The following is a 55553-nucleotide window of genomic DNA, read 5'->3' as shown; positions in this document are numbered from 1 at the left end:
CCGGCGTGGTGAACATCGTGACGTCGGCGGACCACGGTCTCGGTGCGCGACTCACCGAACACCCGCTGGTGGATCTGATCAGCTTCACCGGCTCCACCCAGACCGGCCGGGCCGTTGCGCACGGCGCCGCGGCGACACTGAAGAAGACCTTTCTGGAGCTGGGCGGTAAATCGGCGTTCATCGTGCTCGACGACGCGGATATCGCGGCAGCCTGTGCGGTGGCGGCGTTTTCGGTGTGCGTGCACGCCGGACAAGGCTGCGCCATCACCACCCGGTTGCTGGTGCCGCGCGCGGCCTACGCCGACGCGGTGGCCGCCGCCGCCGCGACGCTCGCCGGAATCAAACCCGGCGATCCGGCCGATCCGCGCACCGTCTGCGGTCCGCTCATTTCCGAGCGGCAACGGGCGCGCGTGGAGCACTACCTGGAGATCGCGCGCGCCGAGGGCGGCCGCGTGGTGGTCGGCGGCGGCAGGCCGAAAGACCGCCCACGCGGCTTCTATTTCGAGCCGACACTCGTTGCGGACGTGCCGAATTCGGCCACCGTCGCGCAGGAGGAGATCTTCGGCCCGGTCTTGGTGGTGCTGCCCTACGACGGCGACGAGGACGCCGTCCGGATCGCGAACGACTCCCCCTACGGCTTGTCCGGCTCGGTGTGGGGCACCGACCCCGAGCGGATCCGCCGCGTCACCGAGGGGGTGCGGACCGGGACCCTGAGCGTGAACGGCGGCGTCTGGTATTCCGCCGACGCACCGTTCGGTGGCTACAAGCAGTCCGGCATCGGCCGCGAGATGGGCGTGGCCGGGTTCGAGGAGTACCTGGAGACCAAGCTCATCGCGACCGCCGGATAAAGGAGCACAATCATGACCCGATTCACGGGAAGGTCCGTCATCGTCACCGGCGCGGCCCAGGGCATCGGCGCGGCCTACGCCGCGGCGCTGGCCGCCGAGGGGGCGAAAGTCGTCGTCGCCGACAAGAATGCCGAGGCGGGCCGGGCCACGGCGGAAAAGATCGCGGCCGACGGCGGCACCGCGGTCTTCGGTCAGGTCGATGTGGCCGATCCCGAATCCGCCGCGGCGCTGGCGGAATTCACCGTCGCCGAGTTCGGCGGCATCGACCACCTGGTCAACAACGCGGCGATCTACGGCGAAATGAAGGTCAACCTCCTGCTGACCGTGCCGTGGGACTACTACAAGACCTTCATGAGCGTGAACATGGACGGCGCGCTGACCATGACCAGGGCCGTCTGGCCGCATATGCGCAAGAAAGGCGGCTCGATCGTCAACCAATCGTCCACCGCCGCATGGATGTACTCGAGCTTCTACGGGCTGGCCAAGGTCGGCGTCAACGGTCTCACCCAGCAGCTCGCGTTCGAGCTCGGCGGTTCGAAGATCCGGATCAACGCCATCGCGCCCGGACCGATCGACACCGCGGCGACGAAGGCCGTCACGCCGGAGCCGATCGTGTCGGAGATGGTCAAGCGGTTGCCGATCCAGCGCATGGGCACACCCGCCGATCTGGTCGGCGCGTGCCTGTTCCTGCTCTCCGACGAGGCGGGCTGGATCACCGGGCAGATCTTCAATGTCGATGGCGGGCAGGTGTTCCGGTCATGAACCACCATCGGATCGGCTTCATCGGGCTGGGCGCCATGGGCGGGCCGATGGCGCGGCGGCTGCTCGCCTGGCCGGGTGGGCTGACGGTCTGCGACGTGCGTCCGGCGGCGGTACAGCAGTACGTCGAGGCCGGTGCCGCCGTGGCCGGGACCGCGGCCGAACTCGCCGAGCAGGCGGCCGTGATCTCGGTGGCGGTCGTGGACGACGATCAAGTACGCGAGGTACTCACCGGCCCCGAAGGAGTGCTGCGCACCGCCGCGCCGGGCACCGTGGTGGCCGTGCACTCCACGATCAGTGATCAGACGGCAGAGCAGCTCGCCGCCGAATGCGCTACGCACGGCGTCGAATTCGTCGACGCACCGATCAGCGGCGGTGCGCCCGGCGCGGCGAAGGGCAGGCTCGCGGTGCTCATCGGCGGCACCGAGTCGGCCTTCGCCGCGGTGCGAGAGCCGTTCGGCTGCTTCGCCGATCTGATCGTGCACGCCGGGCCGGTGGGTGCCGGAACACGAATGAAGCTGGCACGCAACATACTCCATTTCGTCGCCTTCACCGCCGCGACCGAGGCGCAGCGGCTCGCCGAGGCGGCGGGCCTCGACCTCACGACACTGGGCAAGGTGGTGCGCCACTCCGACGCCGTCACCGGCGGACCCGGCGCCATCATGCTCCGCGACCGCACCGCCCCGATCGCCGAGGGCGACTTCTGGTTACCCATCCTGCGGCACGTGCGCGATCTCGGCGAGAAGGACCTCGGGCTCGCGCTCGACCTCGGTGCCCGCCTCGACGTGGCGCTGCCGCTGACCGAACTCGCCCGCGCCCACCTGGGGACCGGCCTCGGCGTCGGCGCTTCGACCTCCGAAAGGGAATCCGCATGACCGACAACGGTTCCGCCGAGACCACCCGCCGGCGCGGCCTGGCCAAGATGGCCGAGGTCTACGGCACCGAATTCCAGGACTACCCCGGCAGTCACTTCGCCGTCACCGCCGACCATCTCTTCGCCGACATCTGGTCGCGCACCGCGCTGTCGATCCGCGACCGCAGGCTGTTGCTGCTCGGCGCGCTCACCGCGCAGGGCGCCATCGACACGGCGGGCATCCAGATCGGCGCGGCGCTGCGTAACGACGAACTCACCGAGGAGCAACTGCACGAGATCGCGGTGTTCCTCTGCCACTACGTCGGGTGGCCGAACGGCACCAAACTCGACCTCCTGGTGGGCAAGATTGTGGCGCAGCAGCAGAAGGCCGCCCGCGCCGAGCACGACGACCGCACCGAGTGAAGGAACGAAACATGACCGATGCCAATGCCCTTCGCCCCTTGCGCGCGAGCGCCGTCACCGAGTGGGACCTGCGGGCCGACGTCGTCGTCGCCGGATACGGCATCGCCGGGGTCTGCGCGGCGATCGAGGCGGCGCGCGCGGGCGCCGAGGTGCTGATCCTGGAGCGGACCGGCGGCTGGGGCGGCGCGGCGGCGATGGCGGGCGGGTTCATCTACCTCGGCGGCGGCACGCCCCTGCAGCAGGCGCTCGGCTTCGAGGACACGCCGGAGAACATGGAGACCTTCCTGCTCGCGGCGCTGGGCCCCGGCGTGGACCAGGCCAAAATCGCCGACTACTGCCAGGGCAGCGTCGAGCACTACAACTGGCTGGTGGCCAACGGGGTGCCGTTCCGCGAAGCCTTCTGGGGCGAGCCGGGCTGGGAGCCGCCGCACGACGAGGGGCTGATGTATTCCGGCGGCGAGAACGCCGCGCCGTTCAATGCCCTCGCCAAACCCGCACCGCGCGGCCATGTTCCGCAGATGGCGGACAAGAAGATCGGCCGGAAGAGCGGCGGCTACATGCTGATGAAACCGCTTGCGGAAACCGCCGAATCCCTCGGTGTCCGAGTCGAATACGACCTGCGCATCGGCCGGTTGGTGGTGGACGACGACGATCGGGTGGTCGGGGTGATCGCCCGGCGTTACGGCAAGGAGGTGGCGATCCGCGCCGAGCGCGGACTCGTTCTCGCCACCGGTAGTTTCGCCTATCACCAGCAGATGATCGAGGGCTACGCGCCGCGGCTGATCGGCCGGCCGGCCGCCGCGATCGAGGAGCACGACGGCATCGGCATCCGGGTCGCCCAGGCGCTCGGCGCGGAGCTGGCGCACATGGACGCGACCGAGGTGGCGTTCTTCGGCGACCCGCAGTTGCTCGCGCGCGGCATCCTGGTCAACGGTCGTGGGCAGCGGTTCATCGCCGAGGACACCTATCCCGGCCGGATCGGGCAGGCGACGCTGATCCAGCAGGAGAACCAGGCGTTCCTCGTCATCGACGAGACCGCCTACGAGGCCGGGCTCGCGACCGAGACTTCGACCCCGTTCTTCCGGCAACCACCGACCTGGGCGGCGGAGACGGTCGCGGAACTCGAGGCCGACATGGGTCTGCCCGAACTCGCCTTGCAGGCGACCGTCGACTGCTACAACCTGCACGCCGCCGCGGGCAAGGACCCGCTGCTCGGGAAGAAGCCGGAATGGGTACGGCCGCTGCGCGGTTCGCTGGCCGCGTTCGACATGCGGGGCTTCACCGCGGGTTTCACGCTCGGCGGGCTGCGCACCGACCTGGATTCGCGGGTGCTGCACGTCTCCGGTGCGCCGATCCCCGGGCTCTACGCCGCGGGGCGGTGCACCTCGGGGCTCTGCGCGGGCGGGTACGTGAGCGGCGCGTCGCTGGGTGACGGCAGTTTCTACGGCCGCAGGGCGGGTCTCGCCGCGGCCAAGAACTGACCGGCCGTAGTAGGATCCGGTCACATGTCCGAACCCGAGTCCATCACGCTCGAGGCGACCCGGCGCAGGTTGTCCGGGAAGCAAGCCGACACCGTCGACAAGCTCACCAGGTCGGCGGTGGAAGTGCTTGCCCGCGAAGGCTTTGCGGGCATGACCATCCGGATGGTCGCGGCCGCCGCAGGAGTCGGCGCCGCGACCGCCTACACCTACTTCTCCTCCAAGGAGCACCTCGTCGCCGAGATCTTCTGGCGGCGTTTGATGTCCGCGCCCTCGCCCGCGAGCGAGGACCCCGACGCGACCGTTCGGGTCGTCGCCGAACTGCGCAACATCGCCATGCTGGTCGCCGACGAGCAGGAGCTGTCCGGCGCGGTCACCAGCGCGTTGCTCGGCCGCGACCCCGATGTCGAGCACCTGCGCGGCCGCATCGGCGCCGAGATCCGCACCCGGATCATCCGCGCACTCGGCCCGGACCCGGACCCCGATGTCGTGGAATCCCTGGAACTGCTGTACGCAGGCGCGCTGGTGCGCGCGGGCATGGGGTATGGCTCCTATTCCGAGATCGCCGACCGGATCGAGAAGTCGGCTCTGCTCATCCTGCGATAGGACCGGCACGGTTCGACGCATGCCGGTGTGACTTGGCTCCGGTTATAGCGAAATCGAACCCCGTATCCCGTGTTGCTCGTATCTTGCTCATAGGCAGCGCGGATCGGAGTGGGACAGTGCAACCAGGTGGGCTTACTGCGGATTACGTGATCGTCGGTTCCGGGTCCGCGGGGGCGGTGCTGGCGAACCGGCTCAGCGCCGACCCGGGCGTCTCGGTGGTGCTGCTGGAAGCGGGTCCGCGGGACAAGAACAAATTCGCGCACATCCCGGCCGGATTCGCGAAGCTGTTTCGCTCCGAGGTGGATTGGGACTACCTCACCGAGCCGCAGCCGGAACTGAAGAACCGGCAGATCTACTGGCCGCGCGGCAAGATGTTCGGCGGCTCGTCGTCGATGAACGCGATGATGTGGGTGCGGGGATTCCGCGCCGACTACGACGAGTGGGCCCTGCTGGCCGGCGAGGAATGGGGCTTCGCGGCTGCGGTCGACCAGTTCCGGCGGATCGAAAAGGTCGAGGACGCACAGTATCCCGACGAGGGCGCCGACGGTTTGATCCACGTGTCGCGCCAGCGCAGCCCCCGCGCGTCCACCGCGGCGTATCTGGCGGCGGTGCAGGAGGCCGGATTCGGGGTCGAACCGGCGAATCGACCGGAGCCGGAAGGCTTCACCCAGACCATGGTCACCCAGCGCGGCGGGCGACGGTGGAGCACCGCCGACGGTTACCTGCGCCCCGCGCTGCGCAGGCCCAACCTGACCGTGCGCTCTGAAGCACTCGCCACCAGGGTGCTGTTCGACGGAACCCGCGCGATCGGCGTCGAATATCACCAGGGCGGCGGGCCGCACACGGTGACCGCGCGCCGCGAAGTGGTGCTGTGCGGAGGCGCGATCAACAGCCCGCAGCTGCTGATGCTTTCGGGCATCGGCGACCGGGACGAGTTGGCGCGCCAGGGTATTCGCACGCTGCACCATGCCCCGGAGGTCGGTGCCAACCTGCAGGACCATCTCGTCGCGGGCATCGGTTACGGTGCCGCGGGCGATACCTTGTTCGGGGCGGAGAAGCCGCGTCAGCTGCTCGACTACTTCCTCCGGCATCGCGGCATGCTCACCTCGAATGTCGCCGAGGCGTACGGCTTCGTGCGCAGCACACCGGATCTCGACATTCCCGACCTGGAACTGCTCTACGCGCCCGCGCCCTTCTATCACGAAGGTCTCGTCGACCCGACCGAACACGGCGTCATCCTGGCGACCGTGCTGCTGCGCCCGCACAGCCGGGGCCGCATCACCCTCTCGGCGCCGGATCCGGCCGCCAAACCGGTGATCGACCCGCGCTATCTCTCCGACAGCGCGGGCGCCGACCGGGCCGCGATCATGGCGGGGCTGCGCATCTGTGCCGATATCGCCGAAACCCCGGCGATGCGGGCCGTACTCGGCCCGTTGATCTATCCGCCCCAGGCACCCGGCGACCTCGAGGCCACCCTGGAGCTGACGCTGAACGGCTACTCGCACACCCTGTATCACCCGGTCGGCACCTGCCGGATGGGCACCGACGCCGCCAGCGTCGTCACGCCGCACCTGGAGGTGCGTGGCGTGCAAGGACTTCGCGTGGCGGACGCCTCGGTCATGCCGATGCTGATCCGCGGGCACACGCACGCGCCCGCCGTTTTCATCGGCGAGCAAGCGGCCCGGTTCATCCGCAACGGCTGAGCGGCAGGTCAGGTCAGCGCGTACAACGCGACCGAACCGGCGGCCAGCGCGAGATAAGGCAGCGGGTAGCCGAGGTCGGCGTACGCGCGGGCGCGCAGCACGGTCACGAATGCGGCGAGGAAGTAGAGCACGAGGCAGATCCCCGCGGCCAAGCCCAGCGGCCGGAACACGAACCCGGCCAGCAGGCCCAGCGCACCGGCCACCTTGATCGCGGCCAAGGGGTAGAGCGTCCACTCCTGCAGGCCGTAGCTCGTCATGTTCGCGCGCACCCACTCCGCGCGGAACACGTCGATCCCGCCGGCGAGCAGCATGGCGGCCGCGGCGGCCAGGGTGACGAGGACATAGGCAGTGGACATGGTCGGACCCTCCTGTTTTCGGTGCGGGATCGTCTGCGATCGTGGATCCCTCGACCATGTGACGAGTGCCGGAACGGAAAGGTGACCGATGCCGAACCAGGACGTGCTGGCCCGGCGCTTCGAGTCGCACCGCGCCCGGCTCGGCGCGATCGCCTATCGCATGCTCGGCTCGGTCGCCGAAGCCGAGGACGCGGTGCAGGAAACCTGGCTGCGCCTGGCCAAGGACGACGCGGTCCAGCCCGACAATCTGATCGGCTGGCTCACCACGGTGCTGTCCCGGATCTGCCTGGACATGCTGCGCGCCCGTGCCGCCCGCCGCGAGGACCCGCTGGAGTCGCGCGCCGAGCTGGGCGACACCGCCTACGACACCGACCCGGAACAGGAAGCCCTGCTGATCGATGCGGTGGGCCGGGCCCTGCTGGTGGTGCTGGATACGCTGCACCCGGACGAACGGGTGGCGTTCGTGCTGCACGATCTGTTCGCCGTGCCGTTCGAACAGATCGCGCCGATCGTGGGCCGCACGCCCGCGACGACGAAGAAGCTGGCCAGCCGGGCCCGGCAGCGCACCCGCGGGGAAACCCGGCCGACGACAACCGAACTCGCCGAACAGCGCCGGGTGGTCGGGGCGTTCCTCGCCGCCGCGCGCGAAGGCGACCTGGCCGCGCTGCTCGCCGTGCTCGCCCCGGACGTGGTGCGCGTGGCCGACCCCGCCGCGTTGCCCGCGGGCATGGCGGCGATCGTGCGCGGCGCGCAGGCGGTGGCGCGGGAAACCGTACTGCTGCAACGCCGTTCCCGGGTGGCGGCGCTCGCGCTGGTAGACGGCGCCGTGGGCCTGGTGGTCGCGCCGCGCGGGAAGCTGCTGCTCGCGCTCGTCGTCACGGTGCGCGCCGAACGGGTCGCGGGTTACGAGGTGATCGCCGATCCGGCACGCCTGCGCGCCCTCGACTTGGGCGTATTGCCCGCTTGTGACCCGTCACAACCACCGACCGACCAGTCTCTGTGAGACGTAGAGAAGACCGCGATTCGTTCCGCTACCAGCATCGAACGATTAGTGTGAATGCGCCGCACAGCTATATCCGGGGGCGGAAGGAGTCGTCAATGTCGATCGACAGTTCGGCCCGGCAGAGTCTTACGCTCGCCGGGAAGCCGATGTCGTCCCCACTCAAGGACGTTCGCGCGTTATCCCGTCAAATGGTCGGCCACTTCGTGGCCAACGTCATCCCCTGTGGCACGCTGCCCTCCGACGCCATCTCCGGCGATGTCACGACCATCACCCGGGTCTGCCTGGAGTTCGCGGTCAGCATGCTCGACGGCCAGGACATCCCGGAGAAACTGCAGCGCATCCAGGACGCCGCGGCGGGCTGGGCGCGCGAGGGCGTGCCGATCGACACCATCCACCACTCCATCCACGAGGGCTTCAAGATGGGCCTGGACCTGGTGGTCTCCGACGCCTCGATCAAGGACTACGACAGCCTGGTCGACGGCGCCAAGATGGTCCTGGAAATCCTCGACATGATCAGCTCGGCGATCTCGGTCGCCTACATCAGGGAACTGCGGTCGGTGGTCAGCGAACACCACACCGCGGTACACACCCTGACCTCCGCGCTGCTCGGCGGGCACAGCACCTCCACCATGGCGCGCGAATGCGGGATCGCCATCGCGCCCTCGTACGCCGTACTCGCCGTGGCGATTCCGCCGCATCGCGAGGAACAGAACCCGATGATCGACAACCAGGTGGTGGCCCGCCGCAAACTGCGCCGGGTGCAGGCCGAGCTCGCGACCCGCTGCGGCGAGAGCGCGCTGTCGCTGCTCAGCGTCGACGGCGGCACCGTGCTGATCCCCTCGGCCACCTTCGACAATGAAGGCTACGACACCCTGGTGAACCAGCTGACGCACGCGGCGCAGGTCGGCATCACCGCCACCATGGTCGAGGCCACGCCCGAGCAGATCCCGAACGCCGCCGACCAGGCCCACGAACTGCTCGACATGGTGCAGCGGTTGGAAGCGGTGGCCGGGCTGTACCGGTTCGACGAACTCGCGCTCGAGTACCAGCTCACCCGCCCCGGGCCCGGCCGCGAATACCTCGGGCAACTGCTCGACCCGCTCGACGAGCATCCCGAACTGCTGGAGACGCTACAGCGCCACATCGGCAACAACCTCAACCGGCAACGCACGGCGCGGGTGCTGCACGTGCACACCAACACCGTCGACTACCGGCTCAAACGGATCGGCCAGCTCACCGGCTTCGACCCGTCCCAGCCCTCCGGCCTGTGGTACCTGCGCTCGGCGCTGGTGGCGCGCAGTTACCGGATGACCTGAGGCAGTGCCTCACTGATATCCGGTACTCCCCTCTACCGGATGGGTGGTGCTGATCAGCTTGGCGTAACAGTGGTCGCGGTCGAATCCGTGGCCGGCACACCAGCTGATCGCACCACCCGCAGTCGGGAAACCGATGCCGATGACCGTGATCCAGAAGTCCGGGTAGCTGAAGGTCGACCAGGCGCCCGACCACAGCAGCCGTGCCATCGGATAGCGGGCGCGCAATTCCTCGTGCTCGCGCAGGATTTCGGCGTGCCGCCAGGTAATGCCTTCGGCCACCAGCCCGTAACGCTTCGAGCTCACCTGCGGCACCCACCGCTCGCCGAGTTCGCGAGCGACCACCGGCTGATCCGCCGCCACCCGCGCCTGTAATCCGTTCAGCCCCGCCGTTTCCGGATCAACGCTTGCCGTGGTGGTCGCCCCCACCCGCACACCCGCCACCACCGACGAAGCGGCTACCTCCGAACCCGCCGCCCTGTCCTCCCGCCCCTGATCCCGCAACAACAACACCACCGGCACCGCAAGCATGAGCGCCGCGACCACCAGCCCGACCAGCAGCCCAGAAGGTCTGCGCCGCAAATCCGTTCGAGGAGCGAACGTCAACCGCGGCCCCGTCGGCACCACCACAGGCGCATCGATACGCCCACTCTCCGGAAACGCCCCACGGGGCGGGGACGTAGCCGCATAGTCGACACCACCCTGCGGAAACGCTCCAGACGGCTCACGTGGCGCGGGGGTGGTGGCACTCGTGCGCGCGGGGAATGGTGGCGATTCAGGGGCGGGCGGGGTTTTGTGCAGGGTGACGCGTGGTCGAGACGGGTTCGACGGGTCGCTGAGATCTTGCATGCGTTCCCCTCGGGTGCGCGCACGGGCCGGGTGTTCGGCGGCCGCGCTTCTATGTCTCGATGCTATGGGGTGTGCGCGGGCGCCGGTGTCGGTCGATTGCCGGACAGGGTGGTGCCGAATTGCCCTGGTCGGCAGCGTTGTCCGCTGTTCAGCGGACAGCCAGCGCGGGTGCCGCCACCCGATAATCGGCAAGAACAACTAGGTGGTGTCCGTGGAACCGGACGCGCGCAGAAGGAGTCACGATGCAGCTGGCGAAGGGACAGAACACGCCGCTGCACGGCACCGCCGTCGATCTGCGGCTCAGCAGCGAGTCCGGCACCCCCGCACTGTATGTCGCGATGCTCGGTGCCGACGACCGCGTCGCCACCCCCACCGACTTCCGCCACCACGGTTCCCCCGGCCCCGGGCCGGTGTCTTTCGCCGAATCGGCCGTGCACCTCGACCTCCTCGCCGTATCGAACACGGTGCAGCGCATGGTGGTTCTGGCAACAGTCGCCGACACCCCCTTGCCCGCCCTCGAACTCACCGTGACCGGCCCCGCCGGCGCCACCGCCGCAACCTTCACGATGCCCCCCGCCACTGCGGAAACCGCGGCAATCGTCTGCGAGGTCTACCGCCGCAACGAACAGTGGAAACTCCGCGCCGTCGGCCAAGGCTACGAAGCCGGCTTGACCGGCGCAGCAGGCGATTTCGGCTTCGACACGACCGTCGCCCCGCCCACCCCGGCAGCAGACCGAACACAAGCGTTCGACGCCGCCACGCCACAGAGCCGCCCCGCACCCGCAGCCGCCGCTCCTCCGCCTCCATCCGGGGTGCCACCGACCGCGCCACCGGCAGCCCCCGCAATGCCCACCACGAAGGCCCGCCGCGACCGCAGTAGCCGGGGGCTGCGCGCGCCCGAGCGCCATGCCTCCACTGAGGTTTCCGCGGCGGGGGCGGCAACGCCCCCTGTGCGTGCCTCAGCCTCCGCTGCTGCGTCGCCGTCTGACGCGCCCCCGCGAACGCCGCCACCGCGCACAGGGGCGTATGCCTCGGGGGCAGCGGGGCGGGCGAACACGTCGGGGGGTGAAACCTTGGATGGAGCAAGGGTTCCCGTGCTGGCTCGGCGCACCGAGCTTGCGCCCGTGGTCGATCGGGTCAAGGGGGAGGCTGCGGCTTCGATTGCGCGATTGCTGCGGGCCGTTGTCACGAATGCGGTGTCGAGTATGCCGTCGACGAGCGATGGGGTACAGCGGATTCAGCATGAACTGGCGCAGGATCGCGAATTGCTGTGGAACGCCTACGAAACCGTGCGGGGCGACGTGCTGCACAAGTATCGCACGCAGGCGTTCACCAATCTGCTTCCGGCGAACTGGTATGAGCGCGAACCGGCCCCGCGGCCCGGCTATTCCGGCAGCAACCCGGAGGTCAGTGCCGAACACTGGCTGATCGACGCGGCCGCGGCGACCGAGGCGGTGCGCGGCGCGGGGATCCGGGTGACCTCGAACGGCCGTGCGCAGCAACGCCGGGAGCTGGTCGACACCGCCGCGACCGTGCTCGGCCGCTACGACGCCGCGGTTCGCGACGCCGAACTGACCGCGCAGCACAAGACCGCCAAGCTGTTCACCGACGTCTTCGCCCAGTTCCGCAGGCAGATGAGCGGCGCGATCACGCGCATGACCGATCAGTATGTCGCCGTCGAACTGGGCGCGATCACCCCGTGCCCCGGCGAGGCCACGCCCGTCTGGCAGGCGGTCGCGGACGCGACCACCATCGCAGCGTCCCCGCCGACCCGGATGGTCTTCCCGCTCGGCCTGATTCGGCTGACTCAGGCGCGCATCCACACCGAGCTGACGGTCCCGGCACCGCCGGGCGGCAAACACGAGCACACGTTCACCCTTCCGCTGGAGGAGTCGACTCCCCCGATCCCGGTGCTGCTCGATCTGGACGACACCGGCGGGATCGTCACGGATTCGACCGCGGTCGTGGAGAACCTGACCTTGGACATGCTCGCGACACTGCCCGCGGGCCGATTGAAGATCGATGTGGTCGACCCGATGAAGGTCGGTGCGTCGATGAACTTCCTCTACGGCGTCGGCGAGGCGGGCGAGCAGATCTACGGCCAAAAGGTCTGGGGCTCACACAATGTCAACGAGTTGCTCACCGAGCTGGAGAACCACGTCGCTTTCGTCACGCAGAAGTACCTGCAGGGCACGCACGAAACCCTGACCGCCTACAACCGGGCCGCGGGCGAGGTCGCCGAGCCTTACCGGTTGCTGCTGCTGTTCGATCATCCGCACGCGTTCACCCGCGACGGCCGGATATACGACGACGAGTCGCTCAAACGCCTCGAACGCCTGGCGACCGTCGGCCGCCGCGCGGGGGTCTTGATCGCCGCCACCACCGATTCCGCCACCACCTCGCTCGATTCACTCGCGACCGCGTTCACCGGCCGCCAGGACACCGGACTGGTGGCGCGGCTGCAACTGCCCACGGGGGTGCGACCGGCCCAGTACGTCACCCGCGGCGAACTCGACTGGCGGCTGCGCCCGTATCCGCTGCCGTCGGATCAGGTCCGGGCCGAGGTGCTGGCGCATATCGAACGCAGCCTCGCGACCTCGGGTGACACCCAGGTGGCGCCGAAACGCGTGCACGAACTCGCCGTGCAGGCGATGGAGCGCGCGGTGGCCAGGGGCACCCAGGCACCGGAGATCATCGCCGATCCGCACGACCCGGCGACCTGGTGGCAGTCGAGTGTCGACGATCGGATCGTCGCGCGCTTCGGCCGGATGGGCGCCACCGACGTCGCCGAGCTACGCCTGGACTCGGGCGCACTGTCGAGCGCGCTGATCGGCGGACGGACCGGCTCGGGCAAATCGGTGCTGCTGCACTCGATCATCCTCGGGATCGCGCTGCAGTACTCGCCGGCCGAGGTCGAGTTCTACCTGATCGATTTCAAGGAGGGCGTCGAGTTCAAGCCGTATGCGACGCCGGGCCTGCCGCACGCCAAAGTCGTTGCGATCGAGACGAACCGGGATTTCGGCATCAGCGTGCTGGAGAGCCTGGACAGTGAGATCGCCCGGCGCGCCGCGTTGTTCAAGAACGCGGGCCAGGGACAGATGGAGATCGGGCGTTACCGGCAGAGCACCGGCGAGCGGATGCCGCGCATCGTGCTGATCATCGACGAGTTCCACATGCTGCTCGAGCAGGACGACGCCACCGCCACCCGCGGCGCGGGACTGCTCGATCGAATCATCCGGCAGGGCCGCGCCTTCGGGGTGCACACGCTGCTGGCCTCGCAGTCGGTGTCCGGTGGCGGGCAGAAGATCCGCACGGCGCTCAACCAGATTCCGAATCGACTCGTGCTGGCCAGCTCCACCCAGGACTCCGAACAGCTGCTCGCAGAGGGCAATGCCGACGCGCAACTGCTGTCCAAACCGGGCGAGGGCATCATCAACGATCACGCGGGTCAGACCGAGGCGAACAACCGCTTCCAATGCGCGTACTGGCCCGCCGAGCTGCACGCGACCCTGATCGCGCAGTTGCGCGAGCAAGCCGACGCACACGGTTTCACCGCTCGCCCTGCGGTTTTCGAGGGCGATATCGAGGTCGCGCCGCAGGACTACCCGCTGCAGACCTTCACCCGATCCGACCGCCGCACCGCGCTGGTGCTGCCGATGGGCGCACCCATGTCGCTGGATCCGCCGCTGGCCCTCCGGCTCGGCCGCGAACCCGGCAACAACCTGCTCGTGGTCGATCCGAACGCGCTGTCGACCCTCGCTTTGCAGATCGCAGTACTGCGCGCGGCCGACATCCGGGTGGAGTACGTCGATTTCGCCGCGATCGAACAGCACAGCGAAGCGCTGTTCGCCCGGCTCTGCACCGCCGGCGCGGTGGCCTGTCACCGGCGCAAGCTCGGCGATGTACTCGACTCCATGCTCAGCGAGCTCGCCGAGCGCACCGAACTCGACGAGTACCACGGTCCCGCGCGCGTGCTGTTCCTCGTCGGTCTGCACCGTGCCCGGGAGCTGAACCCGGACGCCTTCGACGAGGACAGCGAGAGCACCAAACTGGCCCGCCTGCTCCGGCACGGACCCGAGGTAGGGCTGCACGTCGTCGGCTGGGCCGACCGGTACGCCTCGCTGCAGCGCCGTATCGATCCGGATGGGTTGCGCCAGTTCGGGTTCAAGGTGCTCGGTCCGGCCAGCGAGGACGACTCCCGGGTGCTGATCGACTCGGAGGTGGCGGCGAACCTGACCGCCAACCAGTTCGCGGTGGACGATTACGACAACGCCCGCACCGATATCGTCCGGCGCTTCGCCGCTCCGGGGCCCGAATGGCTCGAACTGCTGCTGCGAACCGAGCGCGGCCACCATGGCTGATACTGCCCGCAACGACCCGCAGGTCGTGCGGCAGCTCGCCCGCGACCTCGACAAGTATCTGCGCGACGTCGAATCCAGCGAGCGCACCGCCGGTCACGCGCAGCGCCGGGTCGAACAGGAACTCGCGCAGGAGAACCGCGCACGCGAGCGCAAGCTGCGCGAGGCGCAGGCCGCCTACGACGCCTGCTGCCGCAGCGAGGACGCGGACTGCTCCGGACCGCGCAGGGCGCTCGAGCGCGCCGAGCGCGCCCTGGCAGCGGTGCACCGGGCGGAACGCATGTACACCGCCGCCACCGCCGAATACTCCGCGGCCGCCGGGCGATTCGCACGGGTACGGGTCGCGCTGAGTCTCGAGACGACGCAATTGCTCGGCCTCATCGCCAAGGACCTCGACACATACAATCGCGCCTCGTCCGCGGTGGGCGCGATGCCCTCCGGCCACGGACCCGCGGTCCCAGCGCCCAGCGGCGGCCCGGCCACCCCGTCAGGGGCGACCGAACGCGTCTCGCTCGATACGCCCGCGGGTTTCCCGGCCGGCTACGCGATGATCCCGCTGTCCGCGCTCGACACCGCTGAGACCGGCGGAACCAAACCGCTGCCCGCCGACGTGTCGAAGTCCGATCTCGAGTGGGCGCTCAACGCCTTCCACACCGTGATCGTCCCGGCGCTGCGCCTCGGCAAGGATCTCGAATACTTCCGCGCCCGCGATCAGGACGAGCGGCGTTGCAGCGCGCGCAGCTACGCGGATACCTATACATGGTTCCTCGGCAGCGACGAAGCCCTGCAGGTCGGCCGGCGGCCCGACGGCGGCTTCACGGTACACAACGGTTTTCACCGGATCGCCATCGCGCGACAGCTCGGCCTGGCGAGCATTCCGGCCAGGGTGGTGGACGCATGAGCCGATTACGCCGGGCCAGAGATGAATTCGACGCGAATCGGCGCGCCAGGACGGCGGCCGAGCAGCGCGCGGGCCAGGTATGGCACGACACGGTGCTGCGCAGGCTGACCGAGCGCAAACTGCAACCCCTGGCCGACGAGGAACGCCGGTTCGTGCAGGCGCTGACCGCCTACGACATGGCCATCGACTTCGTGCTGACCGAGCTCTCCAACTACTGAGAACCCGACAAGGAGAAACGATGAGTTCCATTCAGGCGAACCCGGATTCGCTCAAGAAGCTCAAAGGCGACATCGATCGGTCGCAGCGGGAGATCAACCAGGCGATCACCCGAGTGCGCTCTTCGCTGCGCGGGGCCGAGTGGCGCGACAGCGTCAAGGACCAGTTCGAGCGTGATCTCGAACAGGTGCTGCGCTCGGTCGCCGCGTTCGACAACAACGCGAACGTGTTGAAGCGCTACTTGGACAAGAAGATCCAGATCCTACAGAGCTACCAGGGGCGATGAGCGATGGCACTGTTCGGACACCGGCCGCGGACCGCACACCCGAGCACCGGACCCGGCCGGGTCGCGCTGCTCGATCCACGCGACGAGGGCAATCCCAAGCAGGCCACCTTCATCGGGCTCGATCAGGCCGGGCTGAGCCTGCTGATCTACGGCCCCGGTGATATCCGCCGCTGTTTCACCGCGCTGGCCGACGCGGCTCCGGCCTTCAACACCACCCGGCTCGCCTCGGAATCGCCGTATGTCGGCTGTTTTCCGGGCCGTAGCGCGATCATGTGGATGGCCTTGGACGGGCCCGACGGATCAGCGGTCGCCGTCCACTGCTTCCCGCACTGCGACACCGATTTCACCACCACGCAGATCGCGAAGCGGGTGAGCGGGCCGCAGGGCGCGCTGCGGCTGCCCTGGCAGTTCGGCATCGGTACGGTGGGCGCGCGGGTGCCGGTGGGTTTCGCCGACGTCTTCGTTGCCGCCCAAGCGATTCCGCTAGGCACGCTGCCCGGCCTGGAGCGGTTGCCGACGCCGGTCTCCGAGGGACGCGGGCCCCGGTAGCCCGCGCGACGGTGTCGGGCATTCGACCGACAGACAACGTTGCCGAATCGTGACAACGTCAAGTGTCAGCGGACGAAACGGAACGGGCATCCGGCGAGGACCGCACCGTCGTTGCAGACCAACGGCGCCCACGGAATTCCCAGGGCATTGTTTATTCTGAACTCGGTCGCCGGGCCACTATCAACGCGACCGCAGGCGGAAGGTTTGGGCACCGAGGTGAACCGTCGACAAACGTATGAGGTGGCAGTTGCCGCCGCGGCGCTCAGCGAGCTCATCCTCGCGGTGCACGCCGCCGCCGGACAGGCTGGCGGGCAGGCGGGGCGCCGATGGCACTACGGCAACGTCGTCGGGATCAGTACACCGCGCGTCCGGGATCTCACCCTGGCGAAGGTGCACGCCAAACATGTGATCGGCCGCCGCGCGATCGCCGCGATCACGGTCGCCGCGCAGCGCGAGGTGGCCGTCGACGTGGTCTTCGGACTGGACGACAAGGTGGCCTCGGCTCAGTTCTTCTGTGCGACAACGCAGTCCGAGGCCTTCGTGGAGCAGGAGAGCTCCTGGGCCGAATATCTCGCCGCGTGCACGTCGGCGACGCTCACCGCAACCGATATCGCCGCGACGATGTCGGCGCAGTGCGCGACGATCACCGAGTGAAAGTCGGGGTGCTCACAGATCATCGATACCGATGAGGCCGTCCTGCAGGGCACGCGCCACCAGCGACGCTTTGGTGGGCGCGGGCCGGCCCGCCGCCGCGTACTTCTCCCTGATCCGGGACAGGTGTGTGTTCACCGTGCCGAGCGCGATGAACAGTTGCGCCGCAACGACATTCTTGGAGTCCGCGTGGAACCACGCGAGCAGCACCTGGGTTTCGCGACTACTCAGCAACGGGGTGGTCTCGGCCGCGGCACGCTGCGGTTCGTTCTCGTTTCCGGCCACGGTACGCATCGCTCGTTCCTTCGCTTCACTATCCGAAATACCCCGGTACACAACGAATCCAAGGGGACACCGCCTATGTAACCGCGCAATGATCCGCACGTCACTGCCAGCGCGCGGACCGATCGCCGTCACTCGAGAGTGATCACTCTCAGATATGCCGTAACGGTTCGCCGGTGTGTCCGGATCAACCCACTGACACCTCCGCGTCTCGCGCCAGCGGAACAGCCAGTCAGGAGCAAACTCATTCCCGTCGATGACCGTGCGGCCACCGAACTCGTCCAAGCCGGCTTGCAGGTGCTGCTCGAGCAGCCCGCAAAGCTATTGGACGGCGGCCTGCGCATCGAGGAGGTGATCGACCGGGCGAACTCCTCGAACGCCACTTTCTACCGCAAGTTCGCCACCAAATCCCGGTTCCTGGTCCGGGTGCTCGACCAGTTGATCGATGACGCCAGGGTCCGCACGGCCAACGTCTGCGAGTGCGCGCGGCAGGCGCTCGACGCCGCGGACGGCGACCGCATCCGCGCGGTCCGCGAACTGGTGATCACCCATTTCGACGCCGCGTGTTCGGACCGGAGTGCGACCACCAGGCTGCTCGCGCACGCGCTCGCGCCGACCGCACCGCGTGGCGGCCTGCAGGCGACCTACCGGCACACCGATCAGTTGATCCTGGCGATCTTCGAGGTGTTGTTCGCCAAATCCGGTGCGACACTGCGTAAACCGCTCACCAAGGAGAGCTTCTGCGTGGTGTTGTCCGCGCTGCTGGAGGGCTTTCTCCTGCGGCGTCGGGTCGAGCCGGCGGCGGTACCTGCCGAACTCGTCGCCGCGGCGGTGCTCGGCGTGCTGAACGTCGCGGTGGACACCGAGCAGCGGCACGAGCACATCGAGGACGCGCTCACCGCGCTGGCCGCCGCGCCCGCCCTGCCGACCGCCCTGCCGAGTGAACCGCGCGCGGCGTTGCTGAGCGCCGCCCGGACGGAATTCACCAAACGCGGCTATTTCATGACCGGTATCGAGGCGATCGCGACCGAGGCGCGGGTCCCGCTGGACAAGGCCAAACGGATCTTCCCGACCAAGACCCAGCTCATCCTGGACGCGCTGAAACCCGCGTACGCCTCGCTGCAACTCGATATCGCCGACGACGCGGCGATCGGCTACGACGCGGTGGCGATCGTGCACCGCCACTTCGTCCGGTGTGCCCGCCTGGTCGCCAGCGAGCGCGCGTTCATGGACGCGCTGATGGCCGCGGTCGCGCACGACACTTACGCCGAGGAGGACGGATTGATCTCGATCCGGCGCGAACTCGACTTCCCCGGCCTCCTCGTCCCGATCCTCACCGAGGCCCAGGGCGCGGGCGTGTTCGCCGACGATCAGTCCCCGCAGGAACTCGCCGCGCTCCTCACCAACACCCTGCTGCTGCGCTGTTTCACCCGCCGGTCCGTCGACCCCGACGCGAACGCCGAATTCGTCAGCACGCTGGTGCTGAACGGACTTCGGAGCCGATAGCGGGCTGTCCCGACCCGAGGTGGACGGTCAGCCAGCGCAGGGCCGTGTCCAGCCACTCCACGAAATGCGCTGGGGCACAGTGGTCGTCCCCCGGATACAGCCGCAAGGCAGCGCTCGGCACCGCGGCCGCGAGTTCCCGCGCGTCCCGGGTGTCGACCACCTGGTCGCAGTCACCGCCGATGACCAGCATCGGTATCCCGATGTCGGCATACCATCGGCGCAGCGACAGTGTGGCGAGCTCGGCCCCGATCCGGCGCAGGGTCTGCGCGCCGAGCGCGACGCCCATGGCGCGCAGCACTGGTTCCGGCACTCCGAACGCGCCGGCCGGGCCGAACGCGCGGTGCGCGGGCGCACCGCAGCACACCACGCACCGCACCCTCGCGTCGACCGCGGCCGTCCGCGCCGCCCAGTAACCGCCGAAACTCATGCCGAACATGGCGATTCGGTCCGCGGCCACGCGACGGTGCCCGCTCAGATAGTCGAGCACCGCGCGGTAGACCCCGGGCGCCGCCACCGGATCCGGCCGCGCAGCGGTGTAACTGCCCGGCAGCTCCATGATCAGCAACCCGATCCCGGTGTGCCGATATTTCAGCAGCGGGAGTGCCAGCTCCGCCACGGTACCGTCCAGCCCGTTCGTCACGAGCAACACCGGGCAGCGCTGCGTGCCGCGCGGGAAAATGGTGACGGCACGGACGATTTCGTGCCCGGCCGATATCTCGACCACGGCGACGTCCAGCCCCAGCGCGGGCGCCAGCGCCGTGAGCAATAGTTCGGAAAGCAACCGTGCCCGCCGATACGCTCGCAGCCGCGCCGGCGTCGCGCCGGGCCAAGCGGCGACGATCTGGTAGGCGATGGCCTGCAACAGGCTGTCCAACACAATGATTCGCGCCGCATGGATCGGCTCGGCCGCACGCGGCGCCCCGGCGGTCGCGTCGCACCGCGGCACGGGCCCGCGATCACCGACGAACTCCGCGGCCGGCCCCAGCAGCCTGCCGAGCTGCTCGGCGCTCCACGCGGCACCGTGCCCGAACAGCAGGTGCGCTTCCGGCAGCCGCTCCCCCTGCCCGGCTGCGACCGTCGTCAGACCTCGATACGCCGCCGCGAGCCGCTCGTCCGCCAACCGCTGCCAGTACGCGGTCCACCGCCCGTCGTCGAAGGACCGGACCGCCGCGAGCTGCGCGGCGAACACCGTCGCGTCGAGACCGCCCAGCGCCGCGAACCGCGGGACCAGCACCTCGGGCAGGAACCAGCGCGCGCCCGTGGCCCCGGCCAGCAGCTCCGTGGTCCGGGTGAGCGCGCAGGCCGTGATCACCGCGCGTCGCAGCGCGTTCATCCCCGCACTCCCCGATGCGACCGTTGCGGACAATTGCCTCGACGCGACCGCCCGGACTGCACTAGTTTGTCGACATGACGTCGAATGCCCGGCGTATCGAGGACCTGCTCGACCGCGCGGACCTGCACGATCTCGTCACGGCGGTCACCCAGTGCCTGGACACCAGGAACTTCGACGGTCTGGCCGAGGTGTACACCGCCGACGCGACGCTCGAGACGCCCGCGGGCCGGTCGAGCGGCGCCGCCGCGATCATCGAGCTCGCCCGGAGCAACCACGAGATATACGCGGCCACCCAGCATTTCGTCTCCGGACTGGTGATCGCCGCGGACGGCGCCGCGGCGACGGTGACCGCCGACGTGCTCGCGGTGTTCGTGCCCGTGGGCGAGCGGCCCGGCGAGCACCGAATGCTGGGCAGCCGGTACATCTTTCGAGCCGAGCGCGGCAAGCGCGGGTGGCGGTTCATCCGGCACACCATCACGCCCATCTGGATTCACGGGCACACCGGCACGATGCCGCCGGTCGATTCCGAAGGCTGAACGCACACAACGCGACTCGGTCACGGCCGCTCTCCTCCAGACGCCATCGCGGCCCGGAACGCGGTCTCGCTCAGCTCGTTCCAGCTCTCGGCCACTTCGGCGGCGCTCCCGAGCAACGCCCGATCGAGGTCGATCCGGTAGCGCCCGGACGGTAGCGGATGCCCCGTGGCCACCAGTCGGGCGGCGTACGCGGCCGCCGCGCCCGCCACCGTCGCGGCCGTGCCGAGCTGCGGCCAGGAGTGCAGCGACCGGCCCACCTCGGTGAGCGAGAAGCGGGTGCGCGGCGTGAGTTCGGTGCCCACGATGCGCTGCGCCACCCGCGCCCGAGTGGCCGGGTCCGTGAGTTCGGCAGCGGTGAGATCATCGAGGTCGCCGACCCGGCCGTGGAAGATCGGGTACCGCGGATCCAGATCGAATCGCTCGACGTCGAGGATCGCGTTGTCCCCGTTGTCGGTGGCCATGACGACCGGGATGCCCGCGGCCCGGGCGCGGCGGCGGATATCGATCTTCGCCGGGAGATCGTCCATCTCCTCCACCAGCACGGTGAGCGGTTCCGCGCCCGGCGCGGTACCGAGGAATTGCGCGGCCGCCGCCGGGGTGTACCCGTCCGGAAAAGCGGAAACCTCACTGTACGGATCGATTTCGAGCACCCGTCGGTGCGCGATGGTCAGCTTCGGCACCCCGAGATCGCACACCGAGGCGGGCAGCCGGTTCAGGTTGGTGAGCGACAGCCGATCGTGCTCGGCCAGCCGGAAGCGCCGCGCACCGGTCAGCGCACAGACCGACAGGGCCGACCAGCCGACGCTCAGGCCTGCGACGCCGACCAGCGCGGCCGACCAGGCGCGCTGCTCGGGTTCGTCGAGCAGATACCGATTACGCGCGGTACGCAGCCGCCAGAACGCCTCCGCCTCGGGCAGGCGCACGATCGTGCGCCGCCACGGATAGACGACGAACCGGGAGGTGAGCGCCGCCGCGGCGGGGTCGATCGCGGCGAGCTCGGCCGCGGCCGCCGCGTGCGCGTCCACCAGATGGTAGCGCGCGGCGGGCCGCAGCAGATGCGCGATCCGCGCGGTATCGGCGAAGGGGTCCAGAATCTCGATCATCGGTTCTGCTCCAGGTACTTGTGCTTGGCGGTGTACCGGAAGGCGGTGCCGCCGAAGGGCTCGAGGGTGAGCACGGGGTCGGCGGCCGCCCCGAGAACGGCACGCAGCCTGCGGTATTCGCTGTTGCTGCGCTCCAGTTCGGCGGTGACGAGTTGCCGTAGCCGGGCGGTGAAATCGGCACCGGCTTCGGCCGCCGCCCGCAACTCGACCCGCAGGGTCAGCGTCTGTTCGAAGGCGGCGCCGGTCACGGTGGCCAGCACGAACTTTCCGGTCACCTGCGCGGCGACCTCAGGCTTTTCCAGTGCCGCACGGAGGTTTTCCGGGTACAGCTTCACGGCATAGAAGCTCGCGGCGACGTCCCGGCGCCGGTGCAGTGCGAGAAAACCCGCACCGATCGTGTTGGTGCGCACCGGAATCCGGTGCCCGCAGCGGCGCAGCGCCGCGGCGACCTGCCACGGCGTCAGGATCGACCCTTCGTCGTTGATCCGATACCGCACCAGCGGCAGGGCGCCGTCGACGGTGAACAGGAACCGGCCCTGCGCATCGGTTTCGGTGTAGCGCAGGTGCGGGTCGTACTCGACGAAGGTGGGCAACGCGGGATCGTCGCCGCCGAAAAGCGCCGCGCGCAAACGGGCATCGGTGCGGGCGAGCCGCCGGATGGCGATGGTGGTCGGTGTCTCGTGTCCCATCACCCCCGCGTCGGCGGTGCCGTAGATCGCACAGGTGCGCTCCGGCCGATCCGGCTGCCCCGTGCGGGCGAGCACGTGGTCGCGCCACGCTTCGGTGATGTTCTCCCCCGCCAGCAGCAGCGCGGGCTTCAGCGCGCGCACCTCGGGCGGCGCGTGGTCCAGCACGTCCTGAGCGAACGGCGGGTACGCGGCGAGCACCACCTGGTCGTAGTGCGGGCCGAGATCGGCCATGGTGGCGAGCACCGCGTCCACATCGATGCCGGGGGTGGCCACCGAGACCCGGTGACCCCGGCGGCGCGCTTCGAGCACGCCGTGGTGGGTATAGGTGCCGCCGATCCACGTGCCCATCGCGAAAGCATTGACCAGCAACGTCGTCCGCCCCGGGGCGTCAAACGCGCGCAGGATGCGGTCGTAGTACTCGCGGCTGTGTTGCAGCGACAGCAGCTCCCGCGGCCAGTAGGTCGGCTTCCCGGTGGAGCCCGAACTACTCGACCAGGTACCCGCCTCGCTGATGTCACCGTGCGGCATCAGCTCCGCAAGCGTGTGCGCCTTCAGGTAGTTGTCCTTGGTGACCACCGGCAGCTCGGCGAAATCCGCTGGCGTGCTGATCGTTTCGGGGTCGACGCCGTGGCGGGCCAGATGCGCCGGGTAGGCCCGCACGTGGCGGACCGTGCGGTGAAAAGTCGCCAGTGCCCCGCCGAATCCGGGCGGACCGTCCGGGACGAGCGACAGTGGTGCGGTCATGACGTGCTTCTCCTTCGTGAGCGGCGGACCGGAGTCCTGTGCTCGGAGAAGCGATCCCCCGGCGGGTGGGGTCAGAGGCCGCCGCCACCGCCGATCAACCACGGGTTGAAGGTGCAGACGAGATCGGGGTGCCCGGCCGGATCGAGCGCGCGCAACACGATCGAGAGCGCGCGCGGCGAGTACATGAGCGTCTGATGATCGGAGAGATCCTGCTCGCAGCCGTCCTGCAGGGTGATGTTCGCGACCGACGCGCCCGCGACCGGGCGCAGGAAGGTCGACTGATACGGCGTGACGATCTCGTCGTAGCGGGTGCCGACCACGGTGTAGTCGATGCCGGGCACCGTGTCGCCGTCGGCGTTCAGCCGTGCGACGAAGTCCGAACCGACCGTCTGCTGGATCGCCGCGTCGCCCACCACGACACCGGCCGCACCGATCACGTTCAGGCCGATATTGTTGATCATGCGGCCGAGCAGGCCGATGCCGTCGAGGGTGGTCCCGTGGTGGGTGCCGCCGAGGCTGACGAGATGCCCCACTTTGTCCGCGCCATTGTCGAATCTGGTGTACCAGTTCGCCATGGCCGCGCCCTGCGAGTAGCCGACGAGGTCGACCTGCGCCGCGCCGGTGGTCGCGCGCACCCGATCCACGAATCCGGCCAGCTGCCGGGCCGAATCCGCGATGTCACCGGTGCCCATCACGCCGGGCAGTAGCGGCGGCACGCCCCCGCCCTGGATCGGTCCGGAACGGCCGTAGTTGAAAGCGAAGGTGCACAAGCCCGCGTCCTGTAGCGGCCTGCTCAGGTAGGCGAAGCTGTTGTACGCGTTCATCCAGGTGCCGTGCAGCAGCACGACCGGACGCGGATGCGCCGCGGTCGGCCGGCAGTTCCAGTCGTTGCTGCCCGGCGGCGCCGCGTCCGGATGAAACAGGCCGTAGCCGAAAGCCGCCAGGAACGCGCGTTGCGGCGGACCGGAACCGACGGTGTCACTGGCGAATCCACCGGACAGGCCGGAAATGCTGTCGGACGCGGCGATCGGCGCAGGCTGGCCGCGCACACCGATCAGCTCGGCGAGCCGCGCCGCCACCGACGGATCGGGCGGTGCGGCGCTCGCGGCCGGGGCCGCCACCCCGAGCACGAGCATCGCGACACCGACCAACACCGCGGTGATCGGCCACCGATCGGCTGACCTTCGTCTCATCACACGCCTTCCGCTTCGCACACCCTGCCGAGAATTGCCGCACAACAACACGATCCGGTGCGGGCGGGCCCGGATCCCCTGCACGTGGTCCCGGACCTGCCCGCACCGGATCGGCGCGACTTCGAGCAAAACAGCGCTCGATGGAGGCGATGCGACAGCTCGGCCAATGGCCGGTGAATCTCGTTCAGTTGCCCCTACAACGAGTACAGACCGAGCGGCGCGTGCGATCGCCGCTCGGTCTGTCACCCGTGCGTTGCTACAGCGATCCGCCGCCGCCGACCACCCACGGGTTGAATGTGCACTCCAGGTTCGGATGACCGACCGGGTCGAGCGCGCGCAGCGCGATGGACAGGGAGCGCGGCGAATACATCATCGTCAGATGGTCCGAAAGGTCCTGTTCGCAGCCGTCCTGCAGGGTGATGTTCTGCACCGTGGCGCCCGGGCCGGGCTGCAGGAAGGTCAGCGGGTACGGGTTGGTGACCTCGTCGTAGCGGGTGCCGACGATCGTGTAGTCGACGCCGGGCACGGTGTCGCCGTTGGCATTGAGCTGGTTGACGAAGTCCGAGCCGATCGTCTGCTGGATACCCGCGTGCCCCACGAAGATCTCGATGAAGCCGAGGATATCGATGCCGAGGTTGTTGATCGCCCGGCCGAGCGCGCCGATGCCGTCGAGCGAGGTGCCGTGGTGGGTGGCGCCGTAGGTGATCAGATTCTTCGTCTTCTCGGCCCCGCCCTCGAACTTGGTGTACCAGTTCGCCATCGAGCCGCCCTGCGAATGCGCCACAATGTCGACCTCGTCGGTGCCGGTGGCCGCGAGCACCCGGTCGACGAAGACGGCGAGCTGCTTGGCGGAATCCTGGATGTAGCCGGTGCCCATCACGCCGGGCAGCACCGCGCCGAGCCCGCCGCCCTGGATCACACTGGAGCGGCCGTAGTTGAACGTGAAGGTACAGAAACCCGCGTCCTTGATCGGCTGGCCCATGTACGCGTAGCCGTTGTAGGCGTTCATCCAGGTGCCGTGCAGCAGCACGACCGGTCGCGGATGCGCGGCGGTGGGCTTGCAGTTCCAGTCGTTGGCGCCGGGCGGCGCGGCGTCGGGATTGGCCAGGCCGTAGCCGAAGGCCGCCAGCCAGGAGGTCATCGGCGGCCCGTAACCGACTGTGTCACTGGCGTATCCACCCGAGAGCCCCGAACTGCTCCCCGATCCGCCGTAGCAGTTGCCGGAGCCGTTGCCCGATCCCGCGCCGCTGCCGGAGTTGCACGCGGAACCGGACGAACTGCCCGAGTCCGCGACCGGCGCGGCCTTGCGGCCCGCCGCGATGTAATCGGCCAGCTCTTGTTCGGTCGGTTGCGCTGTGGGTTCGGCGTTCGCGCCGACACCTCCGACGCCGAGCACGAGCACCGAAACACCCAGCATCACCACCGCCGCGAGCGACGAACGGCCTGAGGTACTTCGCTTCATTGCATACCTTCCTATTTCGAGCAGAAGATTTCGGACGCGCTGCCGAATTCCGCTCGACAGCGTGGAAACTGCGCCAACGCTAAATCCGCCGGAAAGTGCGACCTAGCTCACGCCGGGGTATCTGGACAGCTCACCAATGTCGTTGTCGGGCTTAGGTAAACGGCACAGTTCGCCCGCTCCGGAGCTTTTCCCAAACACAGCGGCCCGCGGATCGTGAATTCTCCAGGAAAGCTGCCGACCAGCAGCTGTCGACCGCGCGCGAGGCCGAGTATGGGCCGATGACCGAGGTGAACACGTGGACGCTGGCCGACCAGCGGTGCCGGGCGACGGCGCCCTATCTGGTCGATGCCGCCCGGATTCGCGAATTCGCCAGGGCCGTCCAGGATTTCCATCCGGCGCACTGGAGTGCCGATGCCGCCGCCGAGCTCGGATTCACCGGCCTGGTCGCCCCTGCGACATTTGCCTGCGCAATTCTCGGTGATGTCCAGAGCGAATTATTGGATGCGGTGCTCGCCGACTATCGGCCGACCCGAATTCTGCACGCGGATCAGGTGTTCGACGCCATGCGGCCACTGGTCGCGGGCGATCGGCTGACCGGCGATCTCGCGGTCGAATCATTTCGCCAGTTCGCCGATTACGACGTCTTGACGATCAAGAGTGTGCTCACCGACCAGCACGGCGCGCCGGTGCAGACCGGCTCCACCTCGCTGCTCGCACATACCGGGTCGAGCGGCCCGCGCCTGGCCGAGACGGTCCGCGCCATCGGGACGCGTGGGCAGTCCGCGCCTCGTCCGCGGCGCACCGAGCATCGGGCGCCCGCGCGGCGTCGGGCCAAGCGATTTCCACTGCGCCACAATGCCTTCCATACCATGACCGTCGGCACCATGCTGCCCGCGCAGACGGTCCGGCTCTCCCGCGACGACATCCTGGACTTCGCCGCGATAGTCGGCGACCGCGCCCCCGACACCGCCGGCACAGCTTCGGCCGCGGAGTACACGCTGCCCGCGACCACCGCACCGAGCATGCTGAAACTCGGCTTGGCCGCGGCCTTCGTCAGTTCGCGCCTCGGCGACCCGGCCGCGATCACCCGGCTGCGCGCCCAGTTCGCGCACTACACGCACTATCTGCGGATCGGGCCCGCGGCGACCTGCGAGATCGAATTCACCGGCCGGGTCACCGCGGTGGACGCACGGCGGCGCCGTGCCACCATCGCCATCGACGCCCGGTCCCGCGGCCGCACGGTTTTCGGCTATGCGGCCGCCGAAGTCGCCTTGCCCCCACCGGATTGAGCTTTCATGCGGGCGATTCCGTTCGCGCGGTGGACAATCCGGCCACCCGGGCCAGTCGCCGATGCGATTCCAGGCGCGCCGCGCGGTCGAAGGTGCTGGTGTGTACCAGGATCTCGTCGGCACCGGTGGCGCTCACCCATTGCTCGAGTTGCTCGGCGACCTCGTCTTCGGTGCCGTGCACGTGCCCGGCCAACGACTCCTGGAAGATCCGGCGTTCCCGCTCGGTCATGCTCATCGCCTCGATCTCCGCGGGCGGGATCAGGGCCGGGAACTCGCCGCGCGTGCGCGAGTACGCGGCCGACCACGCCTCCGGCAGCAGCAGCCGCCGCGCCTGCTCGGTGGTATCGGCGATCACGACCGAGCCCGAGACCATGACATATGGCTCGGCACCCCAGGCGGTGGCCTGGAATCCGTCGCGGTACCGGGCGATCGCCTCGATCATCCGATCCGGGCCGCCGACCGCCGCGATCACCAGCGGCAACCCGAAGCGGGCTGCCCGCTCCGCGCCCGACCCGGTGGCCAGCAGGAACGCCGGGATCCGCAGCCCTTCGGCCGGCCAGCCGTGCACGCCGTGCCGGCCGTGGGTGAAGTAGTCCAGCAATTCGGTCAGCTGCGCGTCGAAGTCCTCGGCGTCGCGTTTGTCGTGTCCGAGCGCGCGCCGGACCCCGTCGGTGAAGCCGACCGAGCGGCCCAGACCCATATCGATCCGGCCCGGATACAGCGATTCCAGCACACCGAACTGTTCGGCGACGATCAACGGCTGATGATTGGGCAGCATGACCCCGCCGGTGCCGATCCGGATGTGCGCGGTCGCCGCCGCGGCGGCCGCGGCCAGCACCGTCGGCGCCGACCCGGCGACGCCGGGCACGCCGTGGTGCTCCGACACCCAGAATCGGTGATAACCCCATTCCTCCGCGAGCCGCGCGAACTCGATCGTGTCGCGCAACGCCGCGGGATGGCTCTGCCCGCGCCGGACGCGGGAGCGGTCCAGGATGGAGAACCGGACGGAGGGAAGTGCCGAGGTCATACCTGTCTCAACGCGCGCGCCGAGCGGTGATTCCCCGTCACTTCGGCGACGGCAGCGCCAACGCCTCGGCCAATACCCGCCAGGCCCGCGGCAGCTGGGCTTCGAAATCAGGCCAGGTGTGCATGCCCTCGGGCGCGTACTCGACGACGGCGGGGATCTTCAGCTCGTGCAGCCGCCCCGCGAAGCGTTCGGTGCAGGTGCGCGCCCCCGCTTCCAGCGCGGCGCCGCCGCCGGCCAGCCGCAGCGCGTCGACGATCGACGGGGACTGCGCGATCGACACCAGATCGGCGCCGGTCGGCGTGCCGGTGGCGGCCGACAGATAGATCGCGGTGCCGCGCAGCGCCGGTGCGCCGAGCAGGCTGTCGTGCGCCGCCCATTCCGGGGAAGTCGGTGGCCCCCAGAGGTTTTCGACATTACCGCCGCGCGAGGCCACGGTGATCGTGGTGACCGCGTGGCCGAGCGGGTCGGCGGTGGAATAGCAGCCGCTCATGCCCGCGACGGCGCGGTAGCGGCCCGGATGGCGCTGCGCCAGCATCATCGCCGCCTGCGCGCCCATGGACACGCCCGCGATGGCCCGGCGTCCGTCGGCCTTCAGCAGCGATTCCACGATCGGCGGCAGTTCCTCGGTCAGGAAGGTCTCCCACCGATTGAGTCCGAGCGCGGTGTCGTGGCGGACCCAGTCGCTGTACATGCTGCCGGTACCGCCGCTGGTCAGCACCACGTCCACCGGCTTGTCCGCGAAGAACTCCGCCGCGCCGCCCTTGCTGAGCCAGCCCGAGGTGGTCTCGCCGTCGACGCCGTCGAGCAGATACAGCGTCGGGCGCGGTGCCGCGCCGGTGCCGCGCAACACGTCCACCTCGATCACCCGGCGCATGGCCGCGGACGCGATCTTCAGGTGGTCCCGCTGCGGTCCGATGCTCTCGATGGACAGCAGTCCGGTCCGGGTCATCGCGGGATCGATCGCGGGCGGCGGCGCGCTCGGCACGCCGGGCACGTCGTCCGCCTGCGCGGGCACACCGGCCAGCACGGCGATGGCTACCATCGCCGCCGCGGTGATCGGCCCTCGGGTACTCATTGCGCCGCGGCGGCTCGTTCTGCCTGTCTGGCCGCTACTCGATCGCGTTGCTCCTCGAATCGCGTTGCCTGCTGCGCTAATTCGTCGAGGTAGGCCGCCAGCTCGTCGCGGGCCCGTGCGCCGTCGCCGGACAGATCGGTGCGCTCGAACACGCGCCATGCCCGTAAAACGGGCTGCACCACTGTGTCCAGGTGTTGCCGGAGGTCGTAGATGCCGTGTTTCGCCAGCACGACGGCGTTGCGGCGGAAGTTCGGCTGGGTCAGGCCCGGCATCTGGAAGCGCGTGACGATATCCGTGACGGCACGCAGCATCTCGTTCGGCAGCAGGTCGAGTGCCGCGGCGCTGATGTTGCGATAAAAGATCATGTGCAGGTTTTCATCGGCGGCAATACGTTGCAGCATACGCTCGGCGACAGGCTCGTTGCACGCGATACCGGTGTTCCGATGACTGATTCTCGTGGCCAATTCCTGGAGTGTCACATAAGCGACAGACCGCAGAAACTGCGGTCCTTTCACGGGTTTCGCGACACCCGTCGTCATATGCGCCATCCTGGCCTGCTCCAACGCCACCGGGTCGACCGCGCGGGTGACCACCAAATAGTCGCGCATGACAATCGCGTGCCGGTTCTCCTCGGCGGTCCAGCGCCCCACCCAGGTGCCCCAAACACCGTCGAGGGAGAACGATTCCGAGATCTCCCGGTGATAGGAGGGCAGATTGTCCTCGGTGAGCAGGTTGGTCACCATCGCGACCCGAGCCACTTCGGTGAGCTTCGATTGCTCGGGCGCCCAATCGATTCCGCCGAGGGCGGCGAAATTCCGCCCATCATCCCAGGGCACATAGTCGTGCGGGTGCCACGCCTTGGTCTTGCGCAGATGATCATTCAGCAGGCGCTCGGCGACGGGTTCCAGTTCGCGGAGAATATCCGTATCGGTCAACGCGGTGGTCACTCGCACTCCTCTGCTCGGCGCGGCGCGCACGCCGATTTCGACGATAACGCGGAAATATCAGGCGGAACGGCCTATTTCGTGATCATTGGTGGAGGTGACGACCGGCACCCGGACCGGCTGTTCGCCGTCACAATCCGGTGCGGCCACCGGCTCACAGATCCGATAGAGACCGGGCGGCCGGCCCGCCGTCCGCATCCGGTCCAGCAGATCGTGGGTGTGCGCGGCCAATTCGGGTATGCACGCGGTCTCGCCGGTGGCCACCACCGCGGTCAGCGACACCTCGGCGGCCTCGCTCAGCAGAGTGAGCACGTCGGCCGTCATCGCGGGCGCACCGACCCGAGCGTGCGGGGCGTCGACCGGTACCAGGATCGTGCCACCCGCCGCCGAGAGCAGCGGCAAGGCCCGGGAGCCGAGCGGATCGGCCAGCGCCGCCTGCAACCTGCGCAGTTTGCGCCGCGCGGCCACGGTTCCGGCACCCGGTCTTCGCTCGTCCGGGTGTGCCGGGATGTGCAGCGCCACCACCTGATACCGCGCGGCGATCGCGATCCCGGTCTGCGCCGCCAGCTCTCCCAGCGCGTGCCCGCCGAGCAGCGCGGCGACCAAAGTCTGTGCGGCAGTCTGGTGTTCGCGGGCGACCAGCCGATGCTCGTCCACGTAGGCGGTCGAGGCGGTGAGCGTGACCATTTCCAGTACCTGCAAGATCAATTGCGCGCCCGCGACCAGCTCGTCGTTCTCGGTGTCCGCCGCGACGAATTCGAGGCCGGAACGGATTTCGTCATGGTAGGCGCCGAGCACCGTTTCCAGTGCGACTCCCTCACGCGCCGATCGTGTTGCGATACCCGCGATTTCGGGTGGTTCGCCCAGCGCCGCCTGCCACCGTGGCGTCCGGCGCTCCACCGCCGCCACCACACAGTTGCGCGTGGTCCGCGCGACGTCGCCGTGCAGACCACCACCGGTGTGTTGCGCCAAGTAGTCCAGCAGTTTCGACGCGAGACCCTCGGTGCCCGAACTCATCCGCATAGCCGTCATGACTGACAAAGGCTAGCGGCGAATCGTGATCGAATCGGGATACGCCGGTGGAATCAGGTAAGTCATCAGCCTGCACAGCTCTCATTGGGCGAAATCACAAGCCTGCGAGTTATTTTCGGCATACCGGTCGCTTCGGCGCATATTTCTTCTGTTGACCGGCAACATAATACGTGCGCCGCGGCATCCGGCCGCCGCCCGATCCCTCTCGGCAGCAAAGTATGACGCAGCGCCGACCGCGCATTCCGGCGCTGCGTCGAGCCCACCCTAGAACCCGCCGCTCGCCCTTCAAAAGGTGTAGCCACGGCTGTCATGAACACTCATCGCAACCCGCGGCGGCGACTGGTAGTTCGCACAGTTCGCGCCCGAGTGCGCAGGTCGCACCGAGGCCGGCCCGACCGGAGCGGAAGCCGGGTAAACCTGTGAACTGTCCCATCGGTAACGACCGGCAGGTGTGCAGCGACACGGTCCACGGATACCATCGAGCGCTGCGCCCCCGTCCGGCGACGCGGCAAAGTTTTCGAAGGGCTACACCACATATGAGCGGTACGCGAGACAAGCTGGAAGAGCTGCGGGGGATCCTGGAGCTGGCCGAGGAACCCGCGGGCGAGACCGGCATCGCGAAACGCAAGGCGAAAGGCATACCCAGCGCCCGCGAGCGGGTGCGCGCGCTGCTCGACAAGGGCAGTTTCGTGGAGATGGGCAAGCTGGTCCGGCAGCCGGGCGCGAACAACGCGATGTACGGCGACGGCGTGGTCACCGGCCGCGGCACCATCGACGGACGACCCGTCGTGGTGATCGCGCACGACCAGACCGTGCACGGCGGCTCGGTCGGTGAGATGTTCGGCCGCAAGGTCGCGGCCGCGATGGAGTTCGCCTACGAGAAGGCCTGCCCCGTGGTCGCGATCAACGACTCCGGCGGCGCCCGCATTCAGGACGCCGTGACCTCGCTGGCCTGGTACGCGCTGATGTGCCGGCGCCAGGAGGAGCTGTCCGGGTACGTGCCGATGGTGGCGATCATGCTCGGCAAGTGCGCGGCGGGTTCGGTGTACGGCCCGGTCAACATGGACGTGCTGGTGGCGACCGAGAAGTCGTACATGTTCGTCACCGGGCCCGAGGTGATCAAGGCGGTCACCGGCGAGGTGGTCAGCGCCGAGGAACTCGGCGGCGCCGCCGTCCAGGCCGTGAACGGCACGCTGCATCACGTCGCACCCGATGAGCAGGCCGCGTTCGACTGGGTGCGCAACTACCTGAGCTATCTGCCCACCAGCTGCCTGGAACAGCCGCCGCTGGTGAACCCGGGCCTGGAGCCGGAACTCACCGCGCACGACCTGGAGCTGAACTCGATCATTCCGGACTCGGACAAGGTCGGCTACGACATGCACGAGGTCCTGCTGCGGATGTTCGACGACGGCGAGTTCCACGAGATGGCCGCGGGCACCGCGCAGAACCTGATCACCGGCTTCGCCAGGGTCGACGGCCGCAGCGTCGGCGTGATCGCCAACCAGCCGCAGGTGCTCGGCGGCGCGCTGGACGCGCAGTGCTCGGACAAGGCCACCCATTTCATCCGGCTGTGCGACGCCTTCGGGCTGCCGCTGGTGTTCGTCGTCGACACCCCGGGCGTGCTGCCCGGTGTCGAGGAGGAACGCAACGGTGTGATCAAGCGCGGCGGACGGTTCTTCCGCGCGGTGATCGAGGCGACCGTGCCGATCGTGACGGTGGTGACCCGCAAGGCCTACGGCGGCGGCTACGCCGTGATGGGCTGCAAGCAACTCGGCGCCGATATCAGCCTCGCCTGGCCGACGGCGCGGATCGCGGTGATGGGCGCGGAGAGCATGGTCGGCATCATCGGCCGCAAGCAGCTCGAGGCGACCCCCGTCGCGCAGCGCGCCGCCGCGCGCGAGCAGATGATCGACTTCTACAACGCGACCATCGCGACGCCCTGGATCGCCGCCGAGCGCGGGTACGTGGACGCGGTCATCGAACCGGCGCAGACGCGCCTGGAGATTCGCAAGGCGCTGCGGTTGCTGCGGGAGAAGGACACGGCGAAGCCGAATCCGCGCAAGCACAGCCTGATGCCGGTGTGAACTTCAGCTGTGGCTACCCCAGCGCAGATCGGCTGTGGCCCATTCCATTTCCCACATCCGCAGCCGCTTGCGGTCGAGCCGGTGGCGCAGCCCGAAGTAGCAACCCGCGAGGACCGTCACCGCTCCGAAGAGGGCGCCGCCGGTGAGCAGCACCGCTTTGCTGAGGGCCTGGGTTTCCGACGGCGGCTCGACGATGCGTCCGGCGCCGTTGAGCCAAATGGTCACGCTCTGACCAGGTTCCACGACCGTGGTGGACTGATAGTCCTCGGTGTGCGCGATGCCGTCGGCATCGGTCCAGGCCACCTTCGCGGGCATGATCGGGGCGTACAGCGGGGCCTTGCCGGTCGCGGTCACCACCGCCTCGACCCGGTGCAGTTCGGCGATTTCCGCTTGCACCGCAGCGGTTTCGGCGCGGTAGACAGTGGCACCCACGGTCAGCACCAGCAGCGGCACGAGCACCACGAACAACAGCAGCAATCCGGCGGCGACCAAGGTTTGCACGCGATCTTCTCTGCGGCGCATCGGGTTTCGATCCAGCCCGACGCGGCGGCAGGTCCTGCGGTACATATTCACCGACCCTGTGGTCATGACGGTGACTCCTCGTTCCGGAATTCGGTGGTGAGTGCGACCAGGGTGTCGAAGTACCCGTCGATCAGGTCGGGCAAACGATCCGGATCGTCGCCGGCGGCCCAGGTCTGCAATGCCGCCATCAACAAGCCCGCGCCCGCGGCGACCGCGGCGGCCGGACGCAGGTCGAGCACCGGGTCGACACCGAGTCGTCCGGCGATGATCCGCACCGATTCTCGCTGACCCTCGACCCGGATTCGCTGATATCCGGCAAACAATTCGGGCTCGTCTTCGAATCGCTGGAATAACGTCCACCGCCTGGCCAGCCGCGCCGACCGCGCGCCGCCGTATTCGGCGTCGAACCAGTCGTGCACGGCGTTGCGATAGGCCGCCAACGGCGACTCGCCGAGCGGCCGACGGCAGAGCGCCTCGTTGAACATGTGCACGTCTTGATCGACCTCGCCCAGCACCGCCTCGGTGATGGAGGCGAAATGCCGGCTGAAGGTGCGCCGGGTGACTCCCGCCCGTACCGCGATGTCCTCGACGGCCACCGCGTCCAGCCCCCGCTCGTTCAGCAGGTCGAACGCGGCGCGCGACAGCGCCTCCCGGCTGCGCCGGGTACGCAGCCTACGGCCATCGAGATCGACACCGGTGTCGCTCATACCCGCAGCTTACCACCTTATTGTCCCGCCGAGACAATACTTCGCGGTCGGTTGCGGATCAGGCCGGACCGGCGGGCTGATCGAGAATCCGCGGCTGCCGCCTGCGCAGCGCCTCCAGCAGTCCGACGGTGTACTCCGGCGGCGCGGCATGCACCGAAAGTTGGTTCGCCACAGCGCGATACGCGTCCAGGTCGACCTGCTTCTCCAGATAGAGCGCGCTGGTGAGCTGCTGCAGATAGACGATGTCGGGCAGATCCGATTCGGCGAAGCGCAGCATGGTGAACGCGCCCTCGGCGAGCGCCGGGCCGCCGACATGGTCGGCCAGCACCTGCAAGGTGACGTTCGGCCGGGTCACCGCGCGCAGCAGATGCTCGATCTGCGCGTTCCACACCGCGGAACCGCCGATCGGGCGGCGCAGCGCGGCCTCCTCCACGACCACCCACAGCTGCGGCGGATGCTTGCGGTCCAGGATCTCCTGGCGGCCCATGCGCAGCGCGACCCGTCGTTCGATGGCGGCTTGCGGCTCCCCCGAATGCGCCAGCGAGAGCAGCGCCCGCGCGTATTCCGGTGTCTGCAGCAGTTCCGGCACCGCCCGCGGTTCGTACGAGCGGACCAGTGTCGCAGCCTGTTCCAAACCCAGGTAGGTGTCGTACCACTTGGGCAGCCAGTCACTGTCGCGATGCCACCAGCCCGACGCGTTCGCCTGCCGCGCGAGCTCCAGGTATTCATCGATTTCCGTCGGATCGGTGACCTGGTAGAGATTCAGCAGATCGATCAGGTCCCGCTCACGGAAGCCGGTGCGGCCGAGTTCGAGCCTGCTGATCTTCGAATGCGAACCGCGGATCGCCTCGCCCGCGTCCTCCCGGCTGATGCCGGCCGTCTCGCGGAGTTTGCGCAGCCGACCGCCGAGCACCATGCGCAAAACGGTGGGTCCGCCCGCCGGCGTCGCGCCGGCGCGCGACGTATCGGTCGACTGTCGTACTTCCGCAGCACGCATTCACCGAGTCTGCCATGTGAAGCTTGTCAGTTTCTACTGACCGAAGACCCTGGCGCTACTACGGCGAGTCGTGCTCGATCTGCGACGGATCCGGCTATCCCCGATCCGTCCGCGCCCCGCTCAGCGCAGTGCGACGTCGGCCGTCGCACGACCGAACAGCTTGCGGCCGTCACACGTGGCGGTGAGCGCGACGGTCGCCGTGCGCCGTGCGGCGTCGAGATCTTTGATCTTGCCGCGGAATTCGAGCACGCTCGCCTTGGTCGCCGCGACGGGCGCGAACCCCGCGAACCGCACGCCGTAGCCGGTGACGGCGGCCGGGTCGCCCAGCCACGAGGTGAGGTACCCGGCGCCGAGTCCCATCGTCAGCAAGCCGTGCGCCACCACGTCGGGCAGCCCCGCGCTGCGCGCGACCTCGTCGCTGAAGTGGATCGGATTCGAATCACCGGACACGCCCGCGTAATTCACCAGATCGCCGCGCGACAGCAGCACCGCGCGCGGCGGCAGTTCCAGGCCCACCGCGAGGTCCTCGAAGCGGGGCACGGTGTGCGGGGTCCGGGCGCGATCGCGCGGATCGGCCACGGGCGGTTCGTCGAAACACTCGACGATCCCGGATTCCTCGCCCAGGCTCGCCCGCCGCGCGGCCGCGTCCAGTCGGTCGGCCCCGGACTGGCCGGTCATGATGACGCCCTCGACGGCGGAGCGCAGCTCGGTGGCGATCGCCACGCCGGTCTGCGCCACGGCGGTCGAGGTCGCGGTCTGCAGCAGTTCCTTGTGCTGGTTGGTGAGCACGTTCTTGGTCACCATGAAGTCTTTGTCGCCAAACTGCCGGAACGACTCGATGTACGACACGCACTCGAGCCGATCGCCCGCCAGCACCGGCCGATGCACCTGGATCGCCTGCTCGGTCTGCAGCACCTGGCCGATGTCATAGGCGGTCAGGACGGACTCGAACATCTTGCGCTGCATCAACATCAGCATGATCGAGGTGAAGGTCATCGGCGCGAGCAGGCCGTCGTAGCCGAGTTCGGCCGCGGCTTCCTCGTGCCAGTGCGCCGGATGCTGTTCCTGGACCGCCCGCGCGAACTCGCGGATCTTCTCGCGCCCCACCTCGTAGTGCTCGGTCATCCGGTAGTGCCGGCCCACCAGGGCCTGTGCCTGTTCCGACGCGGTGATCGTGATGTCGTTCATGTGCCTCTTTCGCGAATCCGAAGCGTCTAGCTCGCCCGGACCGGCCAACACTACCGAAACCGCGGCCGAGTCGCACAGCGCGGGCGGTGGGTCCGGACGCCGCCCGATCGCCCGCGTGGGTTGTGCATCGTCCGTCATACATCGCGGCGGCGGCCGTGATCCGTAACAAAACCGTTCAGGGGCCTGGACAGCCCACCACTACCGTGGCAAACGCTCAGCACTCGTCCGGGGCGTCGACACCTTGGAGCCGTTGATCCAGCCAATGCATCGCCTCCGGGTAGCCGAGCCCGGCCGCGATGATGTGCTCGCCCGGCACGCTCCGATACACCGCGGGGACGCCGAGCGCGCACTGCTCGCGGTAGAGATTGCGCGCCCCCTCGGCGGGGATCCAGAACTCTTGTTCCCCGTTGTAGATGTAGAGCGGTGTCGCCGAACGCATCCCAGGCATCCTCGTCACCTTGTAGATCTCGGTCGCGAGCGCCGAATGCAACGGATCGGGGATGTTCGCGGCGATGTCGATCGGCAGCATCAGCACACCGATCGCCCCGTACGTGCTGCCGCAGGCGTTCTTCAGCGGCGAGGTCGCCACCCATTGCGCCAGGTTGTTCATCCTGGTCAGGATTTCCGGTCGTTCCCGGCCGATCCCGAACACCGCGGCCATGAACACTGCCGAGGCGAGATTGCCGTTCATACTGCGCGCGAGGATCTCATAGTCGGCGGGCACCCCGCCGAGCGCCGCGCCGACGATGCGGTCGGTCAGCTCCGGGGCGTACCCCGCGATCAGCTTCACCGCGCCGTGCGTCGCGATGGCGCCGCCCGAATAGCCGGTGAGGCCGAACCGGCTGGCGCCGAACTCGTCGGGCAGCAGCGCACGCACCGCGCGGATCGCGTCCAGCACGGCGTGACCGGCGGTGACCGGCTCGGCGTAGGCCATCCACGGACCCTCGTGATCCGGGATGAGCACCGCGTAGCCGCGCAGCGCCGCGACGTGGGTGGTGGGCGGAATGAAGTCGGTGACGCTGGTTTCCGAGTTCAAGCCATGGGCCAGTGTGTATCCGGGCGTGCAGACCCGGCCCAACGCATCGATCGGCAGGTTGTTCACCACCACGGGCCGCGGGCCCGGACCGAGCCACGCCGCCGCGGGCACCACGAGGGTCGCGGTCGCGAAGGAGGGATTGCCGTTGGCGTCGGTGGTCCGGTACTTCAGCAGCTGCGCGCGCTGGATCGGCAGCACCAGCAGGGGTGCGGTGGTCGCGGTGACGTCCCTGGCCTCGATGACCTCGCCGAGCGCGAGGTCCGCCAGGTTCGCCGGCCATGCGTCGAAGATGGGGTCGCCCACGTTCTCCGGCCGCACCGCCGCCCGCAACGCGAGCACCGGCGCCGGCGCGCCGGTCGCCTCCCACACCGGCGACGGTTCGACCGGCGCGGCCGCGATCGGCGGCGGCGGAATCACCTGATCGATCAATTCGTGCAGGGGCGCATGCGCGTTCGGCGGTGGCACGTCCGGCAGTGGCACGTCCAGAAGCTGCGGGAAGAGCTCGGGCAGGGACGGCAACTGCGGCAACGCGGGCAGACCGGGTGGAGCAGTCGGCGGCTCGGCGCCCGCCTGCCCCGTCATGGCCGGATACATCAGCAGCAGTGCCACGACAATGGCAGAAAAGCATCTCATGGCACACGCCTTTGGGTGCGAACATCGGGTTACCCTGGCGCCCGGAGATGCGACCTTCGGCCCTCGGAAAGTCCCCTTTGCTACCGAGGCCAGATGGTCAGGCTAACCCGCCCGGTCGGCGCGATTCCCGCAAAGCGGCCGAGTCGTAGGAGACACGTGGCCGAACCGCAACAACCGAGCCGAAGACCCCCGTTTCGTTCAGCAGTTGCTCGGGGCCCGCTCGCCACGGAAGCGCGCGTCCAGCCAGCCCAGTGCCGCCGGGATGCCGAGCACCGCGGCGGTCAGGTGATCGGGCACCGGAATCTGCTCGGACTGCACGGTGGCACCCGCTGCACACCAGCGTCGGTCGGTGTTCACCACCGCGTCCACCGGGATCAGTCCGTCGATCGGCGAATGCCATTCGAACACCGGCGTTTTCGGCACGCCGTCGTAGAGTTCCAGGCTGTTCTCCTCGACCACGCCGCGCGCGGTGCTGTCGTTGATCATCGAGGTGGTCTTCGCGAAATCGAGCGCGCCGCGACCGGCACCCGCTGCCAAGATGTCGTTGGTGCAACTATTCGCGATCTGCGCGCGGGCCGCGAGGCCCCGCTCGTTCAGCTGGTCACTGAGCGGAAAGCGGTCAGGGTATTCGCGTTCCAACCCCAGACCGGCCGCCAGTGCCAGGCCGAACACCGGATGCGAACTGAGCCCGAGCGCTTCCAGCATCTTGACCAGGTTCATCGGCACGCCGCCCATCGCGGCGCCGGCCAGTTCCAGCTCCGGCGCGTACTTCGGCGCCAGCGCGGCCGCCCACGCGGTGGCCATACCACCACCGGAATAACCGACCATCGCGGTCTTGCTGTGCCGCACACCGAGTTCGGCGACCTGTTTGACCGCCCGGATGCCGTCCAGAGTGATCTGCCCGCCGAGTTTCGCGGCGCCGTAGGCGAAGTTCGGGCCGAGATGGTCCGGCAGCGTAACCGTCCAGCCGCGCTGCAGCAGCACATTCCAGCCCGGCGCCTCCCGCACGACCAGGTTCGGGTCGCCGGTGTAGAGGACCTTGGACACCGAGCACTCGGCGCCGAGCCCGTTGATGATGTGCTGGAACGACAGCAACGGCCCGTCCGGCACGTGCGCACGCGGCGTGAGCACGGTGGTGGTCGCGGCGATGGGCCTGCCCTCGGAACTGGTGGAACGGAACCGCACCAGGGTCACCGTGGTGTCGGGGAAGATCGGCAGCGGCGGCATCGGCTTGGTGGCGAGCACCTCGCCCGGCTGCCGGTCCGCGATATCCGCCGGTGTCGCGTAGAAGGGATCGGGGTCGGGGGCCGGATAGAGCGGTGCGCTGTGGCCCGCCCCCGCCATGGTCGCCACCAACATCACCCCGGCCGCCATGGCGCCGAATGCGCGTCCGAGTCGGATGCGGGACGCTCCCCCCGCCGAACGTGGGGCCTGGCTCATCGATCGGTACCTCTCGAATGGTCCAACGTTGTGATCATCCTCGACAATTTCTCCGTCGAGCGGCACCGGCTGCGGAGATCGTGTTGAGAATTCACAAGTTTGGAGCGACCGGTCTGTGACGTGGCGGCGCATTCGCTCGTGACGGAGCCCCACCGACCCTCAGCGTCCCTGTGACATGTCCAGCCAATAGGACGGAACATGTTCTAAGCCATGGTGTCCCCCTTACCTTCACACTTACCGGAGCGGTTACCGGCCGGCGGAAAAGGAGACGGTGGCATGGACGGCACTGCACACAGACTCGCTTACGACACACACGTCGAGGAGGCGCCGACTCGGCGGGTCACCGTCTATTTCGACGGACCGACACCCGACGACGCGCTGATTCTCGAATATGCCGCGAGCAACACCGAAGCCTGGGAGTTCACCTCCGCCGCCCTGCATGCCGGACTCACCGTCACCGTGGACGGCAAGGTACGTCCCGGATTACGCCGGCTCCCCTGCCGATCCCTGTGGCACTGAATATCTTCCGCCCCGAAACGGCCGGAAATTCGCCATTCTCACCATATTCTGCGCATCAGCACGGTGTGCATCCGTGCATCGCGCGCACTTATTCCTCATTTTTCCGTGAATTCCGAACATCGAAACACGCAACGACCGCGCTCGAGCGCGGTCGTTGCACCCGATGCGGGAACGTCAGGCCGGATCGAGGACGCGATGCAGGAACGCCAGCGAGTCGGGCAGCGAGGTCCGGGCCGCACCGAGATGGTCGCCGGGATAGACATGGGTCTCCAGGTCGGTGCCGGACAGCGACAGCTCGGCGATCAGCTTTGCGGTCAGCGGCGCAGGCACTTCCATATCGGTCAGCCCCTGACCGATGAAGAGCGGGACGGTGTAGCCCGAGGTCGGAATCTGCAACATGGCCCGGGCCGCGGACCACAGCGCCGGATCGTCGAGCGGCTTGGCCAGCATCGCCCCGATCGATACCTCGGCCAGCCGTGCGTTGGCGTCGGTGATGCATTCGGTCTCCACCACCCGCAAAGCCGCCAGACCGGTCGGTGTCAGATAGCTGTCGACGTCGAGTTCCGGTGCGCTGGCCCGCAATCCGGCCAGCAGCATCGCCACATAGGCGGGCGTCTTCTCCAACGGCAGGCGCGGAATCCACGGGCCCGCGATCGCGATCGCCAGCTCGAGATTCGACGGCGGCCCGGTGGCCGCGGCCCCGCGCAACTGCAGTTCCGGCGCGTCGTCCGGCGCGAGCGCGGCGGTGAACAGCGCCGCCTGCGCACCCTGCGATTGGCCGAGCGTCGCCCATTTGGCGCCGAGCTCCGGCCGGATCGTTTTCGCCGCGCGGACCGCATCGATCACGCTGCGCGCCTGCGACGGTCCGTCCAAGTAGGGATGCGTGCCGGGCGTACCGAGCCCGACGTAGTCCGTGATCACCACCGCGTAGCCGGCGCGCAGCAGCTCGGGGTACAGCGTATCGAGATAGTAGGGGCGGGGTTCGAGGGTGAACGCGCACTGGTCGGCGATACCCGTGGTGCCGTGCGCGTAGGCGACGATCGGCCAACCGCCCGGCGGCGTCGGTCCCGGTGGCAGGTAGACCACGCCGGTGCTCTGCATCGGTCCGCGCGGCCCGCGCGACCAATAGGTCAGCCGTTGCGCGGTCGCCGCGCCGTCCACTCGAAATCGCCCGGTGAGTTCCGCCAGCTGCGTCACCGTTCCCGGTGCCTCGCCTGCCCCCGCCGTCGCCGGGGTTGCCAGCGCGACCGCCACCGAGACCACGACTCCAACCGCCCCAGCCATGATCCGTGTACACATCATCGACCGACTATCCCCACCCGGCCGAGCGACGGCAAGCCACCACAATCAGTGGCCTGAGCGGGGCCTCGAGCTCGGCGACTGTCGAAGGTACCGGGTGGTCGCTAGGCTCAGGTGGTCAGGTCCACGGACGTGACGGCGCCCGGCGCCGCTGCGGAAGGAGCTCGAATGGAGTGCCCGGACCGGTCGGTTCGCGTCCACCGGCACAGCGACCCGGCACGTCGGGCCCGCGCCCTCGCGCTCGTCTGCGGCGCGCTGCTGCCGATGCTCGCAGGCTGCGGCTCCGACGGCCCGGCCGCGATATCACCTACCGCCACAACGACTCCCCCGGCCGGCCCGCCGAGCCCGCCCCGCACGGCCGCCGCTACGCCGACCGTCGATCCCTATGCCGGGCTGCCGCTGATCGACCGCGTCACGTGGACCGACACCATCGATGGCCACCGGCTGCTCGTCTTCCCCACCGACGCCGGACGCAAGACCACCGCCACCGACGCCGAGGCCCGGGCCTGGCAGGAGGTGCTTGCCCGCTCGCCCGAAGCGGGTACTCCCGGAATGGACGACCAGTTCCGCTGCCATTGGATCTGGGCCCGCTTGATCCAGCCGGACAAGCCCAGCTGGAATTTGGAACCGTGGCGCCCGGCGGTCGGTTACCAGGCCACCGTCGACGCCCAGTGCAACCCGGGCGGCCCCGAACGCTGAGGCGGACCGCTCGCTACCGAAAGGACGCAGCCATGCGCGTTGTCATCGCAGGGGGACACGGCAAGATCGCCCTGTTGCTCGCCCAGCTGCTCACCAGCCGAGGCGACCAGGTCGCGGCCCTGATCCGCAAACCGGACCAGGCCGACGACATCATCGCGACCGGCGCCGAACCCGTCCTGCTCGACCTGGAGCAAGCCGCGCCGGACGACCTGCTGGCCGTCGTGAACGGTTCGGACGCAGCGGTTTTCGCCGCGGGCGCCGGGCCGGGCAGCAGCGCGGCCCGCAAGTACTCGGTGGACCGGGACGGCTCGGTCCGGCTCGCCGAGACCGCCGAACGCGCCGGCACCCAGCGCTTCGTGCAGATCTCCAGCATGGGCGCCGGCCAACCGCCCGCGGCCGGCACCGACGACGTCTGGGCGGCCTATATCGACGCGAAAACACAGGCCGAGGAGGACCTGCGCGGGCGCGAATTGGAGTGGACCATCCTGCGTCCGGGCCGCCTCGTCGACACCGCCGGTAACGGATTGGTCACGCTGGCCGGACCGCCGGTCCCCCGGGCCGATATCCCCAGAGCTGACGTCGCGCAGGTCATCGCCGCGTTACTGCCCGCGAGCCACACCGCGGGCGCGACGCTCGAGCTCGTCGCGGGCAACACGCCAGTTGACCGCGCGGTGGCCGCGCTCGCCGGCGGCGCGAACGGTGGTGCCGCCCTTACCGATTGACGTTGCAGTCGACGTTCTCGATAGGAGAGGAACTGTGTTCAGCCGCATCGTGTCCATGAAGATCCGGGAGGGCGCCCGCGCCGACTTCCTCGACGCCATCTCGCGCAGTGCCGTGTCGTCGGTCCGCGACGAGCCCGGCTGCCTGCGCTTCGACGTCTGCGCCGACCGCCTCGACCCGCACCGCTTCTTCCTCTATCAGCTCTACACCGACGACGAAGCCGCCGAGGCGCACCGTTTCACCGAGCATTTCCTGGCCATGCGCGCCGCGGCCGATCGTTTCGTCGAGCCCGGCACGCAGATCGACTACAGCACCGATGTCGTTTTCGGCGCGAGCTGATCAATTCCGCGTAACCGCCGCTTCAGCAAACTTTCAGACGCTAATCCTGCACGTGCGCTTGCAAATCGATCGTGCAGATGTACTTGCATATGAAAGGTACAGCGACCTAAACTCAGTCCCGCAACGCTTTACAGGGGACAACCAGGGGAGGCCGCATGGGCGAGCCGAAGGCCGAAGTCGCCGTGGGTCCGCTGCCGCCAAACGTCAGGGGCGTTCGAATGAACCAACCACTTTCCGGCGTCCGGTTCGGCATAGCCGATGTCGCACTGGTCGACCAGCCAGCGAACGGTACAGAAATGATGAGCACACCGTCGGCCCGGAGCGGCCACAGGAACAGCGCATACTCCCGGGAGACCGCCGTCGCGTTCGTCATCGACGCCGTCGAGTCCACCGGCGCGGCCACCCGGCACGATTTCGATATCGACCGGATCGTCACCACCGCGCACGATGTCGTCGACGACTGGGATTTCCACACCATGCAGCCCGCGACGTTCTGGCGGATCGCGTCCAGCTTCATCCGGCAGTAGCTCCACAGGGCGGCTCGGCGCGCCACCCATGCCGAAATGCCTTGTCCCGCAAGCCCTGAGCCATCTTGCTCCACTGGCGATGATTCACCCTCAGGCACAGGGCTTGCGGCGCAAGGCCTTACGGCAGATAGTTCCGCCGAGCCGACCGACTCAGTTCGGATCGAGTATCCCCTCGCTCGGGCCGAACCACGTACCGGCGCTCGCACCGACACCCTCGGTGCGGGCGCTGCGTCGTTCGGCGCGCGCGCCGAAACTTGCCGCACCCGAGCCGAACAGCCGGGTCCGACTGTGATCGCAGAGGTCGGCCATGGATCGTCACGTGACAACACTCGCGCCGTGCTCGACACCCGTCCGGTACCGCGACGAAGGGCCCGAAAACCGGAAAACCACGCCCGTCCTCGTGGCGGTGCGTGGCGTTCTGGAAACCCCGTCGCGGGGTGGCTCATAGTTCTGCGGCGTAACCGGCGAGGATCTCCATCGACTTCTCCGGCCGCTCGGCCTGCACGCTCAGCCGGTCCATCACCGACAGGTACAGCGCCAGATCCTGCCTGCGGTCCAGGTACAGCGCGCTGGTCAGGTGCTCCAGGTACACGATGTCCGGCAGTTCGGCCTCGGCGAAGCGCAGAATGCTGAACGAGCTACCCGCGGCGGCGTGTTCGCCTGCCGAATAGGGCAGCACCTGGACGGTGACATTGGGCAGCTGGGCCAGTTCGATCAAGTGCTCGAGCTGTTCGCGTTGCACGCGCGGCCCACCGACGGGCCGATGCAGCGCCGCCTCATCGATCACCGCCCACACGACCGGCGGATCGGTCCGGTGCAGGATTTCCTGCCTGCGTTGCCGAACCTGAACCCGCCGATCGGTGTCGGCGTCCTCATACCCGAGCGCCACCACTGCCCTGGCGTATTCGGGTGTTTGCAGGAGTCCCGGAACAAGATGCGCTTCGTACGTGCGGATCTTGCTCGCGGCTTGTTCGAGGCCCAGGTAAGTGCCGAACCACTGGGGCAGCAGGTCGCTGTAGCGATGCCACCAACCGGGCTCGTTCGCCTGCCTGGCCAACTCGAGGAACCGCTGGCGCTCCTCGGCGTCGGTGACGCCGTAGAGGGTCAGCAGATCCCGGATATCGCGTTCCTTGAAACCGGTGCGGCCCAACTCGAGACGGCTGATCTTCGCGTGCGAGCCACGGATCGCATCGCCGGCGGCCTCGCGGGTGATGTTCTTGCTCTCCCGGAGCTTGCGCAGCTGGCCACCCAACGCGATGCGTAGCACCGTCGGGCCTCGTTCTGCGACAACGGCATCGACCTGACCATCGTCATTGGGTTCAGCGATCATTGAGTTCGTCTCCGATACTCGAGGTTGCCCACAGTGTGTCACAACCACCTGTCGCGAAACACACCGCACCGATCGCTAATGCTACCGCTCAGCTCGTCAAATAGTCGAACTCCCCCGCCTTCGCGCCGCGTACGAACGCGTCGATCTCCGGACGGGTGTAGAAGAGCGTACCGCTCTCCGGATCACGCGAGTTACGCACTGCGACCTGGCCGTTGGTCGCCTCGGCGACCTCGACGCAGTTACCGCTGGGGTTGCTGAACGAGCTCTTACGCCAGGTTCCGATGACCTTGTTCATGGCTGTATCCGACATGTTCCCCACTCCTCAGTATCGCCAGTTGTTGCAAATCGGTTCGTGCATCTGCACTCTCAAACGTTCTTGCATTTGCACCAACAGTTTGGACGATAGCACGATGTTCGCCGCCGCGCCTCTACTAATTCGGACCACTCGGTCCGAGATCTGAGGCAAGCCTGTTTCGACCCGGTGGTACGGACCGCGCGGCCCGGCGCACACCCGTTTGACCTGCACGAATCCCTTACAGTTGCAACGCGGATGGGTCCGGTGGGACATGCACGCCAGGGGCGCGAATGGACCATTCCGGGGTGCCGCCAGGCGCGTGCCAGGGCACCGCCCCCGCCCGGGAGAGCCGTCATCGGCCCACCACCCGCACTTCGGCCACCTCCGGTCCGAGGCACATCCGGAGCTACCGAACGCGCGGCGAAGACCGTTCCGTGATCAACCGAGTCACGGTGCGGCGAGGACCGGTTCGAGGCGCTGCCCTATATAGAGGACGACCCGATCGAGCGATCCCGTCTCCGCAAAGCCCCGCGTCAAGTCCACCATCGACCCGCCGCGCCGGGTCGGCGGCACCCAGCCGTCCGGAACAGCCGACGACAACTCGGTTCCCCGCGCGTCCGCGCGCCGGTGCCATCGAGCAGCTACCGCCACGGCCAATTCGCCCGATATGCCCCCGAGGTTCGCGACAGCTCGTCGCGAAGGCGTTTTCCGTCCCGTTCCCCCATGTTCATCGGCGGCGTCCGTGCAGATGTACTTGCATCTGTAAGCGACAGCGGCCTAGACTCGGTGCCATATCGGGGAGGTACGCAGGGAGTTCGAGCCGGCGGCGCCTACACAGCAACCTCCCCACACGCCACACGCGAGGGGCGGTCGAATGAGCCAGCCATTCCGGACTCCCCGCCGGGTCGCCGTCATCGGCGGCACCGGCGTCGAGCTGCCGCGGCAATGTCCTGCACCGGAGTTCCCGGTGTCCGACTGCGGTGTCGAACCGCCGGGCCTCACCTATCGACTGGCGCGTGACATATTGTCGGCCCACGAAGTCCACGGCCCGCAATGCCGGCAGTGGCTCGCTGCCGCCGCGTACCTTTCCGCCGGCCTGGACGACGAGTAGCAGCCGTTCAATTTCCGCCAGAGTAGCGTCGTGACTGCCAAATGTCTTGTGCACTGTGCCAGGTCATGACCAGACGACTCGATAATGTCGTAGGCTCCCAATAGATCTCATCGATAAGCCACCACGCGCAGCACCCTTTCGTATAGTGAGCCGAACGATTCGGGCACCGTTCTTTTCCGCCCGACGTGGCAATGGAGCGACCCGAATGACCTTCTCCGCGCTGGATCTTTCCGCTGATTCGTCCGACACAGCGCTCGAAATCGGCGGCCGGCCGGCCTCGATGCCGCTACAAAATACCGACCGGGTTGCTTCGCGAATGGTGGGATATTTCGCCACCTGCATGGCCCCCTGTCGCACCCTGCCCGGCGAGCAATTACGCGGGGACGTCACGAAACTCACCCGCAGCTGCCTGGGTCTGGTCGCGGAAATGTTCGATCGCCGGGCCGTACCCGGCGACGAACGACTCGGCGAGGTCCGCGAAGCGGCCACCCAGTGGGCCCGGGAAGGCGTGCCGCTCAGCACCATTCTGCGCGGCTATCACGAGGGCGTGCGCATCGCGTTCGGTCTGGTCACCGCGCCCGCGAAGGCCGACGACGTGCGCGAACTGCTCGTCGCCAGCGATCTCATGCTGGAACTGCTCGAGGCCGTTACCGCCGCGGTGGCCGACGCCTACGTCGAGGAGCAGCATCTCGTCGCCAAGGAGCACCAGACCGCCACGCAGACGCTGGCCTCCGCGCTGCTCAGCGGGCGCGGCAGCTCCGCCCTGGCCCGGCAGGCCGGCATCCCGATCGCCGACGCGTATCAGGTTGTCGCGCTGTCGCTTTCGGAACACGCCGACGAGCGCGACCCGCGGGTCGACGCGCATGTCGCGGCCCGACGCAAGCTCCGCAGGCTGCAATCCGCGCTCGCAACCGTGTTCGCTTCGCGCGCACTGGCGCTGCTCAGCACCAAGGGCGGCACCATGCTGGTCCCGATCGGCGAGGACGGCGAAACCACCATGACCGCAGAGACATTGGCGCGGCTGGCCGAGGCGGCCGAGGTGCCGCTCACCGCGACCGTCGTCGCCAGCGACACCGACGAGGTGCCCGAATCCGCCGACCAGGCCCACGAATTGCTCAATCTGGTGCGGGTCGGTGGCAAGCCCCCTGGCCTTTATCAGATGGCCGACCTCGCGGTGGAGTATCAGCTCACCCGCGGCGGTCCGGCCACCCGGCGCATCGCCACCGTGCTCGCCCCGCTCGACGCCCACCCCGAGCTGTTCGAGACCATGCGCGCCTACCTCGGCAACGACATGAACCGGCAGCTCACCGCACGTCAGCTGTACGTGCACCCGAACACCGTCGACTACCGGCTGCGCCGGATCGCCCAGCTCACCTCGATCGATCTGGCCACCTCCGCGGGGATTTCGCAGGCCGCGATCGCCCTGCTCGCCCGCGATCTGGACCGCAGCGTCACCCGTCGCCTGTGACCCCGGCGTGCCCCGTAACGGATTCGTGCTGGCCACCGGGACCTCGACTTGGGATCCTGAAACTGCCGCGCGGACGTCTGGATGGTGAAGCATGCGAATAGCCGAGATCTTGCGTAGAAAAGGATGCGACGTGGCCACGGTCGCGCCCGACACGACGGTACGGAGCCTGCTGGCCACGCTGGCCGAGCACAATATCGGCGCGGTGGTGGTGACGCCCGACGGTGACGGGATCGTCGGCATCGTCTCCGAACGCGACGTGGTGCGCACCCTGCACGCGCGCGGCGCCGAGCTGCTGGACACCTCGGTCGCCGACATCATGACCACCGACGTGCGCACCTGCGGTCCCGACGACGAGGTGGACAGCCTGCGAAACACCATGACCGAGCACCGGATTCGGCATCTCCCGGTGGTCGGCGAGGGCAGGCTGGTCGGCATCGTCAGCATCGGCGACGTGGTGAAGAGCGCGATTTCGGAGCTGGCCACCGAGCGCCAGCACCTCGTCGAGTACCTGCAGGGCAAGTACTGACCCGAGTGCGCTAGATGCTGCCGAGGTCCTTCGACAGCCAGTGCTCGGGTCGCAGGTAGACCACGACCTGTTCGCCGAAGTCCGCGGCCTGTTTCAGGTACGCGTCGACCGCGTCGCCGCTCAGGTAGCGCTCGACCATCTCGTGATGCAGCGCGTCGGTGATCGGGGTGATCTTGGCGACCGGCCCCTCCACCGTCACGTAGCGCACGCTGGGCTCGGTGCGCTGCACCATCAGGGTGAACCGCCCGGCCGCGTTGATGGCGCGCAACTTCTGCGAATCCGCCGCGGTGAGCAGCCACGGCTCACCACCGGGTGTGTACTGATACCAGACGGGTACGGTCAACGGGCCGCGATCGGGGCCCGCGGCCACCGACAACGCCGCGATATGCGGCTGGGCGAGGAACTCTTGACGCTCTTTCAAGGTCAAAGCCATGACCCCCAGACTAGCCGGAAACCGGTGGCGTGAAAGGCATTGCCCACGAGAAACCTTCGAGACCTCAGGAAAAGTGCGTATCGTTGGGGGCGTCCCAGCGCATCCGGCTCAGCGCTTTTTCGGAGGGAGCGTCACGTTGCGATCCCACGCCTCGCGGTCGCATATCGTGCGACCACCGGCTGAGCGGTCCTCCGCTGCGCCCGCGCAGGCCGCGGTCCGCAAGCTCTTTCCGGCGCTGGCCGAATCCACCGAGGTGTACCTGGACAGCGCGGCCACCACGCAGAAGCCGCGGCCGGTCATCGACGTGATCAACCATTATCACAGCTCACGCACCGCCAACGCCGGTCGCGGCACCTACCCGTGGGCCACCAGCCTGAGCGGGCGGATCACCCGCATCCGGCAGCGCGCGGCCGCGTTCATCGGCGCGGAGCACGCAGACGAGGTGGTCTTCACCGGCGGGGCGACGGCCGCACTGAACGCCGTCGCGCTCTCCTGGGGCCTGGCGGTGCTCGAGGACGGCGACGAAATCCTCTACAGCCCAAATGATCACGCGTCCAATGTGCATCCGTGGCATCACCTGCGCGGCCTGCTCGCGCGGTTCGGGCGCCGGCTGGAGCTGGTGCCGTACCGGGTGACCGCGGCGGGCGCGGCCGACACCACCGATATCCTGGCCAAGGTCGGCCCGCGCACCCGGCTGATCACCACCAGCCATCTGCATCACGTGTACGGCGGGCTGACCACTTTGGAAGAACTGCGCGGCCGGCTCGACCCCGAGATCCTGCTGTGCTTCGACTGCAGCCAGAGCGGCGGGCATCTGCCGGTGGACGTGACCGAGCTCGGCGCGGATTTCGCGATCTTCGCCGCGCACAAGATGTTCGGCACGCCGGGCACCGGAATCCTGTACTGCCGCAGGCGAGTTCATGATCGGCTCGTGCCGTTCCTGCCCGGCGGAAATTCCGGGGTGCGGGTGAGCGCGGCAGGCCTGGTGCCCGCGGCGATGCCGGCGCTGCTGGAGGGCGGCACGCAGAACATTCCCGGCATCCTCGCGCTCGGCAGCGCGCTCGAGGTGCTCGAATCGTTAGACGTCGCCGCCATCGCCGCGCACAACCGCATGTTGACGCTGCGCCTCATCGAGGGGCTGCGGCCGATCCGCGGGCTCGAGTTCCGGCCCGGACCGGCCTACGCGCCTGACCCGGTCGGTTACGGCATCGTCTCGTTCACGCTGGACGGGATCTCGGCGGCGGACCTCGGGTTCGTGCTGAGTGAATTGGGTTTCCTGGTCCGGACCGGTCTGCACTGCACCGTCGCGCCCGAGGAGAACCCCGCGGGCCACGACGACTCGGTCCGGGTCAGCACGCACATCTACAACACCGCCGACGAGATCGACCGGTTCACCAAGTGCGTCATGACGATTGCCGAGGAGGTCACGTGACCATGGACACCCCGCGCTACGACCGCAGGGCCGCGTCCCGGGTGCTGGCGGGTCTGGCCCAGCCCGGGCTGTTCAGCACGCCGGTACCGCTGCCCGACCCCCGCCGCTTCGAATACACCTGCACCGCACTGCATACCGAGCCGAACAGTCACCTCACCTACTCCCAGCGGCTGTACCTCGAGCGGTTCATGCGCCCGTGCCGTCCCTACCAGGTGACCAGTGCGACGCACCGGATCACCTGGACCGACAGCGACGGCATCCCCAACACCGGCCACTTCCGCGCGGACGGCCTCGGCCCGCTGGTGCCGATCGCCATGCGCGAGACCGTGCTCGCGCTGTGGCACGCGTTCGAGGCGAATACCGCTTTCGCCGAACGCGTCTCGGCGCTGGGCCCGCGCGAGCACGCGGTGCTCGACGCGACCACCACCGATCACGAACCGACCGATATCTTCCGGGTCGGTATCGAGGCGGCGGGTCGCGCGCTCGCCCAGCATGCGCTGCTGGCCAGGCAGACCCCGTATCGCAGTGCCGCCGAATTCGCCCGGGGCCTCCACGAATCCGGCCTGTTCGCCGCCGTCGCGACCCGATGGTATTGGGAACTGCAGGCTTCCACGTACCGGCGCGGCATGATCCCGGTGACACTGATCACCCAGCCCGACGGCACCGTCCGGTACTCCGCGGAGACCGTGGCGACACTGCGGGCGATGAAGGACGCCACCATCTCCGACGCGCACACGGTGATGCGGCGCGCGACCCACGTCGAGGGCCTGTCCATTCCCGAGGCGATCGCCAAGTACCACGACGATCTCGATCTCATCTCCCGTCAGTACGCACTGCTGCCCGCGGGCACCAGGCCCGCCTGCCTGGCCGCGATGCCGCACCATCTCGGCGGCGGGCACTACAGCATCCTGCCGGTGGTGGTGGACCGCTTCGTCGCGGTGTTCGAGCAGTTGGTCGGTCGCTGCGAGCCGGCCGAGGTGAGTGCCGAGCTGAACGAGGCGACCGCCGACCGGGCGGCGACCGCCGAGGATCAGGTGTTCTACGTCCCGGATATGACCTGCAAGCACTGCGTGCGGACGATCGGCGGCGTGCTCGAGTCGATGGACATCCGGGTGGTCGAGATCGATCTGATCAGCAAGCGTGTGGTGGCCGAGTTCCGCAGCCCGCGCAACCGGGCGCGGGCGTTCGAGGCGATCCGCGACGGCGGCTACAACCCGGTCGCCGAGCGGCCGCAGACCCCGGCCGACGACGCGGTCGCCGCTCAGCCGTCGGAATCCGCGGTATGACGGCAGCGCCACCGGCGCTACCCGCGAAGATCCATCCGCTGGTACGCGCCTATCTGGACACCCCCGGCGCGGTCGCCGACACCGTGCGGCGGTTCGGCTCGCCGGTGCACCTGCTGTTCCCACAGGTGTTCGCGGAGAATCTGGGGCGGTTCCGTGCGCTGCTGGAACAGCGGCTGCCCGGCCATCGAATCTGCTACGCGCACAAGGTCAATCAGTCGCAGGCGTTCGTCCGCACCGCAGAGCGCGCGGGGATCGCCGTCGATGTCGCCTCGCCGCAGGAGCTGGCGAGCGCGGCCGGTGCGGGCTTCGGGCCGATGCGCATCGAGGTCACCGGGCCGAAAGGCGAAGTGTTCCTGCGCGATCTGATCGCCCGCGGCGTGACGATCAACGTGGACAACCTGTGGGAGCTGCGCCGCATCGCCGAACTCACCGAGCCGCATGCCGCCGTCCCGGTGCTGCTGCGCCTGTCCGGATTCCACGACGCACAGGTGAGCCGGTTCGGCGTGCCGCTGTCCGCGGTGGCCGCCGCCTTCGACCTGCTCTGCGCGCATCAGGATCGAATCACCTTCCTCGGCTTCGCTTTTCACCTCGACTCCGGGGACGCGGGGGAACGCGTCCGCGCGATCGACGCCTGCCTGTCGCTGATCGAGGAAAGCTACGCGCGTGGCCTCACGCCCTCGGTGGTCGATATCGGGGGTGGGTTCCGGCAGGTCTTCACCGCCGACGCCGATCGTTTCGACGAGTACGTCCAGGCGCTACGCGATGCGCTGCTCGGCCTGCGGGCCCCGATGAGCTGGGGCAACAACACCTTCGGGTATCACGTGGCCAACGGTGCGGTGCACGGGATCCCGGTATTCCACAAGTACGCCAACACGATTCCGGCGACCGCGCTGCTCGAGGACGTGCTCGGCGCCGCACTGGCGCGCCACGGCGGACGCACCGTCGCCGAGGTGCTCGCGGACAATCTGCTGGACATGTGGCTGGAGCCGGGAAAGGCGCTGGCCGATCACGCGGGGGTGACGGTGGCCGAGGTCGAGTTCGTCAAGGAGATCGCGGACGGCAGCGTGCTGGTGCACCTCGATCTCAGCCGGGACTGTGTGACGCCGGCGGACCAGGAGGTGATGGTCGATCCCGTCATCCTGCCTGGCGACGGGCGGGCCGTCACGGAAAGTGCCCCGGCGGGTGTGTACTTCGCCGGACGTCTCTGTCTGGAGCGCGATCTGGTCACCAATCACCTGGTGTGGCTTGCGGATCGGCCGCGGCCCGGTGATCTGGTGGTGTTCCCGAACACCGCCGCGTACCACATGGATCTGTCCGCGGCGTCCGCGTCCATGCACCCGCGCCCGAGCAAGCTCGTCGTGACCCACGACGACAACGAATTCCGGGTGTGCCACGACGCGGAGTACGAACCGGCGCCCGCGCACACCCCACCACTCGCGTCCCGGCCACCGTCGGCGCCGCGCCAGAGCACCGAGGCGCGCTGATGCGCTACGACCACATCACCGAACTCATCGGCAACACTCCCCTGCTGCGCCTCGACCCGGCGGTACACGGCCTGCGCAATGTCGAGTTGTACGCGAAGCTGGAGTCGCACAACCCCTTCGGCTCGGTCAAGGATCGGGTCGCGTGGGGCATGATCCGCGACGAACTCGACGATATCGTGGCGCGCGGCCAGAGCTTCATCGAGGCGTCGAGCGGCAATACCGCCAAGGCGTTGCGCATCCTGGGCGCGGTGCACGGCATCGGACTGCGCGCGGTCACCAATCGGATCAAGGTCGCCGAGGTGCGCGAGCTGCTCCAGCTGTTCGGTACCGAGATCGTCGAGCTGCCAGGGCTTTCCGAGTGCCCCGATCCGACGACGCCGAACGACGTCTACGCGGTGATCGAGGCGACCATGGCGCAGCGGCCCGGCGCGTACCACCACGCCTCGCAGTACACCAACGAGAAGAACATCGAGGCGCATCACCACGGCACCGGCCGGGAGATCCACGAGGATCTCGCCGCCGACGGGATCACCCGGGTCGACTACATCATCGGCGGACTCGGCACCACCGGCTCGACCAGGGGCACCGCCACCTACCTGCGCAAGCACAATCCCGAATTGCGCGCTGTCGCCGTTGTTTCCGAGCGCGCCGACTTCATTCCCGGGATCCGCTCGGAGAGCGAGATGTGGGAGGTGGGCCTGTTCCAGCCCGACTTCTACGACAGCATCGTGACCGTCGAGGCCGCCCGCGCGGTCGACGCCACCCTGCGCCTGGCCACCGGCTACGGCATCCTGGCCGGGCCGACCAGCGGCGCGAGCTACGTGGCCGCGCTGGATACCCTTGCCGCCGAAGCGGATTCGGCGCGCGCCACGGACGACCCGGTCGTCGCGGTGTTCATCGTCTGCGACCGGCTGGAACCATACCTGTCCTACATCAAGAAGCGCAGGCCCGACCTGTTCTCGCCCGCCGCGCGCGCCACCGCGCCGACCCCGGCCGAACTGACCGCGACCCCGACCGTATCCCCGGACGAACTCGCCGAACTGGACCGCACCGGCAAGCCGACCATCGTCGACACCCGCGGCGCCATGGCCTACCGGATCGGGCACGTGCCCGGCGCGCTCAATATCCGCGACGATCAACTCGATGACATGTTCGCCCAGGGCATTCCGTTCCCGCGGTCGCGGCCGCTGGTGTTCGTGTGCCCGGTCGGCGAGCTCTCGCTGCGGTTCGCGGCCCGCGCGCAGCAGGCCGGGTACGACGCCACCAGCCTGGCGGGCGGGGTCGCCGCGTGGCGGGCCGCGGGCCTGCCGCTCGAGCGCGGCTGATCCATCACTCGATTCCGGGCGTGTCCCGGGGCCATCGCAGGCAAACTACCGGTGAGCGCAGCACCGTGCTGCATTTTCTCTGCCAATGCCCGAAAGAGATGGTTCATCATGTTCCGCTCGAACAAATCCATCGCCGCCGCGCTGACCTCGTTCGGCGCCGTGTCCGCGGCCCTGGTGGTCGCCGCGCCGGTCGCGCCCGCGACGGTCAACGCCGTCGGTGTGGCGCCCGGACTGAGCTTCGGCAGCTCCACCGCCTTCGGCACGAGTTGCACCTACATCGCCACGGCCACCGCGACACCCGGCGACGTCGTCGGATTCTTCGATCCCACCGGCACCTTCGACCCCGGCGGCTGGATCACGGTCCCCAGCTCCGGCACGGTGACCGCGAAGTGGACGCCGCTGGTCCCCGGCAATCACACCGTCTACGCGGTGCGCAACGAGGGCGAGTTCGTCTCGACGCAGGCGACCGTCGGCACCGGTGTCAACCTGGGCTTCGCGTGCCTGGTGCTGCCTTGATCGCATCGAGCGAGTCGCGAGCCCGATGACGAGCGGCCCGCCGATACCGGTGGGCCGCTCGTCGCGCCGCGTCGCGGGTCGCCGTTGCCGGGAGCGACCAGGCACTAATGTGGTGCCGTGCAATCAGGCCAGGAAGCAGACGACGACGCGGGCCCGCGGATCTGGGGCGGCACGACCCTCACCGAACGCCGGGAGGCGCGCCGCAGCGCGCTACTCGAGGCCGCGCTCGATCTGATCGGCGAGGCGGGCGCGAGCGGGGTGACCATGCGC

Annotated in this window: 55 protein-coding genes (2 of these 55 cut by a window edge); 33 read left to right on the top strand and 22 right to left on the bottom strand. The window is 68.6% G+C overall.

All coding sequences use genetic code 11. The features are described 5' to 3' along the window. The 7 genes from TY25_RS10215 to TY25_RS10185 all read left to right on the top strand — a co-directional run. Nucleotides 1-848: the 3' portion of an aldehyde dehydrogenase gene (locus tag TY25_RS10215; protein ID WP_042255679.1), read on the top strand. It extends 622 nt beyond the left edge of the window; only the last 848 of its 1470 coding nucleotides appear in the window; the start codon falls outside the window, past its left edge; its stop codon occupies nucleotides 846-848. A 12-nt stretch (nucleotides 849-860) separates the two neighbouring features. After that, nucleotides 861-1610 carry an SDR family oxidoreductase gene (locus TY25_RS10210; protein WP_042255678.1) on the top strand — a complete coding sequence of 250 codons (750 nt, stop codon included), beginning with the start codon at nucleotides 861-863 and terminating at the stop codon, nucleotides 1608-1610. After that, nucleotides 1607-2482 (top strand): NAD(P)-dependent oxidoreductase, encoded by an 876-nt coding sequence (locus TY25_RS10205; RefSeq protein WP_042255677.1) that lies wholly within the window; start codon nucleotides 1607-1609, stop codon nucleotides 2480-2482. The genes TY25_RS10210 and TY25_RS10205 overlap by 4 nt, the downstream gene beginning before the upstream one ends. Beyond that, the gene (locus TY25_RS10200; protein ID WP_014984842.1) at nucleotides 2479-2883 is read left to right on the top strand and encodes a carboxymuconolactone decarboxylase family protein; all 405 of its coding nucleotides are present in this window, start codon (nucleotides 2479-2481) and stop codon (nucleotides 2881-2883) included. Before TY25_RS10205 ends, TY25_RS10200 begins: the two co-directional genes overlap by 4 nt. An 11-nt stretch (nucleotides 2884-2894) precedes the next feature. Beyond that, nucleotides 2895-4364, top strand: coding sequence for an FAD-dependent oxidoreductase (locus tag TY25_RS10195; RefSeq protein ID WP_042255676.1), 1470 nt, complete (start codon nucleotides 2895-2897; stop codon nucleotides 4362-4364). Nucleotides 4365-4388: 24 nt separating this feature from the next. Beyond that, entirely contained in the window at nucleotides 4389-4967 is a 579-nt protein-coding gene (locus TY25_RS10190) for a TetR/AcrR family transcriptional regulator (protein WP_042255675.1), read from the top strand. Nucleotides 4968-5083: 116 nt separating this feature from the next. Further along, the gene (locus TY25_RS10185) at nucleotides 5084-6670 is read left to right on the top strand and encodes a GMC family oxidoreductase (protein ID WP_042255674.1); all 1587 of its coding nucleotides are present in this window, start codon (nucleotides 5084-5086) and stop codon (nucleotides 6668-6670) included. Between the two features lie 8 nt (nucleotides 6671-6678). Here the strand turns inward: TY25_RS10185 and TY25_RS10180 are convergent, their stop codons facing one another. Then, nucleotides 6679-7026, bottom strand: coding sequence for a DoxX family protein (locus tag TY25_RS10180; RefSeq protein WP_042255673.1), 348 nt, complete (start codon nucleotides 7024-7026; stop codon nucleotides 6679-6681). Between the two features lie 88 nt (nucleotides 7027-7114). Here TY25_RS10180 and TY25_RS10175 point away from each other — a divergent pair, with 88 nt between their 5' ends. Both TY25_RS10175 and TY25_RS10170 read left to right on the top strand, forming a co-directional pair. Continuing rightward, nucleotides 7115-8029 (top strand): sigma-70 family RNA polymerase sigma factor, encoded by a 915-nt coding sequence (locus TY25_RS10175; RefSeq protein ID WP_042255672.1) that lies wholly within the window; start codon nucleotides 7115-7117, stop codon nucleotides 8027-8029. Nucleotides 8030-8124: 95 nt separating this feature from the next. Continuing rightward, nucleotides 8125-9345: a PucR family transcriptional regulator gene (locus TY25_RS10170; protein WP_042255671.1), complete on the top strand. Its 1221-nt coding sequence runs from the start codon at nucleotides 8125-8127 to the stop codon at nucleotides 9343-9345. 9 nt (nucleotides 9346-9354) lie between these two features. On the opposite strand, the gene TY25_RS44435 is transcribed toward TY25_RS10170, so the two are convergent. Then, nucleotides 9355-9972 (bottom strand): hypothetical protein, encoded by a 618-nt coding sequence (locus tag TY25_RS44435; RefSeq protein WP_052382902.1) that lies wholly within the window; start codon nucleotides 9970-9972, stop codon nucleotides 9355-9357. A gap of 461 nt (nucleotides 9973-10433) precedes the next feature. On the opposite strand from TY25_RS44435, the gene TY25_RS10160 reads away from it, so the two are divergent. The 6 genes from TY25_RS10160 to TY25_RS10135 all read left to right on the top strand — a co-directional run bounded on the left by TY25_RS10160 (nucleotide 10434) and on the right by TY25_RS10135 (nucleotide 17155). After that, complete coding sequence (locus tag TY25_RS10160; RefSeq protein WP_042255670.1) at nucleotides 10434-14552, top strand: FtsK/SpoIIIE domain-containing protein; 4119 nt, start codon at nucleotides 10434-10436, stop codon at nucleotides 14550-14552. Further along, the gene (locus TY25_RS10155) at nucleotides 14545-15450 is read left to right on the top strand and encodes a ParB N-terminal domain-containing protein (protein ID WP_042255669.1); all 906 of its coding nucleotides are present in this window, start codon (nucleotides 14545-14547) and stop codon (nucleotides 15448-15450) included. Before TY25_RS10160 ends, TY25_RS10155 begins: the two co-directional genes overlap by 8 nt. Next, on the top strand, nucleotides 15447-15668 hold the full coding sequence (locus TY25_RS10150; protein WP_042255668.1) for a hypothetical protein: 222 nt from the start codon (nucleotides 15447-15449) through the stop codon (nucleotides 15666-15668). Before TY25_RS10155 ends, TY25_RS10150 begins: the two co-directional genes overlap by 4 nt. 20 nt (nucleotides 15669-15688) lie before the next feature. Next, nucleotides 15689-15952, top strand: a complete 264-nt coding sequence (locus tag TY25_RS10145) for a BAR domain-containing protein (RefSeq protein ID WP_042255667.1) — start codon at nucleotides 15689-15691, stop codon at nucleotides 15950-15952. Between the two features lie 3 nt (nucleotides 15953-15955). After that, nucleotides 15956-16501 (top strand): hypothetical protein, encoded by a 546-nt coding sequence (locus TY25_RS10140; protein ID WP_042255666.1) that lies wholly within the window; start codon nucleotides 15956-15958, stop codon nucleotides 16499-16501. A gap of 240 nt (nucleotides 16502-16741) precedes the next feature. Next, nucleotides 16742-17155, top strand: a complete 414-nt coding sequence (locus TY25_RS10135; RefSeq protein ID WP_042255665.1) for a hypothetical protein — start codon at nucleotides 16742-16744, stop codon at nucleotides 17153-17155. A 12-nt stretch (nucleotides 17156-17167) separates the two neighbouring features. On the opposite strand, the gene TY25_RS10130 is transcribed toward TY25_RS10135, so the two are convergent. Further along, entirely contained in the window at nucleotides 17168-17446 is a 279-nt protein-coding gene (locus TY25_RS10130) for a LuxR C-terminal-related transcriptional regulator (RefSeq protein ID WP_042255664.1), read from the bottom strand. A gap of 285 nt (nucleotides 17447-17731) precedes the next feature. On the opposite strand from TY25_RS10130, the gene TY25_RS10125 reads away from it, so the two are divergent. Then, nucleotides 17732-18940: a TetR family transcriptional regulator gene (locus tag TY25_RS10125; protein ID WP_226887352.1), complete on the top strand. Its 1209-nt coding sequence runs from the start codon at nucleotides 17732-17734 to the stop codon at nucleotides 18938-18940. Here the strand turns inward: TY25_RS10125 and TY25_RS10120 are convergent. Then, on the bottom strand, nucleotides 18903-20273 hold the full coding sequence (locus TY25_RS10120; RefSeq protein WP_042255662.1) for an alpha/beta hydrolase family protein: 1371 nt from the start codon (nucleotides 20271-20273) through the stop codon (nucleotides 18903-18905). The two genes, TY25_RS10125 and TY25_RS10120, sit on opposite strands and share 38 nt — an antisense overlap. Nucleotides 20274-20347: 74 nt before the next feature. Between TY25_RS10120 and TY25_RS10115 the strand changes: the two genes are divergently transcribed. Continuing rightward, entirely contained in the window at nucleotides 20348-20809 is a 462-nt protein-coding gene (locus TY25_RS10115; RefSeq protein WP_042255661.1) for a nuclear transport factor 2 family protein, read from the top strand. 20 nt (nucleotides 20810-20829) lie between these two features. Here the strand turns inward: TY25_RS10115 and TY25_RS10110 are convergent, their stop codons facing one another. From TY25_RS10110 to TY25_RS10095, 4 genes are all read right to left on the bottom strand, one after another. After that, nucleotides 20830-21912: a ThiF family adenylyltransferase gene (locus TY25_RS10110; protein WP_042255660.1), complete on the bottom strand. Its 1083-nt coding sequence runs from the start codon at nucleotides 21910-21912 to the stop codon at nucleotides 20830-20832. Further along, entirely contained in the window at nucleotides 21909-23345 is a 1437-nt protein-coding gene (locus tag TY25_RS10105; protein WP_042255659.1) for a phenylacetate--CoA ligase family protein, read from the bottom strand. Before TY25_RS10105 ends, TY25_RS10110 begins: the two co-directional genes overlap by 4 nt. 71 nt (nucleotides 23346-23416) lie before the next feature. Further along, on the bottom strand, nucleotides 23417-24538 hold the full coding sequence (locus tag TY25_RS10100) for an esterase/lipase family protein (protein ID WP_042255658.1): 1122 nt from the start codon (nucleotides 24536-24538) through the stop codon (nucleotides 23417-23419). Between the two features lie 256 nt (nucleotides 24539-24794). Further along, nucleotides 24795-26000: an esterase/lipase family protein gene (locus TY25_RS10095; RefSeq protein WP_226887353.1), complete on the bottom strand. Its 1206-nt coding sequence runs from the start codon at nucleotides 25998-26000 to the stop codon at nucleotides 24795-24797. A gap of 278 nt (nucleotides 26001-26278) precedes the next feature. Here TY25_RS10095 and TY25_RS10090 point away from each other — a divergent pair, with 278 nt between their 5' ends. Further along, nucleotides 26279-27289 (top strand): FAS1-like dehydratase domain-containing protein, encoded by a 1011-nt coding sequence (locus tag TY25_RS10090; protein ID WP_052382901.1) that lies wholly within the window; start codon nucleotides 26279-26281, stop codon nucleotides 27287-27289. Nucleotides 27290-27293: 4 nt separating this feature from the next. Here the strand turns inward: TY25_RS10090 and TY25_RS10085 are convergent, their stop codons facing one another. The 4 genes from TY25_RS10085 to TY25_RS10070 are packed head-to-tail and all read right to left on the bottom strand — an operon-like array spanning nucleotide 27294 to nucleotide 31367. Further along, complete coding sequence (locus tag TY25_RS10085; protein ID WP_042255657.1) at nucleotides 27294-28316, bottom strand: LLM class flavin-dependent oxidoreductase; 1023 nt, start codon at nucleotides 28314-28316, stop codon at nucleotides 27294-27296. 37 nt (nucleotides 28317-28353) lie between these two features. After that, complete coding sequence (locus TY25_RS10080) at nucleotides 28354-29391, bottom strand: alpha/beta hydrolase (protein ID WP_042255656.1); 1038 nt, start codon at nucleotides 29389-29391, stop codon at nucleotides 28354-28356. Further along, entirely contained in the window at nucleotides 29388-30338 is a 951-nt protein-coding gene (locus TY25_RS10075; protein WP_042255655.1) for an acyl-ACP desaturase, read from the bottom strand. The genes TY25_RS10080 and TY25_RS10075 overlap by 4 nt, the downstream gene beginning before the upstream one ends. A 57-nt stretch (nucleotides 30339-30395) precedes the next feature. After that, a complete protein-coding gene (locus tag TY25_RS10070) occupies nucleotides 30396-31367 on the bottom strand; it encodes an RsbRD N-terminal domain-containing protein (RefSeq protein WP_226887354.1) in 972 nt (323 codons plus the stop codon). Between the two features lie 536 nt (nucleotides 31368-31903). Here TY25_RS10070 and TY25_RS10065 point away from each other — a divergent pair. Further along, the gene (locus TY25_RS10065) at nucleotides 31904-33451 is read left to right on the top strand and encodes an acyl-CoA carboxylase subunit beta (protein WP_042255654.1); all 1548 of its coding nucleotides are present in this window, start codon (nucleotides 31904-31906) and stop codon (nucleotides 33449-33451) included. Nucleotides 33452-33454: 3 nt separating this feature from the next. Here the strand turns inward: TY25_RS10065 and TY25_RS10060 are convergent, their stop codons facing one another. The 6 genes from TY25_RS10060 to TY25_RS10035 form a co-directional block, all read right to left on the bottom strand. Continuing rightward, nucleotides 33455-34039: an Rv1733c family protein gene (locus tag TY25_RS10060; RefSeq protein WP_146153980.1), complete on the bottom strand. Its 585-nt coding sequence runs from the start codon at nucleotides 34037-34039 to the stop codon at nucleotides 33455-33457. Then, nucleotides 34036-34680 (bottom strand): TetR/AcrR family transcriptional regulator, encoded by a 645-nt coding sequence (locus TY25_RS10055; protein ID WP_042255652.1) that lies wholly within the window; start codon nucleotides 34678-34680, stop codon nucleotides 34036-34038. Before TY25_RS10055 ends, TY25_RS10060 begins: the two co-directional genes overlap by 4 nt. Nucleotides 34681-34738: 58 nt before the next feature. Continuing rightward, nucleotides 34739-35677 (bottom strand): Sco1979 family transcriptional regulator, encoded by a 939-nt coding sequence (locus TY25_RS10050; protein WP_081868789.1) that lies wholly within the window; start codon nucleotides 35675-35677, stop codon nucleotides 34739-34741. 120 nt (nucleotides 35678-35797) lie between these two features. Beyond that, a complete protein-coding gene (locus tag TY25_RS10045; protein ID WP_042255650.1) occupies nucleotides 35798-36865 on the bottom strand; it encodes a fused (3R)-hydroxyacyl-ACP dehydratase subunits HadA/HadB in 1068 nt (355 codons plus the stop codon). Nucleotides 36866-37079: 214 nt separating this feature from the next. Next, nucleotides 37080-38534, bottom strand: a complete 1455-nt coding sequence (locus TY25_RS10040; protein ID WP_042255649.1) for a lipase family protein — start codon at nucleotides 38532-38534, stop codon at nucleotides 37080-37082. Nucleotides 38535-38732: 198 nt separating this feature from the next. Next, on the bottom strand, nucleotides 38733-39908 hold the full coding sequence (locus TY25_RS10035; RefSeq protein ID WP_042255648.1) for a lipase family protein: 1176 nt from the start codon (nucleotides 39906-39908) through the stop codon (nucleotides 38733-38735). Between the two features lie 342 nt (nucleotides 39909-40250). Here TY25_RS10035 and TY25_RS10030 point away from each other — a divergent pair, with 342 nt between their 5' ends. Next, nucleotides 40251-40493 (top strand): hypothetical protein, encoded by a 243-nt coding sequence (locus tag TY25_RS10030; RefSeq protein WP_042255647.1) that lies wholly within the window; start codon nucleotides 40251-40253, stop codon nucleotides 40491-40493. Between the two features lie 174 nt (nucleotides 40494-40667). Here the strand turns inward: TY25_RS10030 and TY25_RS10025 are convergent, their stop codons facing one another. Further along, nucleotides 40668-41777, bottom strand: coding sequence for a lipase family protein (locus TY25_RS10025; protein ID WP_172595839.1), 1110 nt, complete (start codon nucleotides 41775-41777; stop codon nucleotides 40668-40670). Between the two features lie 183 nt (nucleotides 41778-41960). On the opposite strand from TY25_RS10025, the gene TY25_RS10020 reads away from it, so the two are divergent. From TY25_RS10020 to TY25_RS40430, 4 genes are all read left to right on the top strand, one after another. After that, entirely contained in the window at nucleotides 41961-42491 is a 531-nt protein-coding gene (locus TY25_RS10020) for a DUF2599 domain-containing protein (RefSeq protein WP_042255645.1), read from the top strand. A gap of 32 nt (nucleotides 42492-42523) precedes the next feature. Then, nucleotides 42524-43213: an SDR family oxidoreductase gene (locus TY25_RS10015; protein ID WP_042255644.1), complete on the top strand. Its 690-nt coding sequence runs from the start codon at nucleotides 42524-42526 to the stop codon at nucleotides 43211-43213. Nucleotides 43214-43247: 34 nt separating this feature from the next. After that, nucleotides 43248-43550, top strand: a complete 303-nt coding sequence (locus tag TY25_RS10010; protein ID WP_029899627.1) for a putative quinol monooxygenase — start codon at nucleotides 43248-43250, stop codon at nucleotides 43548-43550. A gap of 296 nt (nucleotides 43551-43846) precedes the next feature. Continuing rightward, entirely contained in the window at nucleotides 43847-44077 is a 231-nt protein-coding gene (locus TY25_RS40430) for a hypothetical protein (protein ID WP_226887355.1), read from the top strand. A gap of 442 nt (nucleotides 44078-44519) precedes the next feature. On the opposite strand, the gene TY25_RS10000 is transcribed toward TY25_RS40430, so the two are convergent. Continuing rightward, nucleotides 44520-45407, bottom strand: coding sequence for a Sco1979 family transcriptional regulator (locus tag TY25_RS10000; RefSeq protein WP_014984802.1), 888 nt, complete (start codon nucleotides 45405-45407; stop codon nucleotides 44520-44522). Nucleotides 45408-45495: 88 nt separating this feature from the next. Then, entirely contained in the window at nucleotides 45496-45717 is a 222-nt protein-coding gene (locus TY25_RS09995; RefSeq protein WP_029899630.1) for a DUF397 domain-containing protein, read from the bottom strand. Between the two features lie 859 nt (nucleotides 45718-46576). Here TY25_RS09995 and TY25_RS09990 point away from each other — a divergent pair. From TY25_RS09990 to TY25_RS09980, 3 genes are all read left to right on the top strand, one after another. Next, entirely contained in the window at nucleotides 46577-46813 is a 237-nt protein-coding gene (locus TY25_RS09990; RefSeq protein ID WP_014984799.1) for a hypothetical protein, read from the top strand. A 205-nt stretch (nucleotides 46814-47018) separates the two neighbouring features. Beyond that, nucleotides 47019-48281, top strand: coding sequence for a PucR family transcriptional regulator (locus tag TY25_RS09985; RefSeq protein ID WP_029899631.1), 1263 nt, complete (start codon nucleotides 47019-47021; stop codon nucleotides 48279-48281). Between the two features lie 91 nt (nucleotides 48282-48372). Further along, nucleotides 48373-48807, top strand: a complete 435-nt coding sequence (locus tag TY25_RS09980; protein ID WP_042255643.1) for a CBS domain-containing protein — start codon at nucleotides 48373-48375, stop codon at nucleotides 48805-48807. A gap of 10 nt (nucleotides 48808-48817) precedes the next feature. On the opposite strand, the gene TY25_RS09975 is transcribed toward TY25_RS09980, so the two are convergent. Continuing rightward, nucleotides 48818-49240 carry a pyridoxamine 5'-phosphate oxidase family protein gene (locus TY25_RS09975; RefSeq protein ID WP_042255641.1) on the bottom strand — a complete coding sequence of 141 codons (423 nt, stop codon included), beginning with the start codon at nucleotides 49238-49240 and terminating at the stop codon, nucleotides 48818-48820. Nucleotides 49241-49406: 166 nt separating this feature from the next. Between TY25_RS09975 and TY25_RS09970 the strand changes: the two genes are divergently transcribed. The 6 genes from TY25_RS09970 to TY25_RS09945 form a co-directional block, all read left to right on the top strand. Continuing rightward, nucleotides 49407-50672: an aminotransferase class V-fold PLP-dependent enzyme gene (locus tag TY25_RS09970; RefSeq protein WP_042255701.1), complete on the top strand. Its 1266-nt coding sequence runs from the start codon at nucleotides 49407-49409 to the stop codon at nucleotides 50670-50672. Between the two features lie 2 nt (nucleotides 50673-50674). Further along, nucleotides 50675-51958, top strand: a complete 1284-nt coding sequence (locus TY25_RS09965; protein ID WP_226887486.1) for a heavy-metal-associated domain-containing protein — start codon at nucleotides 50675-50677, stop codon at nucleotides 51956-51958. Continuing rightward, nucleotides 51955-53442, top strand: coding sequence for a type III PLP-dependent enzyme domain-containing protein (locus TY25_RS09960; RefSeq protein ID WP_042255639.1), 1488 nt, complete (start codon nucleotides 51955-51957; stop codon nucleotides 53440-53442). The genes TY25_RS09965 and TY25_RS09960 overlap by 4 nt, the downstream gene beginning before the upstream one ends. After that, nucleotides 53442-54767 (top strand): pyridoxal-phosphate dependent enzyme, encoded by a 1326-nt coding sequence (locus tag TY25_RS09955; RefSeq protein ID WP_042255638.1) that lies wholly within the window; start codon nucleotides 53442-53444, stop codon nucleotides 54765-54767. Before TY25_RS09960 ends, TY25_RS09955 begins: the two co-directional genes overlap by 1 nt. Before the next feature lie 108 nt (nucleotides 54768-54875). Next, nucleotides 54876-55283, top strand: coding sequence for a hypothetical protein (locus TY25_RS09950; protein WP_042255637.1), 408 nt, complete (start codon nucleotides 54876-54878; stop codon nucleotides 55281-55283). 117 nt (nucleotides 55284-55400) lie between these two features. Beyond that, nucleotides 55401-55553, top strand: partial view of a TetR/AcrR family transcriptional regulator gene (locus TY25_RS09945; RefSeq protein ID WP_042255636.1) — the 5' portion only. The gene runs 477 nt beyond the window's last position; only the first 153 of its 630 coding nucleotides appear in the window; it begins with the start codon at nucleotides 55401-55403; the stop codon falls past the right edge of the window.

Origin of the sequence: Nocardia brasiliensis NBRC 14402, assembly GCF_000308475.2 — a bacterium.
Taxonomy (GTDB): Bacteria; Actinomycetota; Actinomycetes; order Mycobacteriales; family Mycobacteriaceae; genus Nocardia; species Nocardia brasiliensis.
The sequence above is the reverse complement of the archived record's forward strand: the minus strand, read 5'-3'. Positions and strand labels throughout refer to the sequence as shown.

What these genes read in the sequence shown, in the direction of transcription:
- TY25_RS10200 (WP_014984842.1), top strand. Translation starts at nt 2,479, where the DNA reads ATGACCGACAACGGTTCCGCCGAGACCACCCGCCGGCGCGGCCTGGCC.
- TY25_RS10100 (WP_042255658.1), bottom strand. Translation starts at nt 24,538, where the DNA reads ATGAGACGAAGGTCAGCCGATCGGTGGCCGATCACCGCGGTGTTGGTC.
- TY25_RS10020 (WP_042255645.1), top strand. Translation starts at nt 41,961, where the DNA reads ATGGAGTGCCCGGACCGGTCGGTTCGCGTCCACCGGCACAGCGACCCG.
- TY25_RS09985 (WP_029899631.1), top strand. Translation starts at nt 47,019, where the DNA reads ATGACCTTCTCCGCGCTGGATCTTTCCGCTGATTCGTCCGACACAGCG.
- TY25_RS10130 (WP_042255664.1), bottom strand. Translation starts at nt 17,446, where the DNA reads ATGCGTACCGTGGCCGGAAACGAGAACGAACCGCAGCGTGCCGCGGCC.
- TY25_RS10085 (WP_042255657.1), bottom strand. Translation starts at nt 28,316, where the DNA reads ATGACCTCGGCACTTCCCTCCGTCCGGTTCTCCATCCTGGACCGCTCC.
- TY25_RS10045 (WP_042255650.1), bottom strand. Translation starts at nt 36,865, where the DNA reads ATGAACGACATCACGATCACCGCGTCGGAACAGGCACAGGCCCTGGTG.
- TY25_RS10035 (WP_042255648.1), bottom strand. Translation starts at nt 39,908, where the DNA reads ATGGCGGCCGGGGTGATGTTGGTGGCGACCATGGCGGGGGCGGGCCAC.
- TY25_RS09975 (WP_042255641.1), bottom strand. Translation starts at nt 49,240, where the DNA reads ATGGCTTTGACCTTGAAAGAGCGTCAAGAGTTCCTCGCCCAGCCGCAT.
- TY25_RS09980 (WP_042255643.1), top strand. Translation starts at nt 48,373, where the DNA reads ATGCGAATAGCCGAGATCTTGCGTAGAAAAGGATGCGACGTGGCCACG.
- TY25_RS10180 (WP_042255673.1), bottom strand. Translation starts at nt 7,026, where the DNA reads ATGTCCACTGCCTATGTCCTCGTCACCCTGGCCGCCGCGGCCGCCATG.
- TY25_RS09950 (WP_042255637.1), top strand. Translation starts at nt 54,876, where the DNA reads ATGTTCCGCTCGAACAAATCCATCGCCGCCGCGCTGACCTCGTTCGGC.
- TY25_RS10090 (WP_052382901.1), top strand. Translation starts at nt 26,279, where the DNA reads ATGACCGAGGTGAACACGTGGACGCTGGCCGACCAGCGGTGCCGGGCG.
- TY25_RS10115 (WP_042255661.1), top strand. Translation starts at nt 20,348, where the DNA reads ATGACGTCGAATGCCCGGCGTATCGAGGACCTGCTCGACCGCGCGGAC.
- TY25_RS10080 (WP_042255656.1), bottom strand. Translation starts at nt 29,391, where the DNA reads ATGAGTACCCGAGGGCCGATCACCGCGGCGGCGATGGTAGCCATCGCC.
- TY25_RS10120 (WP_042255662.1), bottom strand. Translation starts at nt 20,273, where the DNA reads ATGAACGCGCTGCGACGCGCGGTGATCACGGCCTGCGCGCTCACCCGG.
- TY25_RS10155 (WP_042255669.1), top strand. Translation starts at nt 14,545, where the DNA reads ATGGCTGATACTGCCCGCAACGACCCGCAGGTCGTGCGGCAGCTCGCC.
- TY25_RS09955 (WP_042255638.1), top strand. Translation starts at nt 53,442, where the DNA reads ATGCGCTACGACCACATCACCGAACTCATCGGCAACACTCCCCTGCTG.
- TY25_RS10030 (WP_042255647.1), top strand. Translation starts at nt 40,251, where the DNA reads ATGGACGGCACTGCACACAGACTCGCTTACGACACACACGTCGAGGAG.
- TY25_RS10015 (WP_042255644.1), top strand. Translation starts at nt 42,524, where the DNA reads ATGCGCGTTGTCATCGCAGGGGGACACGGCAAGATCGCCCTGTTGCTC.
- TY25_RS10025 (WP_172595839.1), bottom strand. Translation starts at nt 41,777, where the DNA reads ATGGCTGGGGCGGTTGGAGTCGTGGTCTCGGTGGCGGTCGCGCTGGCA.
- TY25_RS09965 (WP_226887486.1), top strand. Translation starts at nt 50,675, where the DNA reads ATGGACACCCCGCGCTACGACCGCAGGGCCGCGTCCCGGGTGCTGGCG.
- TY25_RS10150 (WP_042255668.1), top strand. Translation starts at nt 15,447, where the DNA reads ATGAGCCGATTACGCCGGGCCAGAGATGAATTCGACGCGAATCGGCGC.
- TY25_RS09960 (WP_042255639.1), top strand. Translation starts at nt 51,955, where the DNA reads ATGACGGCAGCGCCACCGGCGCTACCCGCGAAGATCCATCCGCTGGTA.
- TY25_RS10110 (WP_042255660.1), bottom strand. Translation starts at nt 21,912, where the DNA reads ATGATCGAGATTCTGGACCCCTTCGCCGATACCGCGCGGATCGCGCAT.
- TY25_RS10065 (WP_042255654.1), top strand. Translation starts at nt 31,904, where the DNA reads ATGAGCGGTACGCGAGACAAGCTGGAAGAGCTGCGGGGGATCCTGGAG.
- TY25_RS10195 (WP_042255676.1), top strand. Translation starts at nt 2,895, where the DNA reads ATGACCGATGCCAATGCCCTTCGCCCCTTGCGCGCGAGCGCCGTCACC.
- TY25_RS09990 (WP_014984799.1), top strand. Translation starts at nt 46,577, where the DNA reads ATGAGCCAGCCATTCCGGACTCCCCGCCGGGTCGCCGTCATCGGCGGC.
- TY25_RS10095 (WP_226887353.1), bottom strand. Translation starts at nt 26,000, where the DNA reads ATGAAGCGAAGTACCTCAGGCCGTTCGTCGCTCGCGGCGGTGGTGATG.
- TY25_RS10210 (WP_042255678.1), top strand. Translation starts at nt 861, where the DNA reads ATGACCCGATTCACGGGAAGGTCCGTCATCGTCACCGGCGCGGCCCAG.
- TY25_RS10050 (WP_081868789.1), bottom strand. Translation starts at nt 35,677, where the DNA reads ATGCGTGCTGCGGAAGTACGACAGTCGACCGATACGTCGCGCGCCGGC.
- TY25_RS10140 (WP_042255666.1), top strand. Translation starts at nt 15,956, where the DNA reads ATGGCACTGTTCGGACACCGGCCGCGGACCGCACACCCGAGCACCGGA.
- TY25_RS10205 (WP_042255677.1), top strand. Translation starts at nt 1,607, where the DNA reads ATGAACCACCATCGGATCGGCTTCATCGGGCTGGGCGCCATGGGCGGG.
- TY25_RS10070 (WP_226887354.1), bottom strand. Translation starts at nt 31,367, where the DNA reads ATGACGGCTATGCGGATGAGTTCGGGCACCGAGGGTCTCGCGTCGAAA.
- TY25_RS10105 (WP_042255659.1), bottom strand. Translation starts at nt 23,345, where the DNA reads ATGACCGCACCACTGTCGCTCGTCCCGGACGGTCCGCCCGGATTCGGC.
- TY25_RS10190 (WP_042255675.1), top strand. Translation starts at nt 4,389, where the DNA reads ATGTCCGAACCCGAGTCCATCACGCTCGAGGCGACCCGGCGCAGGTTG.
- TY25_RS10160 (WP_042255670.1), top strand. Translation starts at nt 10,434, where the DNA reads ATGCAGCTGGCGAAGGGACAGAACACGCCGCTGCACGGCACCGCCGTC.
- TY25_RS09995 (WP_029899630.1), bottom strand. Translation starts at nt 45,717, where the DNA reads ATGTCGGATACAGCCATGAACAAGGTCATCGGAACCTGGCGTAAGAGC.
- TY25_RS10000 (WP_014984802.1), bottom strand. Translation starts at nt 45,407, where the DNA reads ATGATCGCTGAACCCAATGACGATGGTCAGGTCGATGCCGTTGTCGCA.
- TY25_RS10055 (WP_042255652.1), bottom strand. Translation starts at nt 34,680, where the DNA reads ATGAGCGACACCGGTGTCGATCTCGATGGCCGTAGGCTGCGTACCCGG.
- TY25_RS10145 (WP_042255667.1), top strand. Translation starts at nt 15,689, where the DNA reads ATGAGTTCCATTCAGGCGAACCCGGATTCGCTCAAGAAGCTCAAAGGC.
- TY25_RS10175 (WP_042255672.1), top strand. Translation starts at nt 7,115, where the DNA reads ATGCCGAACCAGGACGTGCTGGCCCGGCGCTTCGAGTCGCACCGCGCC.
- TY25_RS40430 (WP_226887355.1), top strand. Translation starts at nt 43,847, where the DNA reads ATGATGAGCACACCGTCGGCCCGGAGCGGCCACAGGAACAGCGCATAC.
- TY25_RS10060 (WP_146153980.1), bottom strand. Translation starts at nt 34,039, where the DNA reads ATGACCACAGGGTCGGTGAATATGTACCGCAGGACCTGCCGCCGCGTC.
- TY25_RS10170 (WP_042255671.1), top strand. Translation starts at nt 8,125, where the DNA reads ATGTCGATCGACAGTTCGGCCCGGCAGAGTCTTACGCTCGCCGGGAAG.
- TY25_RS10040 (WP_042255649.1), bottom strand. Translation starts at nt 38,534, where the DNA reads ATGAGATGCTTTTCTGCCATTGTCGTGGCACTGCTGCTGATGTATCCG.